The sequence below is a fragment of the Kitasatospora sp. NPDC101176 genome, assembly GCF_044768035.1.
In the GTDB taxonomy this organism is placed as follows: Bacteria; Actinomycetota; Actinomycetes; order Streptomycetales; family Streptomycetaceae; genus Kitasatospora.
Genome location: NZ_JBIWPA010000049.1, coordinates 1 through 50,013, shown reverse-complemented (window position 1 = coordinate 50,013; position 50,013 = coordinate 1). Strand labels below are relative to the sequence as shown.

General features: G+C 69.4%; 35 protein-coding genes and 2 pseudogenes. 16 read left to right on the top strand and 21 right to left on the bottom strand.

Features of this window, described 5'->3' with window-relative positions; all coding sequences use genetic code 11:
- Positions 1-2,249 precede the first annotated feature (2,249 nt).
- Genes ACIRS1_RS37585 through ACIRS1_RS37570 form a run of 4 tightly spaced genes read left to right on the top strand, consistent with a single transcriptional unit; the run spans position 2,250 to position 6,328 of the window.
- Positions 2,250-2,981 carry a TnsA-like heteromeric transposase endonuclease subunit gene (locus ACIRS1_RS37585; RefSeq protein WP_402847105.1) on the top strand — a complete coding sequence of 244 codons (732 nt, stop codon included), beginning with the start codon at positions 2,250-2,252 and terminating at the stop codon, positions 2,979-2,981.
- The gene (locus tag ACIRS1_RS37580; protein ID WP_402847103.1) at positions 2,978-5,143 is read left to right on the top strand and encodes a Mu transposase C-terminal domain-containing protein; all 2,166 of its coding nucleotides are present in this window, start codon (positions 2,978-2,980) and stop codon (positions 5,141-5,143) included. Before ACIRS1_RS37585 ends, ACIRS1_RS37580 begins: the two co-directional genes overlap by 4 nt.
- Before the next feature lie 16 nt (positions 5,144-5,159).
- Positions 5,160-5,309: a hypothetical protein gene (locus ACIRS1_RS37575; RefSeq protein ID WP_402847102.1), complete on the top strand. Its 150-nt coding sequence runs from the start codon at positions 5,160-5,162 to the stop codon at positions 5,307-5,309.
- A complete protein-coding gene (locus tag ACIRS1_RS37570; RefSeq protein ID WP_402847100.1) occupies positions 5,303-6,328 on the top strand; it encodes an AAA family ATPase in 1,026 nt (341 codons plus the stop codon). The genes ACIRS1_RS37575 and ACIRS1_RS37570 overlap by 7 nt, the downstream gene beginning before the upstream one ends.
- 115 nt (positions 6,329-6,443) lie before the next feature.
- On the opposite strand, the gene ACIRS1_RS37565 is transcribed toward ACIRS1_RS37570, so the two are convergent.
- Complete coding sequence (locus tag ACIRS1_RS37565; protein ID WP_402847097.1) at positions 6,444-7,430, bottom strand: hypothetical protein; 987 nt, start codon at positions 7,428-7,430, stop codon at positions 6,444-6,446.
- 1,474 nt (positions 7,431-8,904) lie between these two features.
- Entirely contained in the window at positions 8,905-9,387 is a 483-nt protein-coding gene (locus ACIRS1_RS37560; RefSeq protein WP_402847095.1) for a hypothetical protein, read from the bottom strand.
- An 80-nt stretch (positions 9,388-9,467) separates the two neighbouring features.
- Between ACIRS1_RS37560 and ACIRS1_RS37555 the strand changes: the two genes are divergently transcribed.
- The 3 genes from ACIRS1_RS37555 (at position 9,468) to ACIRS1_RS37545 (ending at position 12,618) form a co-directional block, all read left to right on the top strand.
- Positions 9,468-10,349, top strand: coding sequence for a hypothetical protein (locus tag ACIRS1_RS37555; RefSeq protein ID WP_402847093.1), 882 nt, complete (start codon positions 9,468-9,470; stop codon positions 10,347-10,349).
- A gap of 100 nt (positions 10,350-10,449) precedes the next feature.
- Positions 10,450-11,439, top strand: coding sequence for a hypothetical protein (locus tag ACIRS1_RS37550; protein ID WP_402847090.1), 990 nt, complete (start codon positions 10,450-10,452; stop codon positions 11,437-11,439).
- A gap of 6 nt (positions 11,440-11,445) precedes the next feature.
- Positions 11,446-12,618 carry an IS256 family transposase gene (locus ACIRS1_RS37545; protein WP_402847110.1) on the top strand — a complete coding sequence of 391 codons (1,173 nt, stop codon included), beginning with the start codon at positions 11,446-11,448 and terminating at the stop codon, positions 12,616-12,618.
- On the opposite strand, the gene ACIRS1_RS37540 is transcribed toward ACIRS1_RS37545, so the two are convergent.
- The 6 genes from ACIRS1_RS37540 to ACIRS1_RS37515 form a co-directional block, all read right to left on the bottom strand.
- On the bottom strand, positions 12,561-13,007 hold the full coding sequence (locus ACIRS1_RS37540) for a hypothetical protein (protein ID WP_402847107.1): 447 nt from the start codon (positions 13,005-13,007) through the stop codon (positions 12,561-12,563). The two genes, ACIRS1_RS37545 and ACIRS1_RS37540, sit on opposite strands and share 58 nt — an antisense overlap.
- A 504-nt stretch (positions 13,008-13,511) precedes the next feature.
- Positions 13,512-14,039 carry an NUDIX domain-containing protein gene (locus tag ACIRS1_RS37535; RefSeq protein WP_402847088.1) on the bottom strand — a complete coding sequence of 176 codons (528 nt, stop codon included), beginning with the start codon at positions 14,037-14,039 and terminating at the stop codon, positions 13,512-13,514.
- A gap of 64 nt (positions 14,040-14,103) precedes the next feature.
- Positions 14,104-14,514: a hypothetical protein gene (locus tag ACIRS1_RS37530; protein ID WP_402847086.1), complete on the bottom strand. Its 411-nt coding sequence runs from the start codon at positions 14,512-14,514 to the stop codon at positions 14,104-14,106.
- A 209-nt stretch (positions 14,515-14,723) separates the two neighbouring features.
- On the bottom strand, positions 14,724-15,503 hold the full coding sequence (locus tag ACIRS1_RS37525) for a hypothetical protein (RefSeq protein ID WP_402847084.1): 780 nt from the start codon (positions 15,501-15,503) through the stop codon (positions 14,724-14,726).
- A 534-nt stretch (positions 15,504-16,037) separates the two neighbouring features.
- Positions 16,038-16,640, bottom strand: coding sequence for a hypothetical protein (locus tag ACIRS1_RS37520; protein WP_402847082.1), 603 nt, complete (start codon positions 16,638-16,640; stop codon positions 16,038-16,040).
- Position 16,641: 1 nt separating this feature from the next.
- Complete coding sequence (locus tag ACIRS1_RS37515; protein WP_402847081.1) at positions 16,642-28,053, bottom strand: LamG-like jellyroll fold domain-containing protein; 11,412 nt, start codon at positions 28,051-28,053, stop codon at positions 16,642-16,644.
- A 501-nt stretch (positions 28,054-28,554) separates the two neighbouring features.
- Here ACIRS1_RS37515 and ACIRS1_RS37510 point away from each other — a divergent pair.
- The 3 genes from ACIRS1_RS37510 to ACIRS1_RS37500 all read left to right on the top strand — a co-directional run bounded on the left by ACIRS1_RS37510 (position 28,555) and on the right by ACIRS1_RS37500 (position 30,813).
- Positions 28,555-29,097, top strand: coding sequence for a BMP family ABC transporter substrate-binding protein (locus ACIRS1_RS37510; RefSeq protein ID WP_402847079.1), 543 nt, complete (start codon positions 28,555-28,557; stop codon positions 29,095-29,097).
- A gap of 496 nt (positions 29,098-29,593) precedes the next feature.
- Positions 29,594-29,965 carry a hypothetical protein gene (locus ACIRS1_RS37505; RefSeq protein ID WP_402847077.1) on the top strand — a complete coding sequence of 124 codons (372 nt, stop codon included), beginning with the start codon at positions 29,594-29,596 and terminating at the stop codon, positions 29,963-29,965.
- A gap of 587 nt (positions 29,966-30,552) precedes the next feature.
- Complete coding sequence (locus tag ACIRS1_RS37500) at positions 30,553-30,813, top strand: hypothetical protein (RefSeq protein WP_402847076.1); 261 nt, start codon at positions 30,553-30,555, stop codon at positions 30,811-30,813.
- A gap of 270 nt (positions 30,814-31,083) precedes the next feature.
- Here the strand turns inward: ACIRS1_RS37500 and ACIRS1_RS37495 are convergent, their stop codons facing one another.
- The 3 genes from ACIRS1_RS37495 to ACIRS1_RS37485 are packed head-to-tail and all read right to left on the bottom strand — an operon-like array spanning position 31,084 to position 33,773.
- A complete protein-coding gene (locus ACIRS1_RS37495) occupies positions 31,084-32,349 on the bottom strand; it encodes a multidrug effflux MFS transporter (RefSeq protein ID WP_402847074.1) in 1,266 nt (421 codons plus the stop codon).
- Positions 32,350-32,352: 3 nt separating this feature from the next.
- Positions 32,353-32,997: an NAD(P)-dependent oxidoreductase gene (locus tag ACIRS1_RS37490; protein WP_402847072.1), complete on the bottom strand. Its 645-nt coding sequence runs from the start codon at positions 32,995-32,997 to the stop codon at positions 32,353-32,355.
- A 23-nt stretch (positions 32,998-33,020) separates the two neighbouring features.
- Positions 33,021-33,773: an MBL fold metallo-hydrolase gene (locus ACIRS1_RS37485; protein ID WP_402847071.1), complete on the bottom strand. Its 753-nt coding sequence runs from the start codon at positions 33,771-33,773 to the stop codon at positions 33,021-33,023.
- A gap of 81 nt (positions 33,774-33,854) precedes the next feature.
- On the opposite strand from ACIRS1_RS37485, the gene ACIRS1_RS37480 reads away from it, so the two are divergent.
- Positions 33,855-34,484: a winged helix-turn-helix transcriptional regulator gene (locus ACIRS1_RS37480; RefSeq protein WP_402847069.1), complete on the top strand. Its 630-nt coding sequence runs from the start codon at positions 33,855-33,857 to the stop codon at positions 34,482-34,484.
- 261 nt (positions 34,485-34,745) lie between these two features.
- Here ACIRS1_RS37480 and ACIRS1_RS37475 read toward each other — a convergent pair whose 3' ends face one another.
- Positions 34,746-35,804: an FG-GAP repeat domain-containing protein gene (locus ACIRS1_RS37475; RefSeq protein WP_402847068.1), complete on the bottom strand. Its 1,059-nt coding sequence runs from the start codon at positions 35,802-35,804 to the stop codon at positions 34,746-34,748.
- A 123-nt stretch (positions 35,805-35,927) separates the two neighbouring features.
- A complete protein-coding gene (locus ACIRS1_RS37470; RefSeq protein WP_402847065.1) occupies positions 35,928-36,395 on the bottom strand; it encodes an RICIN domain-containing protein in 468 nt (155 codons plus the stop codon).
- A 146-nt stretch (positions 36,396-36,541) separates the two neighbouring features.
- Here ACIRS1_RS37470 and ACIRS1_RS37465 point away from each other — a divergent pair, with 146 nt between their 5' ends.
- Positions 36,542-40,321 carry a helix-turn-helix domain-containing protein gene (locus ACIRS1_RS37465; RefSeq protein WP_402847064.1) on the top strand — a complete coding sequence of 1,260 codons (3,780 nt, stop codon included), beginning with the start codon at positions 36,542-36,544 and terminating at the stop codon, positions 40,319-40,321.
- An 87-nt stretch (positions 40,322-40,408) separates the two neighbouring features.
- On the opposite strand, the pseudogene ACIRS1_RS37460 reads toward ACIRS1_RS37465, so the two are convergent.
- A pseudogene (locus tag ACIRS1_RS37460) lies at positions 40,409-41,101 on the bottom strand (acyltransferase domain-containing protein); the annotation flags it as partial.
- Between the two features lie 321 nt (positions 41,102-41,422).
- Between ACIRS1_RS37460 and ACIRS1_RS37455 the strand changes: the two are divergent.
- Complete coding sequence (locus tag ACIRS1_RS37455; RefSeq protein WP_387908243.1) at positions 41,423-41,728, top strand: putative quinol monooxygenase; 306 nt, start codon at positions 41,423-41,425, stop codon at positions 41,726-41,728.
- A gap of 375 nt (positions 41,729-42,103) precedes the next feature.
- Here ACIRS1_RS37455 and ACIRS1_RS37450 read toward each other — a convergent pair whose 3' ends face one another.
- Positions 42,104-43,129 carry an alpha/beta hydrolase gene (locus ACIRS1_RS37450; protein ID WP_402847062.1) on the bottom strand — a complete coding sequence of 342 codons (1,026 nt, stop codon included), beginning with the start codon at positions 43,127-43,129 and terminating at the stop codon, positions 42,104-42,106.
- Between the two features lie 102 nt (positions 43,130-43,231).
- Positions 43,232-43,549 carry a putative quinol monooxygenase gene (locus ACIRS1_RS37445; RefSeq protein WP_387908240.1) on the bottom strand — a complete coding sequence of 106 codons (318 nt, stop codon included), beginning with the start codon at positions 43,547-43,549 and terminating at the stop codon, positions 43,232-43,234.
- A gap of 144 nt (positions 43,550-43,693) precedes the next feature.
- Here ACIRS1_RS37445 and ACIRS1_RS37440 point away from each other — a divergent pair, with 144 nt between their 5' ends.
- Both ACIRS1_RS37440 and ACIRS1_RS37435 read left to right on the top strand, forming a co-directional pair.
- Positions 43,694-44,602 carry an AraC family transcriptional regulator N-terminal domain-containing protein gene (locus ACIRS1_RS37440; RefSeq protein WP_402847060.1) on the top strand — a complete coding sequence of 303 codons (909 nt, stop codon included), beginning with the start codon at positions 43,694-43,696 and terminating at the stop codon, positions 44,600-44,602.
- A gap of 140 nt (positions 44,603-44,742) precedes the next feature.
- Positions 44,743-45,492 (top strand): SDR family oxidoreductase, encoded by a 750-nt coding sequence (locus tag ACIRS1_RS37435; protein WP_402847058.1) that lies wholly within the window; start codon positions 44,743-44,745, stop codon positions 45,490-45,492.
- Positions 45,493-45,893: 401 nt separating this feature from the next.
- On the opposite strand, the gene ACIRS1_RS37430 is transcribed toward ACIRS1_RS37435, so the two are convergent.
- The gene (locus tag ACIRS1_RS37430) at positions 45,894-46,088 is read right to left on the bottom strand and encodes a hypothetical protein (RefSeq protein WP_402847056.1); all 195 of its coding nucleotides are present in this window, start codon (positions 46,086-46,088) and stop codon (positions 45,894-45,896) included.
- A gap of 191 nt (positions 46,089-46,279) precedes the next feature.
- Positions 46,280-47,065 carry an SDR family oxidoreductase gene (locus ACIRS1_RS37425; RefSeq protein WP_402847054.1) on the bottom strand — a complete coding sequence of 262 codons (786 nt, stop codon included), beginning with the start codon at positions 47,063-47,065 and terminating at the stop codon, positions 46,280-46,282.
- 99 nt (positions 47,066-47,164) lie between these two features.
- Here ACIRS1_RS37425 and ACIRS1_RS37420 point away from each other — a divergent pair, with 99 nt between their 5' ends.
- Positions 47,165-47,683, top strand: a complete 519-nt coding sequence (locus tag ACIRS1_RS37420; RefSeq protein WP_387908229.1) for a winged helix-turn-helix transcriptional regulator — start codon at positions 47,165-47,167, stop codon at positions 47,681-47,683.
- 363 nt (positions 47,684-48,046) lie between these two features.
- Here the strand turns inward: ACIRS1_RS37420 and ACIRS1_RS37415 are convergent, their stop codons facing one another.
- The 3 genes and pseudogenes from ACIRS1_RS37415 to ACIRS1_RS37405 all read right to left on the bottom strand — a co-directional run.
- Positions 48,047-48,394, bottom strand: coding sequence for a MerR family transcriptional regulator (locus tag ACIRS1_RS37415; protein ID WP_402847050.1), 348 nt, complete (start codon positions 48,392-48,394; stop codon positions 48,047-48,049).
- Positions 48,395-49,449: 1,055 nt separating this feature from the next.
- The gene (locus ACIRS1_RS37410) at positions 49,450-49,743 is read right to left on the bottom strand and encodes an STAS domain-containing protein (RefSeq protein WP_402847048.1); all 294 of its coding nucleotides are present in this window, start codon (positions 49,741-49,743) and stop codon (positions 49,450-49,452) included.
- Between the two features lie 146 nt (positions 49,744-49,889).
- Positions 49,890-50,013 (bottom strand): annotated as a pseudogene (locus ACIRS1_RS37405) (Hsp20/alpha crystallin family protein); the annotation flags it as partial.

Genomic DNA, 50,013 nt, shown 5'->3' with positions numbered 1-50,013 from the left:
GGGGGCGGAAGGCCCTAAAGGGCCTTACCCCCGGCCTGGCGGCCGGGGCGCCGCTGACGCGGCGTCAGCGGGGGGTGCCGCCTACGGCGTCACCGTGCGTGGTGTGGCCTCGGCTGCGCCTCGGCGGGCGGTGGGTGGCTGGGGGAATTCGCCGATGGCGAATTCGTGGGCGCGGCACGCGCCATCGTGGCGGGCGTCGGGCGTCGCTGCGCTCCGCCAATCCGGGGAATTTTCCCGGGCCTACGGCCCGTCAATCGGTCAGCTTTCCCGGTCAATTGGCCGGTGTTTTTCACGGCCCTACGGGCCGGTTGGCTGGCGGGGTTTCCCGGGGTGCGCCCGGGGGTGAGCGTTGACAATGTGACGCGGAATTCGGGTAGCGGCCCCCCTCCCCCGGTCCCGGCCGGTGGCCGGGGTCCCGCCTTGCGGTTGCTGGGCTGTCGGCCCATCCGCCGCCCCCGGAGCGGGGCCTGCGGCCCTCGGGAGACGCCGGTGGGCCTCCGGTTCGGCCGGGCCTCCCCGGCCCCTGTGGCGGGCCCTCACGAGCGGCCCGGACTGCGGGCCCTGACGGGCCCTCAAGCGAGAATCCCAGCCGGGCATCCGAAGCGTATCCGGCGGTGCTTCCCGGAACGTCGTACAGCTCTATCCTACCGGTCCGCGAACACGCGCGGACGCGAACACGCAACCTCGCGGCAACCGTCCATCCCGGCTCATCAGACCGCGCTCCAGACCGGAATACGAATTCCCTCACGCTCCTTTTCGGGTGGCAATCCGATACAATTTCGAGGCGTAGCGACAAGGAATCGAATTCAGGCACGCCAAAAAGGGGACTACGGCCCTCCATGCCGACACAGCGACCGCCATTCCAGACCGCCCAGAAAATCCCGCCCAACGTCAACCAAGACAATTCCCGAAGCAGCACTACCGAACCGAACACCGGGACCAGGACAGCGGGGCTGGACGGCGGCCAGGGCGGGCGTGGCGCCGGGCGACGCGGGCGGGCGGCGGGAACCGCCGAGACCGGCGGAGCGGACAGCCCGGTGCAACACGACACTGCAACACGCCCGGCCGCCCCCGCTCCCGGCCACATAACGCCTGGTCAGACCCGCAACACGGCACGGTGTTGCACCCCGCACCCCCCCACCAGGCCACCCCGGCCACCCGCCACCGGCCGCCGAGCACCACCACCAGGACCAAGCCGCCGAGAAAGCCGGCCTTCCCGGCCGCCACCACCGAGCACCAGCCGCGGCCCCGCCCCAGCACCCTGTCGCACCCACCTGTCGCGCCCAGACCACACACAGGGGAACAGGAGTATCCGCCCACGTCACACCACACGACAGCACCCCAACGCGACAGCACGCGCGACAGCCCCCACACAGCACCGGGAAGGCCTCCGAGGCGGCCTGACGGCCACCCACCCGTCCAGCGAAGGGCACAGCGGCGGGCACCGCCCGGACGGCGGCGCAGCGCGGCCAGACGGCCACCCCGGACAAGGCGGGGCCGGCCCGGACAGCGGACCCGGGACGACAGCGCAGCAGGCGGGCACGGCCAACGGCGGAGACGGCGGACCCGGCCCCGACAAAACCGAACACCAATCCCCGCCACCACCCCCACCCCACAAATCCAACCCGAATTCACACCACCACCCGACAGCCAATCCACCAAAACAATCAGGCGGAATCACCAGCGGAATTCACCCCCCAAATACAGGCCCACAACACCCCCGAGGCCCCCGAGGTCCCCCATCCCATCCCCGACCCCACCCCGCCACGACACACAGTCACCAAACCCCGGACAACACCCACCCCGCCACATCCCCCGACAGGCACAACCAAAGGTCCAGACAATATGCCATCTGAAGCCAAAATACGCCCACCACAACCAACAGGTCACACCCGACCCCTCACCGGGTAGAGCTTCGCGTGCAGCACGCGGTCCTCCCACCACGGGTCATCCGGGGCGGAGACCAGCGCGGCCATATGCTCGCGCTTGGTCGGGACCGGCAGCACCGGCGGGCCCAAGTCCTTTGCGGCGCGGACCTGTACGCACTCGGGGCACTCCAGCCGGTCCGGCCGGGCCTTCTCCCTTCGAGCCCTCCTACCCCCCGATCGAGCGCCGGCGCGTCCAGCACAGGCACGGCAAGCGAGAGGTGTAGCACTCGTTGGAGTGAACGATGTCCGTTCTTCTATCTGCCGGATTCTCAACAGACTTGACTGCCTGACGGCGGGTCTCTGCGGTGAGGGGTGGGTTTGATGGATGCGGCGAGGGTGGAGGCGTGCTTCGTCACGGTGGCCGGCGAGGTGGTCCAGCAGCGCTTGGGGCGGGCGGCCGGGCAGGTGCGCTTCGAGGAGTTGGGGCCGGTTGCGGCGTTCCCGGTGGTGCCGGGGCGCAGCTGGGGTCCGGGGTGGTGGTGGTCCTCGACGACGGGGCGGCTGGTGGCGCACGGGTCGATGGCGATGCGGATGCAGTTGATGCTGTTGGACCGCGAGCGTTCGGTGACCGGCCTGGCGGGGCGGCCGGTGCGGCTGCTGTGGCGCGAGGAGGACGGAGTGGTGCGTTCCTGGGTGCCGCAGTTGTTCGCCCGCTACGCGGACGGCGGGGCGCTGCTGGCCGACTGTCCTGCCGTTGCGGGCGGGGGCGGGCCGGCGGCGCAGCGGGCGGCGCGGGTGCTGGCGCAGGTGTGTGAGGGGGTGGGGTGGGTGTATCGGCGGTTGGAGCCTCCGTCGCCGGTGGTGGCGGCGAATGTGCGGTGGCTGGCCGGGTACCGGCATCCGCGGTTCGGTGCTGACGGGGTGCTGCGTGAGGCGGTGCTGGCGGCGTTCGCGTGTCCGCGGCCGCTGGCGGAGGGGGTCGCGGCGGTGGGGGTGCCGTTGCGGGCGGGACCGATGGTCTTCCATCTGCTGTGGTCCGGTGCTCTGACCGCGGGGTTGGAGAGGCGGCCGCTGGACGCCGGGACCGTGGTGGGACGGGGGGTGGCGGCGTGAGCGGCGGGTCGGGTCGGCGGGTGCTGGCGGTGGGCGCGCACATCGTCTTCGACGGGCGTTCCTGGCAGGTGGTCGGGGTGGAGGGGCAGCTGGTGCGGCTGGCCGGCGAGCGCGGAGAGGTCGCGACCGTGCTGGCCGGGCATCTGGTGGCGGCACCGGACTTCGCGGTGACCGGCGCGCGGCCGCAGGTGGGGGTGCCGCAGTGGGGGCTGTTCCAGACGGTGCCGGTGCGCGAGCAGGAGAAGGCACTGGCCTGGCAGCGGCACATCCAGGAAGTGGAGTACGGGCTCGCCGGCGGGGAGGGCGCAGCGGGGGTGCCGCGGCCACAGTACGACCCGCTCTCGCGCACGCTGGCCGAGCGGGAGCAGGCCAAGGCCACAGAGCTCACCGCCCTGGGGTGGGAACACGTCGCTGTCAGCACCGTGCAGCGGATGCGGTTGAACTACCGGCGCCAGGGCCTGTGGGGGCTGGTCGACCACCGCACCACCAAGCCCGCTAGCCGCACCGGGCGCGCCGACGAGAAGGTCGTCGCCGCGGTGCTGGAGGCGCTGCGGCGCCAGCGCGGCCGCTCCACAGGCACCGTGAAGGGGCTGATGCAGCTGACGAGGCAGGTGCTGGACGAGCGGTACGGGCCCGGGGTGGTGAAGCTGCCGGCGCAGGCGACGTTCTACCGGTTGGTGAAGGCGCTGGCCGACCCCGCCGCACTGCCCGGCCGGCCGGCGCGCACCGCCACCGCCTCAGCGGGGCGGCCGTTCACGCCGGCGATGGCGCTGCGGCCGGGCGAGCAGGTCATGCTCGACTCCACCCGCCTGGACGTCATGGCCGTCTTCGCCGACGGCACCACCGGCCGCCCGGAGCTGACCATCGCGCTGGACGTCGCCACCCGCTCCATCCTGGCCGCCGTCCTGCGCCCAGCGAGCACCAAGGCCGTCGACGCGGCGCTGCTGCTCGCCGAGATGGCCGTCCCGCACCCGCTGCGCTCGGGCTGGCCCGGCGCCCTGGCGATGTCCCGCGCGCCCGCGCCGTACGAGGACCTCCTGGACGCGGACCCCCGCCTGGAGCATGCTGCGGGCCGGCCGGTCGTGGTGCCGGAGACCGTGGTCGTCGACCGCGGCCGGATCTTCCTCTCCGCGGCGTTCCTGGCCGCCTGCGAGAGCCTGGGCATCAGCGTGCAGCCCACCCCGCCCCGGCGCCCTACCGCCAAGGGTCACGTCGAGCGCGCCTTCGGGTCCATCAACACCCTGTTCTGCCAGCACGTCGCCGGCCACACCGGCTCCAACGTCCTGCGCCGCGGCTCCGACAGCCAGCGCGAGGCCGTGTGGAGCGTCGCCCAGCTGCAAGACCTCCTCGACCAGTGGATCACCGTCGAGTGGCAGAACCGCCCCACCGAGGGACTGCGCCACCCCTCGATGCCCGCCACCGCCCTGACCCCGAACGAGATGTGGGGCGCCGTGCTCGGCGCCAGCGGGCACGTACCACTCCCCCTGAGCGGCGACGACTACATCGAACTGCTGCCCGTGGTCTGGAAGCCCATCACCGAGCGCGGCATCCGCCTGAATCACCGCACCTACGACCACCCCGCACTCGGCGACTACCGCGGCCAGCCCTCCGGCATCACAGCGCAGCAGGGCCGGTGGGAGGTCCACCACAACCCCCACGACGCCCGCTGGATCTGGGTCCGCCTCGGTGACGGCGCCTTCACGCCCATCCCATGGATCCACGCCGACCACGTCCACCAGCCCTTCGGCGACCAGCTGTGGCAGCACCTCAAGGACACCGTCACCCGCCGCGGCGACCGCGACCGGCACGAAGCCGACCTCGCCCAGGCCCTCGACGACCTCCTGCGCCGCGCGCGAACCGGCACCGCCCACCCCCGCGAACACGCCCTGATCACCCGCCACGCACCCGCCGCCCTCCCCCACGACGACACCAGCGGGCCCCGATGGGCCCGTCGGTGCCGTGGAGGATCCTGGCGGACAGGCCCGAGGACGCGGAAAGACCAGGCAGCACAAGCAGGCCGCCGCCCCAGAGAGCTCCAGCCCCGGGCAGCAGCCAGACAGTCATGGGCAGGCTGTTCCGAGGCCGCGGCGGGCCGGCGCCGCACGGGCCGGGACGGCGGCCGGGGGGAACGAGATGCCCGCGGCTCTGTTCGGCGCAGCTGAGCCGTGGCCCACGCCGGTGCCACCCTCGGGAAGTCCGGCCCCGGGCGGCGAGGACGGCCTCAACGCCGACCACGCCTGGGACGACGAGGACGACCTGGACGACGCGGATACGGGGGATACCGGCTTCGGACTGTACGACGCAGCCGAGGAGGCGCAGCAGTGGTGACTGCGACCACCGGCCAGTCCGCGATCCAGACCGGGAGCGCAACGCCTACCACCTGGGAGGAATGGCGGCGCTTCGTCGACCGCCGGCGCCCCACACCTCCCACACCCGGCGCGCCCAGGCGCAGCGCCACCCAGCGACTGGCCTACCACTCCCGGTTCGTCGTCGTACGCACCCCGGCCCTGGACCAGATCACTACCAGCGTGCGAACCCTCACCCTGCTCGGGCGCCACCAGGACGGCACCGCCCGGCCCGGGCTGATCGTCACCGGACCGCCCACCACCGGCAAGAGCACCGCCCTGCAGGAAGTCGGGCGCACCTACGAGTTGCACGTGCGGTCCCTGTCCCACAGTCCCGTCCCCGGGCGGGCGCCGGTCGCGTACATCCTGGTACCGCCCGGCGCGAGCGCCAAGAGCCTGGCCGCCGAGTTCGCCCGCTTCGTCGGCCTGCCGGTCGGCCCGCGCATGACCCAGGCCCTGCTCACCGCGACTGTGTGCAGCATGTACACCAGCCTGGGGGTGAGCCTGGTTCTCGTGGACGAGATCCACCGCCTCAACCCCCGCACCACAGGCGGCGCCGAGGCCGCGGACTTCCTCAAAGACCTCTCCGAACGGCTGCCCGCCACCTTCGTGTACGCCGGTGTCGACGTCACCGCCACGCCCCTGTTCAGTGGCGTGCGCGGCGCCCAGCTCGCCGGCCGCGCCTCGCTGATCGACTGCGATCCCCTGCCCGCCCGCCACGGCCACCAGACACCGTTCCGGTCCACCGTCGCCGCGTTCGAGAACGCCCTCGACCTCACACACCACCGCCCCGGCTCCCTGCGCCGGCTCGCCCCCTACCTCCACGAACGGACCGCGGGCCGGATCGGCAGCCTTTCCCGTCTCATCCGCCAGGCCGCGATCACCGCCATCGTCGACGGCACCGAGAAGATCACCAAGACCTCCCTCGATGCGATCACCCTCGACCACCTCGCCGAAGAACACCACCGCCCCACCCACCGAACCCGCGCTCGCATCCGGTGAACCCGACCGACCAGTCATGTGCTCAGGCCACCGAGCGTACGCAAGGATGGCCCGAACCAGCACAGTCTGCCCCAGTCACAGGTTGACGGATCACGGAACGAGAAACTCTGTTCTTCTAAAACTCGTTCAACTTGAAGGCTTTCATAATCTGCACTGCCAAGCGATCGGGAAGCGGGCGCTCATCATATAGCAACCCGTTGATCTGATGCAGAGAAACCTGAGTCTCCCTCACAATGGCAAGAATTATATTATTCTTTTCCTTTGGAGGCTTCCGTAGAATCCAGGCCCGCAGGGCATCCGATTTCTTCAGTGTTTGAGCTTCTCGAATTCGACGATTTGCCCCGTTCTTCAATCCTTCTCGATCCCACCCCGAATGCCCTAGCGAAAGGATCTCAAGCCTTCCAATTTCGCGCTCCACCTTGGGCGCCTCACCTGGATGGGCCATGGCCAATAGCTGAAGCCATTTAGTCACGTCGGCAAAATTATCCACACCGCATGCCTGGAGATAGGAAACCAGCAGCAGAACATTGACCGGCCTCACTCCGGATATGGCCGCAGCAATCGCCGAGTGCGAATACCTGGAGCCCTGAGCGACCTCACGAAGAGAGAGGGACCTGTACTGCCGGAGCGATTCCATGGAGAGTCGAAGGTCAAGAGACGAAGCGGCCCGGTGTGGCGGCGTCACACTCCCGGTTCGCTGCCAGCGCTTCCAGGTCTTGCCCCACGAGGCTCTGCGCCTGGTCTCCGCAGTGAGATCGTCCGACGGAATAGCAGCATGATTGTTCTTATACCTGACATCCCTGCTCGCCTCCTCCCATCGCCGACGCCACTCCTCAATTTCGCCGCCACATGCCTCGACATAGGCCTTAGTCGTGCGCCATGTCGGAAATCTAATTCCCCCAGCTGCTCCAGATAGCGACGCGACCGATGCATCACACATCTGCGACATCTCAGACAGCGTGAAATTCCCCGCATTCTGACGCAGGGCGCGCAGGGCCGCGGCAAACTCAACAACTTTTGGATCCGCCCCGTCAGACGGCAAAGGAACTGTCGGCCTACCCACTTCTCTCCCCAGGGAAGCAAAGACTGCGGGGCTCCTCATGAATGGAGCCCCGCGTCATCCGACGGCTAGGCCAAGCGGCGGCGCAAGTCGGCCGCAAGGAGGCCGGCTGCTGCAGCCGCCTGAATGGCCGCAGCGATCGTCCAGCCCTTGAGTAGGAGCGCCAGGATGAAGACGATCAGCAGGAGAGCAGAGATCGGCGCGGCTTCGCGCCGAGGAACAGTTCGCCTCTTGCGAGACATATGCACCTCTTGAATCTTTGGAGCAGCACTGTGCTGCAGGTTGATCCGGACCGTGCCTAAGCAGCTGGGCGGTTGGCGCCATCCAGCGGCAGCATCATCGTCCCCGACTCGCCGACAGCCTGTCCATTCGCACTGTACAGAAGGTGAAAAACCAGAAGGCGGTTATTCACAATCTGGACACAGCACCCGGAGGTCCGAGCTGAAAAATCCTGATCTCAAGAAAAGGCGCAGGTCAACGCATCGTTTTTCAGTCCTTGTCTCCTGCTGTACACATGACAGGCAGCTCCGCTGCCAGGGCGGGCACCATCTCTGCAATGATGAGGAAGCCGCTTTCTTGCGAGTGGCAGCTTGATCGTTTGGCACCTCAGTCTCTGATCCGGACCGTTGCCTCGCACAAGCACGGGAACACCTGTTGGCGCAGGCTGAACCACGAGGGGCCGATCAACGATCGGTCCCTCTCCGTCTATCCGGCGGTGCACCGCCATACGACCCCTGACGCCAGGGCGATGCCGAGGGCACCTCGTACCGTCGCTGCGAGTGGCGTCCAGCCACTCGCTAACGTGGCTGACCATGCCAACATGCTCGCGCTTCGCGAAATCAACGGGGCTGCCTTGCCGCAGAGACGCAGCGGAATGGCCCGGACCCTACGACGGCCTCCCTCCCGCAGTCGTGGCCTGCCATGCCCACATGACCCAGAGAGAATGGACAGCCTGCCTAGAGGCTCGCAAACGCCAAGCCGCGGAGCGGCAGGCACGCTGGGCAGCGCAGAGAACTGAACGCGAGGCTTCGGACGAAGCATCCGCTCCTCGACCGTTCCAACCAGTACGGCAGCCCTGCATAAACCAATGCGTCTCGCAGGAACAAGCGTGGGGTCGCGACTCAGACAGCGCGTCGTGCCTGTGCGCCCACTGCGATGGCTACGTCTGCCTGTCATGTGGCACCACTGAAGTCCACGGCCTCCTCGAGTTCTGCGCCCCCTGCTCTGCCCGAGAGGAGCTCTGCTACAATGAGTACTTGGACAGCCACCGGTGGGATAACCCCCCGGAGGACTGGATTCCACCAAGAGATGAGCTGTCCCACCTGGTCAACAAACTCGTCGCCATGACCGGGAGGACGCATCGCGAAGTCAACGGGCGGATCAACCGGGCAGCGGGCGTGACCACGCGGTCAGGGGCAGACGACCAGGTGCTATATCGCGCAGTTGACGCTGCGCGCGTCTGGCTTCACCAAATCGCCAGATCAGCTGCTCCACCACCAGCACGCTGAATGTGCCATCAGCCCACGCGCCGCAGACCGCCGTCGGCGCCGAAGACGTCATCGAAGTAATGCGCTTGGCGGGTGCTCACCAGGCAGTAGGAGCCGCCGGGGTGCTGATGCCCGTAGCCGCTGTAGGACGCGACCTCCGCCGGTGTCAGGACCCTGAGGTCACCGAAGACGTAGTACAGCGGGACGGAAACGGCGATGGCCGTGAACTGCAGGCCCGCCAACAAGCTCTTGCGGGAGATGGAGAAACGGTGGGAGTCCGAACTGCCCAGCGAGGTCTTGGCGTCGAGGCACACCACCTGTGCGCCACGCGCGGCGATCATGTCGGGCAGCTGCCGCAGCGGCGAGTCCGTCAGGCGCAGCGCGGCCTGGACCGCCGGCGGATAGGTGCCCTGGCCGAACGGATGGACCGTCCAGCCACGGCGCTCGAGTTCGTGCATGACGTGCTGTTCGTGCTGGTCACCGATCGCCTTGCGGTGGGTCCAGTCGGCCACGCGGCCCTCCCCTTCAACACGCGCCCGTAGCACCAAAACCAGTGCTTCCGTACTACGAGGCTACCCGCTAAGCTGACGCCATGTCGGCATACGTTGACCCACGTTTTCGTCCCACGCTCTGGCCCGGAACCGTCATCCCCGCGCCACCTCTGGAACCGTTCACCGGAGTATGGGTCGAAGAAGACTGGATCCTGTGGAAGCCCGGGCCCAGGCGAGGTCAGCAGCCGGTCGAGCTTCCCGAGGACTTCTACCTGCGCGAACTCATGGACCTCTCGGCCGACAACCTCGAAGGGATCGCCGAGGTCTTCAGCACCTACGGGGCACTGTTCCACCTAGCCAATGACGACCTCGACCTGCGCAGCCACTCAGAAGAAGAGCTCGAGAAGATCCGAGCCATCCCCGAGGCCGGCTTCGACGACCAGCCCTACCCCTTCGGCGTCCACCGCGAACAGGTCCGACTGCACTTGGAAACCGCCCAGGCCGCCATCACAACCTGGCTGGCCTGCCAGTACGAGGGAGGCCTCGAGGAACTCGTTGAACCAGAAGTCACCGACGAGACCTTGGCCAGCATCCGGGCCCAGAACACACACAAGGACGAGGTGTGGCCGCCGTCTCTCGACTACCTGCGCCACCTGCTCATCGAACTACGCGTGAAGGAGCTGAAGACCGTCCTGGGCGCAGCCCTGGGCCGCTTCAGCATTGGCATCGGAGGCCTGGCCGACCGTTACCCCACCGTCCACTCCGTCGCGTTCCTCCAGCTGTACAACCACCTCGCCGAAGGCGCCACAGTACGCACCTGCGCCAACGACAACTGCGGCCGAGACTTCGTCCGCCAACGCGGCCGCGCCGAATACGGCCAACACCGCACCACCGGCGTCAAATACTGCTCCCGCGAATGCGCCCGCGCCCAAGCCCAACGCGACCTCCGACGCCGACGCCGCACCGCCAGCCCCACCTCTTGACTGGAGGGCGACTGACCAAACCACCGCCGGCATCGCCGAACAGGTCCGCCGCGCCCGGGGGCCGACCCTCAACCACAACTGACAGGCAGATGATCGCCCCGTGATTCACAGACTGACTGAGGAACCCCTCCCCCGTGCGCAGTGGCTTCGAGAGGAAAGCTGGAGCGCCATCGCCGACGCCTACGACCGGCTCAGGCGGGCAGCCGACGGCAATGACCGCCCACTGCTCGTCGGCTCCGCCAAGGAACTGGTCGAGTCCGTTGCCCGGGTAACGCTCGCCGCAGCGGGAAAGCCCAGCGGAGACAACGCGGACTACCTCCAGGTCCTGGCCTCCGCACACAAGACAGTCGAGCATGCCATCGGCCCGGAGCTCGCCGCCAACGACCCGCTACGGCAGATCCCCGAGGCTGCAAAGCGGATGGCGGGCCAGCTGCGCGAACTACGCAACCGCTTCGGCACAGGACACGGACGCGCGGTCGTCCACACCGTCACCGATGAAGTGGCCGAGGCATCCGTCCACGGGGCACTGATCTGGACGCGATGGGCACTGGCCAGGCTGCATATCGTGCTCTTGGGGGCAGTACAGCCCCTCATCTCCGGCCTCCTCGAGGGCGAGAGCTTCTACAGCGGCGACCTCACACAGCGGCTGACCGCCGCAAACATCACCAAACTCGACGAACCGGAGCAACGCGCACTCGGGCTCGCGGTCGGACAGCGAGCAGCCAGAGCAACCTTCAACGTCCGTATCGAGGGAATCGAAGCAGTCTCCAAGAACCCCAACCTATGGCCGGACCCCTACCGCGAAGCCGCCCTCCAAGGACTCTTCATCAACCCCGACGGCCAGGTATTCACCGACCCGGATCACAGCGCAACCGGCGCAGCCGTCCTCCTTAAAGATCACACCGCGCCGGACCTCGCGGTCAACGAACTCCGCACACTCCTCGCGGACTCCTCCTGGTCAGTGGAGTTCCAGTACCGCCCCCAAGCAACGATCACCTCCATGGAAGCCACCACACCCCAAATCCCCGCGACCGCACAGCAGAACTGGCAAGCAACGATCAACGACTTGAAACAGCGCGCCGGCCTCTGACAAGCCCTGACCTCAAGAAGACAAACAGAGCTCTCATCACAACTGCAAGAAACCCCAACGCTTCTCAGGCCATCCATAACTTCTCAATCAAACACTCAACCACGCAGGCCAACGCCCCCGACACCCAGCCGTGCCAGCGCCGACGAAACCGGCTCCCGCCCCCACCAGACCAACTCCCGCCCCAGAGTTCTCAACCAACCACCAAACCCACAAGCCACCGACAAGGCCAACCAGCGAACCACTGACCCACCAGCGGTCATTATGGAGGCCTACGTCCACGGCGTCTCCACCCGCTCCGTCGACGACCTGGTCAAGGCCCTCGGCGCGGACACCGGCATCTCCAAAAGCGAGGTCTCCAGGATCTGCCAGGACCTCGACGGCCAGCTGACCGCCTTCCGCGGCCGGCCCCTGGATCACGTCCGCTTCCCCTACGTCTACCTGGACGCGACCTACTGCAAGGCGAGGGTCGAGCACCAGATCGTCTCCCGCGCCGTGGTCGTGGCCACCGGTATCACCAAGGACGGCGGCCGCGAGGTGCTCGGGGTCATGGTCGGCGACAGCGAGACCGAGCTTTTCTGGACCGAGTTCCTGCGCTCCCTACGCGAACGCGGACTCGCGGGGGTCCGGCTCGTGATCGGTGACCACCACCTCGGCCTAGTCAAGGCCATCCGCAAGGTCATGCTCGGGTCCGCCTACCAGCGCTGCAGGGTCCACTTCCTGCGCAATGTGTTCAGCGTGATCAACAAGGAAGCCGGCGGGATGGTCGCCGCGACGATCCGCACCATCTTCGCCCAGCCCACCGCCGACGCGGTCCGCACCCAGCTCGACACCGTCGCGGACATGCTCGGCACCCAGTTCCCGAAGGTCAAGGCGATGCTGCTGGAAGCGAAGGGCGACCTGACCGCCTTCGCTGCCTTCCCGGAACGACATTGGAAGAAGATCCAGTCCACCAACCCGCTGGAACGGATCAACCGCGAGATCAAGCGGCGGACCGACGTCGTCCAGGTCTTCCCGAACGACGACGCGCTCCTGAGGCTGGTCACCGCCGTGCTCTTCGAGCTCCACGACGAGTGGATCGCCTTCCCCCGCCGCTACCTGCCCGAAGGCAGCATGGACCAGCTCTACCCGGCCAAGCTCCCCCAACGCGCCCCCGCCCTACCCAAGACGCCCACCGACTGATCGCCTACACCACCAAGCGGGACACGACCCGACTGAGGAATGTCGATACCGATGGCGGTGACTTCCGAGCCTGCCCCGTCAGGGGTTCGGTCCCCGAGCATCCGCACGTCGTGCGGGGTGGAGCTGTCGATGAGGGCGAGGTCGCCGACACCGAACGTCTCCGCCTGGTCCCGTCCGCGCCTGAGCCCTTGGCTCCCGGAGGTAAGCAGGGTCAGGTAGTACAGCTCCTGATCCGAACACCGGATCATCTGCTCGGTACGCCGGAACCGCGCCGACGGGAACGACGACCCCATCAGCACAACGGGCCCCAGCTCCGCACACCGCAAATCCGCCTCGAAGCTGTCCGCGTGAGCAGTGGTCGTCTCACACTCCTGCGACTTCGCCAGCATGTCCCGCCAGCGCTCAAAACGGTCCTTCGCAGACAAACCCTTGTCCCACGGTTCTCCCCGGCCCCCCACCGACAACTCCACTCTCCCCGGAAACCACCCCCGCCGGACCCGGCAGGGCTTCCCCCGACAACATCATCGACCACCCGCCCGCCAAGTACACATCCGAAGGAGGCTTTCCCGGAACCAAGTCCCACCTCGCATGAGATGCGGGAGGTCGCCGCACACGAGGATTCGCACAGAAGCTTCCTTCGCACCGCCATTCGTTCACGGTGGAGCCCCTACGGTCGAGGAAGTGGGTCAGCCGGTGACGTCTCAGCGTGGCCGGTGGGCGCGTCCAACAGGGCGCTCTGGTGGTCGGTCAGCTTGCCGTCGGTGCGGGCCTTGTCCTGCTTGCGCAGCCACGCACCGGGGCGGAACGCCGGGTCGTCGCCGAGGCCGGTGCGGTTCGCCGGGCCGGCGGTGGATCCGCGGCCAACGAACCGACCGCGGCCCTCGTTCGGGAGGTCAGCGCCACTGGTAGGACGCGCCGGTCATCGCCGGGAGCAGCAACGGCCCGCCGGTCGCAGTGGGGTCGGGCCGGACGGCCTGGCCGAGGACGGCGCCGACGTCCGGGTACAGGTCGAGGGCGGCCGCGTCGGCCACCGGCAGCCACACCACCGGGGCCTGGCCGGGGTCGTCCTGCTCGACCGCCGCGACGGCCTGCACCAGGTGGGCGGGCAGGTGGGCGGGCAGGACCAGGTGCCGACGCCGGAACGGCTCCACCTCACCCGGCCGCTCGGTCTCCTGGTCCTGGACGAAGCGCAGCACCGGCGGCGCCGGCAGCACCGCCAGGTCGAGGCCGAGCTCCTCGAGCAGCTCCCGGCGCAGCGCCTCGGCCGGTTCCTCGCCGTCCTCGTTCTCGACCACGCCGCCGGGCAGCGAGTGCTGGAGGCCGGCAGCCCGCTGGCGGTGGATCAGGCAGACGCGGCCGTCGTGGACCAGCACCGCGCACACCCGCACCCGGACCGGCCTGGCCACCGTGCCGGCGGTCACCGCTGGGCCCAGGCCGGGCAAGCGGGCTCGTGCCAGGTGGTGCGGACGACCACCCCGCCCGGGGTCAGGTGCTCGCTTGACCAGATCCGGCAGCACGCGCCGCCGCCCGGCCGGGACGGGGCCGGCGGCCACCCGGCGCGGACCGGGAAGGCGGGCGCGGACACGGTGGACGTGGCCGGGCGGCCTCCCGCGCCTTCCGGTCGGCGTCGGCCTGGCGGCAGCCGGCGTACAGCCCGTCGTCGTTCCAGCCCTGTTCCTTCTCCTCCCACCGCTCGTTGGAGAACGGCGCCGAGCTGCGGCGGCAGGCCGGACGGAGCCGCTCCCGCTCCGCCGCCTCCCGCGCCCGGCGGGCCCGATCCGCCTCCGCCCGCTCGACGGCCAGCAGCTCGTCGCCATCCGGGTTGTCGAGCGCGTCGGTGAGGACGTGCCAGCCGCGGCGGCCGAAGCTGCTCGGGCGGACGGTCAGGTCGATCAACGCGCGCCGCGCCCGCCTCGGTCTTCGCCTGCTTCATGCTGCGCTGGTAGATCCCGAACAGCAGCTGGGCGGCGACCAAGTCGGGCAGGCCGCGACGGCGGCACGCTGGAGGAGCGTGGCGGGGGGTGTTCACGGCCTTCAGCGCGGCCTCCGACGTCCAGTAGGGTGCCGCGCCCTTCACGGAGGATCGAGCCGGGCAGGGCGCTCCGTTAGGCAGGAACCTTGTTGATGACGGCCTCGGTCAGCGGCGAGAGCTGCTTCGCCAATTTGTCGAGGTCTGTGGTCCGACCATCGAACCACTGGGCCATACCGACGAGCATGCCATGCCCATGGGCCGCGAAGCCCTGCACGAGGCCACTATCGGCCGGCAACTGGCGCAGGCCCGAGTCCTTGGGCGGAGTCTGGACGGCGACCTCGTATGCGTCGGGGTGGGAGCCAAGAAGGGTCACCATGTGTGCGATGTCGCCCCGGTCCTTCATGTTGAACAGCGCCAGGTTGTACTGGTTGCCCTCGGCATCCCTGTACAGTGCCAGGTCGATGCCGAGACAGCCGTGGCCCTGTGTGATCAACCCAGCGAGGGTCGGCGCCACGGTGTCCGGGCCAGTACAGTTCGGGTTCACCACGTCCGCCACCAGTGTGTACCCCTGCACCTGCGCCGGGAAGACGGACAGCGGGATCGCCGAGATCGCAGTGTCGGATGCCGCTGCCTGGACATCGTTGGGCGGCGTCGCCGCGTGCGGCGTGGGAGCGGACGTTGTCGTCGCAGCCGACGCAGGCGCGGCGGTCGGTGTCGGGTCTGACGGCCGAAGCATGTACGCCACCGCGCCTGCGGCTACCAGCAGAGCAGTGGCCACTGGAAGCAGCCGACGCCGCGAGCGTCGTCGCACCGGCTGCCGCGCCCGTTCGGAGGCGCTCGGCTCCCGCACCGCCTTGTTCTTCTCAAACTCCCTGACGAACTCTTCCCACAGGTCGTCACCGGATTCACGCATAGTCACAGGCTCAAGACCTTAGTGTTTACCACCACCGCTGGAAAGACTCGCCTGCTGCCGAAACAGATAATCCCGACATGCTGTCAGTCAGCATAGGGAGGCCGACTCGGGGGCGAATCGGCGGTACCTCCTGTCAGATGTTTCCGACTCGAGTGCGAATCGCGACGGAGAGGTGGTCAGTGAAGCGGGGTGAGAGTCTGGCCAGACTCTCGTCCCGTGCTCCGGCGTCGGCCCTGCAGACCCAAGACCACAGCATCTCCTTGTCGATGCCGAGGTCATGGGCCACGTGACCGACAGGCCAGCCGCTCGACCAACCTTGCGTACGACGCGCCAACAGAGCTGCGGCGCTTCACCTCGGCGGCGGCCCGGGTGCGCCCGGCACCGATCCGTGCCGGCCGAAAGCGAGCACCAGCACCCCGTCGGCCCCGGCACGAACAGCAGCCTCGTCTTCCCCTACATGACCCAACCCACCGTTCCAACAGGCCAGCGTTGCTCAGCCTCTTGCCCCGAGGGTCATGTCACCACACGAATCGGCTAATCCCAGGGATCGGCCCCCGTCTCATACGCGGCTTCCTCGTCCTTGTCGTGCAGGAAGCGCGGGTTCACCACGTCCTGGAGCGAGTCGTCACTGATCGGCCACGGCTGCCACTCGTTGCGCAGAAGCTTGAGCAGGAACTCGGCCATACCGCACGGGTACACCGACCACTCGAGATTACCGCGGGAGTACACCGCAACCGGCCATCGGTCCGGGTCCGGATCCGTCGTGATCCAGCACAAGGTGTCGGCCGCGGCTGTTCCTCCCCAGATGAGCAGGTCCTCCAGCTGGTGCCGGCCCTTCTCCGCGGGAGCCCACTGGTTCACCGACTCGTCCGCGAGCGCTTCCTCGGAAAGCCTCGAGACCGTGCTTCCCTTCTGCTCGTCCGCCGAGACAGCAGGGATGCAGATGCCGACCATCTGCGCGATCGTGCCGCTACCGAAGGCTGCGACGAAGGCCCGGTAGTCGGCCGGGAAGGAGGTTGCGTAGACCTTCTCCGCCGCGCTCCAGTCGACAGTGTCCCCACAGGTGGGCCCGATACACGACAGTGCTTCTCCGATGCCCGCCATGGCGGCGATTGCGACGGACTGGTCGTCACTCACGTTACGGCTCCCATCGGGTCGGGGCGTCCTCGCCCATGTTGTGCCATTGTCCATCCTTCCGGCTGTACATCTCGTTGGGTACATCCTCATCGAACAGGTTCATCGTGCCGATACCCGGCTTGTACAGGATTGCCTCCATGTGGAAGTCAGTCGGAACGATCCTGGTTCCGTCGTACTTCGGAGTCACCTTGTAGTGGACTACCGCATCGTGGTCCGTGTCCAGGAGCTTCTTCACTCGGCTCTCGTAGAAGGCCATGTTCGATACTCGGTGTGGTGGCCCGTCCATGGCCGTGGAGTTCGCTGTGCGGGAGCACGTGGCGAGGTTCTCGTAGTTCGTCCCGTCCCCACCGAGCGAATTGGCCAGCAGGTGGCAGTTGTTGCGCCACTTCCAAGCCGGACCGTTTCCGAGCGCGGATGCGTAGCCCGCTGCCCACAAATACCCGGGTGGGGTCACCGCCTTTTCGCCGTACGTCTCCTTGGACGACTTGGTCCCGCTTCCTGGGTTGGTATCGATGAAGTCCTTGGTGAGGCAGGCCTCCGCGCCTTGGGCGCGACCGGACCGGTCGACCGGCAGGTACGTGCGCCACCCGCCGCTGAAGGCTCGGCAGTCACCCGATTCATCGTCCGGCGCGGGCGCGGGCCTACGCGGCGTCGGTGCAGGAGCTGGCTCGGGGAACAGCTCTTCCGCAAGGTCGAACAGGGCGTCGCTGGCGGCGACGACGCCGGAGCCGACGGTGGTGGCGGCGCCGACGATAGCCGGGATGCCGTCGACGACCACCGTTCCGACTACCGCGGTACCGACGGCCACGATGGTGTCGGTGAAGAAGTCGATCGGGTCGGGATTGGCGTGCGGGCGGTCGTTGTCGTTGATCGGGCGGGTGTCTGTCGGCGGCTTGGGCCTGGGCAGGGTGGGGCCGGGAGCCGTGGGCGGGCTGGGACGACGTCGGGGCGGGCCCGACTTGGGGCGCCCTCCACCGCTCGAACCACCTCCACGAACGATCGGCCTGAGCTCACTGGTCGACGTGATTCCCCGGTGGAGTTCGCTGGTCGATGTCAGCGCGGGAGCCGACCTGAAACCGGATCCGCCGCAGTCAGTCGTCCACCAGTACTTGTCGCAGTTGACCTGCGACCTGACGGAAGTGGGCTCATCGGAGAAGCCACCGCTGAAATCCTCATCTATATGGCTGCCCTTGATCAGTTCACACTCGAGTACCCGGCCGATCCAAGGGAGGGTTACACCGCCGTGGCAGACGGTCTCGTGCCCTGACGGGTCAGTCGAGTCGACCGGGTCGCCGTTTCCGTAGGTGAACCGGTTCCCCTGGATGGACGGGGTGGCACCCAGTTGCCAGGAGTCACGCGAGGCGAAGGTAGCGCTGCCCGGGCGGTACCAGCGTGCGGCCATGTTGACGTCGCCCGACGCAGGGTCTGTCCAGCCGCTCTGGTAACCGAGCGAGTTGCTCGCGCCCGCTGCCGCCGTGGGCTTACCGAACGGGTCATAGGCGGTGGAACTGGCAACTCCCTTGGTGGCCGGGTCAATGGTGGCTACCACGTCTGTGTGCTGGTCGCTGATCACCAGGCGCGGGTTGGACGCCACGCCCGCAGAGGCCGTGCTGAGGAGTCTGCCGCCGGACGTGCGGGTGTAGGTCGCGGTGCCGTCCGTGACCACGTTGTTGGAGCCGCCGTCGTAGGTGAACGTGGTGTTTCCGACCTGGGCGACGCGGTCGGTCGAGTCGTAGGTGTACATGGAGGGCCCGTCCTTGACCATCCGGTCGAAGCCGTCGAACTGGGCGGCCTTGGGCTGTGAGCCTTGGGCGGTGCTGCCGGTGAGGGTGCCGCGGGCTGCGTAGGTGTACGTCGTGGTGCCGTCGTTCAGCAGCTCGTTGCGCTCGTCGAAGCTGGAGGTGACGCCGCCGGCGGAGGTCCGGTTGCCGGCCGCGTCCCAGGTGTACGCGGTGACAGTGGTGCCGTTGTTCCAGTTGGTGAGGCGCCCGGCCAGGTCGTAGCCGTACTGGTTGCCGGCGGCACCGGCGGTGCCGGTGGTGGTCTTCGAGGTGATCCGGCTGTTGAGGTCGTAGCCGTAGCCGATAGAGGCGACCGTGGCCCCGGCCGGGTTCTTGACGGTGTCGTCGCGCAGCCGGCCGAGGCTGTCGTAGCCGTAGCTGCGGGTGCCACCGCCGGTGCCGTAGCGCTCGGTGGTGAGGCGGCCGGCTGTGTCGTAGTCGTAGCTAACCGTGGCGCCGGTCAGCGGGTCGGTGGCGCTGGTGACCTGACCGGCCGTGTTGTAGCCGAAGGCGGTGGTGCCCGCCGCGTCGGTGCGGGCGGTCATCCGGCTGTCGCCGTTGTAGGTGTAGCTGCTGGCGCCGCCGGGGCCGGCAGCGGTGAGCAGTTGGCCGCGGTCGTTGTAGGTGTAGGTGTCCGGGGTGGTGCCGGGGGTGCCGACGGATATCAGGTGGCCGGCGGCGTCGTAGCCGAGGGTGCGGTCCGGGGTCGCCACCTCGGCGCCGGTGGCGCTCTCCTGGGTCAGGTTGCCCGCGCCGTCGTAGCTGCGGCGGCGGACCACGCCACCCGGTTCGGTCAGCGTGACGGCTCGTCCGGCCGCGTCGTAGCTGGTGGTGAACAGGCCTTCGGCGGCGCTCGGGTGGGCGGTGGTCGGCGGTTCGACCGTCGACTCGGGGAGCCCGAGGGAGTTGTAGGTGTAGTAGACCCGGACGTTCTTCCCGTTGGTCCAGCGGGTCTTGCGCCCGCTGGCGTCGTAGCCGGCCGATGTGGTGATCGTCTGCCCGGCTGCGACCGGTTCGACCTGCTGGACCGGCAGGCCAGCCGGGTTGTAGCTGAACTGCCGCGAGTGCGCGGCGGTGTCGGCGCTGCTCGCCACCTTGTCGGTGGCGCTGATGACGTTCCCCTCCGGGTCGTACGTGGCGTACTGGGTGGCCACGGAGGCCCCCGCGGTGTCCAGATCGGTCGTGCTCACTGTCCGCCCGAGCCGGTCGTAGCCGGTGACGGTCGCGGTCCCGTCGGCCCTGGTCACCCTGCTGGTCCGGCCGAGCCCGTCGTAGGCCGAGCGGACGGCGATCCCGGCCGGGTCGGTGGCGCTGAGCACCTGGCCGACGGCGTTGTAGTTCGCCTTGCTGACGGCGCCGCCCGGCAGGGTGGAGCTGAGCTGGCTGCCCGCGTCGTCCCAGGTGAAGGTGGAGGTATAGGCGGCCGCGGTGGGGTAGCGCTCCACCTGGGTGCTGGTGATGCGCCTTCCGAGGTCGTCGTAGGTGGACTGGCTGACCGCGCCTGTCGGGCCGGTGCTGGAGAGCAGTTCGCCGTCGAGGTCGTAGGACTTCGTGACGGTCGGTGCGGTGGCACCTCCGCTCGCAGGGAGGGTGATCTGCACCATGTTGCCGAATTGGTCGTATCGCATGGTGCGGGTCAGTTTGAGACCGGTCGGGTCAAGGACGGTCCTGACGGGCCGGCCGACTACGTCGTACTCGACCGTGGAGGCCGGCGTGACCTTGGTGCCGGACTGCGGGTCGGTGTAGGCCGCACCGGCCACGGCGACCTGGTGTCCGTCCAGGTCGTAGGTGTTGGTGACGGTGTTGCCCAGCGGGTCGACCTGGGAGGTCACCTGGCCGTAGGTGTCGTAGCCGGTCCGGCTGATCGGCCGGATCTGCTGCGGCTTGCTTCCGTGGCTGGTCGGGTCGTACGACTCCGCGCTGAACAGCGGGCCGGTGGTGACGGTGGGCCGGCCGGCCTCGTCGTACCCGACGCTGCTGGTGTACGCGGAGGAGTCGGCGCCGGCCGCGTTGCCGTTCGGACTGGTGGTGCTGGTGCGTAGGCCGCGGCTGTTGTAGCCGTACGCCACCACCGAGTCCGCGGGCTGGTTGCGGGCGGTCTGCTTGAGCACGTTACCGGTGACGTCGTAGGCGTAGTCGGTCTGGGCCGAGCTCGCGTCCGCGCCGCCGGTGCTGGCCACGCTGGTCGGGCGGTTGGCCACGTCGTAGGTGTACGTGGTGGTGCGGTTGAGGCCGCCGGGGTCGACGCTCGTCCGGGTGACCCGGCCAGCCGCGTCGTAGGCGGTGGCGGTGGTGGTCTTGCCGCCGCCCGTGACCTGCTGGGTGAGGTGGCCCGCGTCGTCGTAGGTGTTCTGTTGGAGCACCACGTTGCGCAAGGTGCCGTCGGTGTTGTGGTAGCCGTCGAGGTCGACCTCGGCGACGGTGTTGTCGTCGTTGTAGTAGGTGTGGGTGGTGCGCCCCATAGCGTCGGTGGCGGTGGCGGGGCGGCCGGCCGGGTCGTAGCTGCGTGAGTCGACGACCTGCCGGCGCGGCGTGGTCGGGGTGGCGCTGCTGCCGGTGTAGTTGGTCACGGCGGTCTGCTGCAGCTGTCCCATCGGCGAGTGGCTGTAGCTGTAGGTGGTGCCCGCCGCGTCGGTCTGGGTGGCGACGTTGCCGTAGCGGTCGTAGGTGAACGAGGTCAGGTGGCCGCCGGGGTCCTTCACCTGCTTCACCCGGCTGGTGTCGGGTTCGTAGGTCCAGGTGGTGGTGCGCGACGGGTCGCCACCGGTGGTGTCGGCGACGGTCTGGCTCACCTGGTTGCCGTCGACGTCGTAGGCGGTGGTGGCCTGCCGGGTGTGCTTGGCGCCGGTGACGGCGTCGGTGGTGTATGGGTCGGTGCGGCTGACCTGGTTGCCTTGGCCGTCCCAGGTGAAGTCGGTCTCCAGCATCCGGGGCGCGGAAACGCTGCCGCCCGGGCAGTCGTCGCAGCCGTATGCCTGGCTGATGGTGCGGCCGAGGTTGTCGTAGCCGTAGGTCACCTTCGGCCGTAGTGGGGAGGTGACGGAGGCGACGTCGCCGTTGGGCCGGTAGGTGTAGGTGGTCTGTTGGTCGGTGGGGATCTTGCTCGGGTCCGGGTACGCGGCCGCGTCGAGCAGGCCGGTCTGGGCTCGCACCAGTCCGGCCGGTACGGTTCCGCCGTCCTGGGCCTGGGTGGTGGCGTCGGTGCGCAGGGTGTAGCTGACGCGGCCGTTGGGGAAGTCGGACGTGGCCGGGGCGGTGGTGGAGATCAGCTGGCCGTTGGCGTCGTAGGCGTAGCGGGTGGTGTAGGTGGTGTCGCCCGGGCCCGAGGACCGGGCGTCGCTGGAGGTCAGGATCTTGTCGTTGGCCGGGTTGAAGGGGTCGCCGGTGTCGAGGTAGTACGTGGCGTAGCTGGTCTGGCAGCTTCCGGCGCCGCGGCAGGTGGTGCGGGAGACGGTGTTGCCGCGGGTGTCGTGCCCGGTGGTGATGGTGTGCCCGTTCGGGTCGGTGACGGCGTAGAGGTACCCGGCGGTGTCGTAGCTGTAGCGGGTGGTGTTGCCGTAGCCGTCGCTGCGGGAGAGCAGGCGGGAGGAGCGGGTGTCGTACTGGTAGGTCAGGTTGTAGCCGGTCGGGTCGGTGACGACGGCGGTGGTAACGGGTGTGGCGGTGCCGCCGTCGCCCATGGACTTGTAGTGGGTGGTGACGGTGTCCGCGTCGAGTCGGGTGCTGTAGTACGAGACTTCGGCGATGTTGCCGTTGAAGTGGTCGGCGCCGCCCCCGGGCCAGCCCCATCCGGTGGTGGTGCCGGCTCCGATGTAGACGTACGGGGTTCCGTTGAAGGTGATCTTGCGTCCGCTGGTGTCGGAGGCGCTGGCGCGGCCGTCGATGTAGATGGTCTGGCCGCTGTCGTCGGCGGCGAGGGCCACCTGGTGCCACTTGCCGTCGTTGACCGTCCGGTCGGAGGTCATGACGGCGCCCGAGCCCATCCAGAACTCGCCGTGGATGCGGCCGTCGGAACCGACGTACAGCGCCGGGTTCCAGCTGTTCCCCAGCGGGCCGCCCACCGGGAAGTCCTGGTAGCTGTAGAGCGGTCCGCCGCTGGTGGTCTTGAACCACAGCTCGATGCTGGCTGGACCGCGGACGGGGGCGGCGTCGGGCGGGAGCTGGATTTGCGAGGTGGTGCCGTTGAAGACGGCCGACCTCTGGTTGGGGTCGTTGGAGGGGCCGTTGCCGTTCAGTAGGACGTCGGTCAGGTTGCCGGTGTTGACGTCGGGGCGAGCGTCGCCGAGTTGGCTGGCGGCGTACCAGGAGCCGGACGGGTCGTTGAGGCGCCAGTAGCCTATGGCGCTGTCCTGGATCACCTTGGTGCGGTAGGCGCTCGCGGCGTCCACACCCCCGATCATGGCGGTGGAGGTGGCACGGTTGTAGTGGCCGGAGACCGTGTCCTGGGTGAGCCGGTACCGGTAGGTCGAGAAGTCAGCGATGGCGCCGTTGAAGTAACCGACCTGGTCCGACGGCGGGTTGGGCCAGCCGCCGGTCCACCCGGCGCCGAGGTAGGCGTAAGCCGAACCGTTGTAGGTGATGGGCAGCGCCGTGGTGCTGGTCGCGGTGGGAGCACCGTCCAGGTAGAGGGTCTGGCCGGAGCCGTCGCCGGTCAGAGCGACGTGGTGCCACGCCCCGTCCGTGACGGTGGTGGCCGAGACCAGGGCGTTGTCGGCCGAGCCGGTCCACAGGGCACCGTAGAGCTTCCTGTCGGAGCCGATGTAGAGCGCCGGGTTCCAGTGGTCGGTCGAGCCATTAGTCGGCTTCCCATCGATCGGGAAGGACTGGTGGCTGTACAGCACGCCGGGGGCTGTGGTCTTGAACCAGAGCTCGACGGTGGCCGCACCCCAGTGCTTAGGCGCGGTGTTGGGAGGCAGTTGGACGTACGCGTTGGTGCCGTTGAAGCCGGTGGCCGTGGAAGTGCCGGAGGCCCAGGGGCCGCTCTGGCAGCAGGTGGTGTTGTGGTAGCTGCCCCGGTTCTGCGCCAGTGCCGCGGAGGAGATCAGCTCTGTCGCCTGGTTGCCGGTGGTGTCGTCCATGTGCCAGTAGCCGGTCGGGTGGGCATCGACGACGGCCGCGTCGTACTGGACGGCGCCACTGGTGGTGGCCAGCTGGTAGAGGCTCGAGACGGCCGTGCTGTCCATGCCGTGCGGGAACGCGGTCACGTTCGAGATCTGGCCCTTGAAGTGGCCGGAGTCGTCGCCGGGGGCGGCGGGCCAGCCGAGGGAGACGGCGCCGGCGCCGATGAAGACGTGCTCGACACCGTTGGGGGTGATGGTGCCGTCCAGCGGTCCGGCGCTCTGCGCGCCGTCCACGTAGAGCCGTTGGGAGGTCGGGCTGTCGGCCGAGAGCAGGGCGAAGTGCCACTTGTCGTCGTTCACGGTGGCGGCACTGGCCATGGTGTGGGAGGCATCGCCGGTCCACAGCTGTGCGTGGAGCTTCCCGTCAGTGCCGACGTACAAGGCCGGGTTCCAGTGCAGGCCCCACTGGGTGTGGGGTGCGTTGATGGGGAAGGACTGGTAACTCAGCAGAACGCCGGCGCTGCTGGTCTTGAACCACATCCCGAGCGCTCCCGGGCCGGACTGGGGCGCGTAGGAGGCCGGCAACTCGGCCCAGGAGGTGCTGCCGTTGAAGGAGGCGGATCCGGCGGAACCTGCCATGGGCCCCGCAGACCCGAGGACGACATCTGAGTAGGTGCCGTTGTGGGGGGTCGGCCGCGGTGTGTAGATCTGATTGGCGGCCTGCACGCCGGCGCCGTCGGACAGCCGCCAGTAGTCGGTCGGCCGGGAGCCCATGACCTGGCCCCGGTACTCCTGGGAGGAGCCGGACACGGTCGGATTGTTGAGCTTCCAAGTGCCACCGTTTTCGTCGGTGACCTGGGATGCGCGGTCCTTGGTGGTGTCGTAGGAGATGGCGAGCCGGGTCTTGCCGGAGGGGAGCTTCAGCCCGGAAAGTTCGGGCGAGGGCTGGCTGCCAGCCTGCCACAGGGCCTGGACTGTCGGGGCGCCGAGGGTCCGGTTGTAGAACGCGACGTCGCTGATGCTGCCGGAGAAGTAGCTCGCCCGGCCTGTGAAGTCACTGAACGGGCTGTCCTGCCACCAGGCACTGGTGAATCCGCCGCCGATGGCGCTGGCGCGCTGCCCCGGCGCGAGGACCGGTCCGGCCAGAGTTCCCTGGGCCTGACCGTCGAGGTACAGCGTCTGGGAGACCCCGGATGCCGACAGCATCGCGAAGTGCCACTGGCCGTCGTTGACCGCCTTGGACGACTGCATGGGGATGGAGGAGCCGGCCCAGAACTTGCCGTGAAGCTTTCCGGAGGTCCCGACGTAGAGCGCGGGGGTGTAGTCGCCCGCTGTCGTACCGCTGCCAGGGAAGGTCTCGGTCTGGTAGCTGAACAGCACGCCCGAGCCCGTGGTCTTGAACCAGAGCCCGACCGCCGCGTAGGAAGAGGTGGATAGCTCGGTCTGCGGCAGTGTCACATAGCCCGTGCTTCCGTCGAAGGTCGCCGCTGTCGCGGAGCCCGCCGGCCCGGGAGTGCCCAGGGTCACACCGCCGGCGGAGTAGGTCGCGTTGTCGTTGCCCTGGTTCTCGACCACCTCGCTGGCCGCGGTGCTGCCGGAGGACTCGCCCAGGCGCCAGTACGAGACGGGGGCGGAGTCGAGAACGGCCGAGCGCATGTGCGAACCCGGGGTGTAGGAGTAGCTGCTGCAGGACTGGGCGGTGTTCCCGCCGGTCGCCGGTGCGCAGACCTGGTCCAGCTGGTCGGGGCTATTGGCGTTGTAGGTATAGGTCCAGGTCTGAGAGGTGTTCCAGTCGGTCCCGGTCACGGGGTCGGTGTAGACCCTCGCGACGTGCCGGTTGCTGGCGGTCCACTCGAAGTGCAGGGCTCGGCCCGAGGAGGTGTCCTTCACCGTCGTCAGAACGCTGTTGGTGTAGCTCAGTTCCTGGGTGCGGCCGACCGCGTCGCGTACCAGGGACAGGGCGTAGCCGTCGCCGGAGGCGGCGTGGAACTCGTAGCGGGTGCCGTCCTTGACCATCAGGTCGAAGCCGGTGGCGGCCTTGCTGAGGGACTGGAACTCACCGGGCGGTGGCGTGTACAGGGCGCCCTTGTTCGGGTCGGCGCCGAACCGGGCGGCCCGGCCGCTGGCGGTGGTGAGGACGACGGAGTCGGTGCCATCGTTGTCGGGCTGGACCCTCATGTCGAAGTTGGAGGTCCAGCCGCTGCCGAACAGCGTCGAGGTGCGCGGGTCCAGGGAGTTGTAGGAGCGGTTGACCGTCAGTGCCGGTCCGATGCTCTTGACGTCGGCGTCGGTGGCCGCGGTGGTGTAGTTGCCGACCTTGGCGTCGAAGGGGCGGCCGGCGCCGTCGCCGACGGCACCGCCGAGGTGGGAGGTGATCACCGGCTGCTGGACCTGGGTGGAGAACGAGACCATGCTGGACAGCGGGCTCGCGCCGCTGTGGTCGCCGTCCATGACGTTCCACAGGTAGCTGGTGTTCCAGGCGAGCTTGCCGGGCGGCACGGCCCAGGAGGTGCTGGGCTGCCAGCCTGACTCGGCGACGAGCTGCGGGTCGCCCGACGCAGGGTTGGTGTAGACCTTGAAGTAGTAGTCGACGCCCGTGCCGGGGTAGTTGTCCGGGTCGTGGCCGGTGGCGTAGAGCTGCGGGGTAAGGCTTCCGACCACGGTGTTGTTGGGCGGCGCCAGTGCGTCCAGTTGGGGTGCGGTGTTTGCCCCGGTGACGGTGGTGCAGGTGCCGAAGGGTATCGAGTAGGAGTCGTGCAGGGATGTGGTCCCGCCGACGTACCCGTCCCAGCAGAGGTAGTAGGAGCGTCCGAGCGGCAGCGGCGGGATCACGCCGTTGACGGTCACGGAGTCATAGGTCTTGACCAGTCCGGAGACGCCGGTGAGCGGCGCGTTGAACCACTGCTCGTTCCAGTTCGAGTCGAAGAACCGGGCCTTGACCTGCATGCTCTGCCAGTTCCACCAGTTTGCCGCCATGTTGGTCAGGGTGACCTGCTGGTAGCCGGGGGTGTTGTAGGTCGGCGGCATGTAGCTGTCGGCCGGTGCGTAGGTCGCGGCCCAGTCGCTGTAGACGATCGACAGGTAGGGCGGGTAGGCGCTGTTGGCGCTGGAGAACTTCTTCCAGTCGTAGGAGTTCGTGGTGCTGGCCGTCAGCGCGAGGCCGTAGTTGGCGCCGCCGCGGGCCCAGCTCTCGACCAGCTGTACGCCCGGGTCGTTGTGGCTGCGGCCCAGATCGATGCTCTCCCACATCGCTCCGCCGCACGTGTCGCCGGCGGAGAAGTTGGCGGTTCCCAGTTGCTGGCCGATCGACACACCAGGGTAGGTGTTGATCGTCGCGGGGTTCCACGAGCTGGTGATCTGGTTCACGTAGACCGGGTGCGGCGAGCACTCGTAGGAGTGGGTGTTGTTCAGGTTGAGGGTTACCGCGTGCAGGTAGTCGTTCGACAACACGTTGGCCACACCGGGGAAGTACAGGTAGCTATTAATCTTCGAGGCGCCGCCGTCGGAGGTGCCGATCCGCAGCAACGGGTCGGTGGAGAAGTTCGCCTTCTGGTCGGAGCGGACGAAGGTCGACTGTCCGACGCCGATGGACAGGGTCGACGGGTCCACAGTGACCGGGTAGACGCGCTTGGCGTCGTGCAGCCAGGCCGCGTCCAGGTCCATCTGCAGAGCGGGCACGCCGTTCTGGTCCATCACACGGTAGGTGACACCGTCGCTGCCCACGCCGTCGCCGGAGGCCGGGTCGATCTTCGAGTCCATCATCGAGCCGCGCGGAATCGTGAGCCGCACGGCGCCGGAGGCGTCCTTGAACTGGACCTCGCCAGCCGAGCCGATCGCCGGGGTCAGCCCGGTGGTGTTCAGCGGGAAGACCCAGTTGGTCGGGGCGCTCGCATCGTGCAGGACCAGGGATTCCTTGATGCCCTGGGCGAGGCCGTTGTAGACGACGTCGCTCGCAGGGCGCGCGAGCGGATACGTCAGGGTGTCGCCCTGGACGACGCCGCGCACTGGGGCCGCACCCTGCAGGCCGTAGGAAACCGTGTGCTCCGCATCCAGGGTCCAGCTCACGACCGAGGGGTCGTCGGCCTTGACCGCGAAGCTGGCCTGCTGGCTGTTGGCCTGCTCGGCCCAACGGCCGGCGCGGTCCAGCGAGAAGTTGGTGTTGATGTCGTCCCAGCTGCCGTCGGCCTTCTTGTAGTGCACAGGCCGGGGGTACACGCGCAGGGTCTTGGTGCCGTCCGGGTTCTGGTAGACCGACGTGCTGTCGGTCTGGGCACCGGCGACCTCCGTCCCCTCGACGGGCAGACCCGGGGATCCTGAACTGGTGTTGGCGTCGTTGCGTGCTTGAAGGTCCTTCGCCGAGGGGGACGTAGACGTAGCGCCGCGGGTCTTCGTCCCCTTGACGTCCTGCGCCGCGGCCGCCTTCGGCTGCACCGCATTGCCGGGCTGGGGGCTGCCGGGCTTGGCATCCCCAGGGTGGTGTTCCAGGGACGGCGGCGGGGTGACGGCCCCACCCTTCACCGGGGCCTTGGGCCGCCCGTCGCCAGAAGGGTGCGTGGTGGTGTCGCCTGCCACCGTCTTGGTCTCGGGCAGTTCACCCGGACCCGGCCGGTGCGCGGACTCCCCGGGAGCACCGCCGTCCTTCCTGCTCTGTGAGGACGGCACCGTGTGGCTGCCCCCGCTCGGGTCGCCACTGACCTGCTGCGGAGTCTTCGGCGTGACCGTCGGAACCGGGGCTTTGGTCGCCGTGAACGCGCTCGCTTCTTGCGTGCCCAAGGCCAGCAGAAGCGCCAAAGAGGTAACGAGTGCAAGCGAGCGACGCACGACAAGTCCTTCAAAGTGCAGGTGGAACGACCGACTCGCCCCCTACGGCGATCGGTCCGTGCCCTTCCTATCGGACGTCAGTGCGACAGGTACAGGCAGGAATTGAGGAAGCCATGGCCGCTTTGTGCAAAATAGGGACATGATAGACTGAAATGTTCTTAAGATATTTTTCATATTCTTTACCGAACAATGGAAACCACCAGGCGAGACTTGACCGCGCCCACCGCACATCACCGCCAGGAGAAGCCCGACATGACGTTCCATCTCACCCCCCGTCACCGGTGGGTGTTCGGGCTGGCCGCGGCACTGGCGGTCGTAGTGGGTACCGGTGCCGGGATGTGGCACGCGAGCAAAAATGACGGCAAGGTGGACCCTCCAACCGTCATAAGCCCTTCCAACATCGCTGGCCGCCGAACGGCCTGCCTCACCGGCGATGCCACCGAAGCCGCGAGGCACAGCGAGACCAGCGCGATCTGGTCAGCTCTTCAAGACGCTTCCCAGCAGAACCAGCTGAACGTGCGACAACTCCTCGTCCCGGCAACCACCGCCGATCAGGCCCTTCCCTACCTCTCGGGACTTGCAGCACAACACTGCGACCTCGTCATCGCCATCGGACCAACCTTCAGCCAGGCGCTGGAAACTGCATCCAAAGCCAACCCGCAGACCCGATTCGTCGCCGTGACGACCGACGGGCAACCCGCGCCAGGCGGAGTTGTCACCGTCACGGGCAGCGACAACGAAAAGGCCGCCGAGATCCGTCGTCGCGCACTCGACCTACCCGCCCCCAGCAACTGACCCAACCCCACCCCAGCCACCCGTCACCACCCGCCTCCCGGACGCTCACCGGCCGGGAAGCGGGAAGCCGGGCCGGAAGCCGGGCGAACAGGCCCTCGACGCCCCCCAGACCAGACAGCCAGCCGACTGGCGGCGACGGCGGGCGGCGAGCGGCCCCGAACGGGCAAGCAACGGCCGCCGGACCGGCCCCGGACGGGCAGACACAGGCGACGACGGCGCCCGGGGCGGGCGGCCGGCCAGCGGGAGCAGCCCGGAACCGGCCGGCAGGCACCAGCCGAGACCGGGCGGCGGCCCGGGCGGCACGGCCCGGCACTGACACCCACAAGCGCAGCAAGGCCCACAACCCGCCCACCCGCCACGGCGGCGGCAAGCGGGCGGGCGGGCCAGGCGCTGGGACCGGACGACGCCGTACCACGCCACCCCTGGCCCCGAGAACGCACGGGGCCAGGGCGTCGCATTCCCACTCGTCGGCGGCGCGCTCGTCCTCCCGGGCCCGGTGCAGGGCCTGCTGGAGGTCCTCCCGGGTCATCCCGGCCGCCCGGCGGCGGACCCGGCCGCGGACGCCGTCGAGCAGCCCGTCCTCCTGGTCGTCGTCCTCGTCCTGGGTGAAGAGGGTGCGAGCAGGGTGCTGGGCGAGGGCGGCATGCAGCGTCGCGCCGGCCTCCCGCGCCTCGGCGTGGACGACGGGCTCCGGCACGGCAAGACCCGGCAGGGCGCAGTGGGCGACGCCTTCCGGGGAGACGCGAGGCGCGGAGCCCTGCGACGCCTGCGGCACTCCGACGGCGCCGGGACGGAGGCCAGGCAGGCACACCAGGCCCGGCAGGCCCCGGTGTTGCGCCGAACGGGTGAATCCGACGCTCCGTTGTGACATTCGGCAATCCGCTCCGGAACACGGGAACGAATCCTTCCCACGCCGGGTGTTTCGGCACTCGGATGGAAGGAACACAGCATGCGTCTTCGCAACACCCTCGTCGCCTCGGCCGGTGCCCTGCTGCTGGCCCTGACCATCTCCAACCCCGCCCAGGCCGCCACCGGGGCCTTCGAGTACACGGGCGGCCAGGGCCTGCCCCGGCTGCTCCTGGACCCCGCGGACCGCGAGTGCATCAACCTGGCGGGCGCCACCGAGGACAACCCGGCCTCCGCGCCGAAGAACCTCACCACCGCCACGGCCACCGTCTTTTTCGACTTCGACTGCAACGGCGACGTCTACTACGTCATGCCCCCGGCAAGATCCTCGGCAACCGCCTCAAGCTCCGCTCGGTCATCTTCTCCTGACCACCCCGCACGGCAGGCCCAGCACAGCGGACCGCCCGGTACCCGGCTCGGGGCCGGACACCGGCCGGACGAACGGGCCAGCGGTGAGCAGCGTGAGGATCCCGGCCCGGAGTGGGCCGCGACGACGGAGTCTGCTCGCGACGGCGGCTCGGGGGCGGGTCAGCCGGTGACGGTCTCGGCGTGCCGGGTGAGCGCGTCCAGGAGCGCGGTCTGCTGCTGGGTCAGCTTGCCCTCGGCGCCACCCACACCGGCGCCCTGCCCGACCTCGCGCCGGGCGAGCGGCTGCCGCTGGTCGCGGTGTGCGCGCTCGCGGCCGCCATGCCGTCCTGCGTGCTCGGCGACCCGCCGCGCGAGGTCACCCTGCTCGCCGACGGACTGGACGCCGCCACCACCGCCGACCGCACCGCCACCGCAGGCGCGAACAGCACGTACTCGGGGTGACCCGCTCGCACCGGCCGGTGCGCGGGAGAACGGTCCGGGTTGACCAGCACTCAGCAGCCGTGCGGCATAGGCTCCCCCATCCCCACCACCCGCACTCGGGTGACGCCCGACGAGCTGGCGGCCGCCCAGCTGCTGCACCTGCGCACCGTGACCGTCCCCGTTCCGGTCCTCGCCGCGGCCGCCGAGCTGATCGCCCCACAGCTGGAGAACCCGTCGTATGTCTGTCACGCTGATCGCGGAATCACCCTGTTCGCCGGACGCCGGCCCGATTCACTGGATGCCGGCTCGTCTGCGATCGATGTGCCGGCGCGGTCGCCGGTGCCCGGCAGGTCCTTGGCGAGCCGGCCTGCGAGTGCGCTCACCGGGCATCGACCGGGTGAGGACGCCGAGTGTGAGCAGAGCGAGCGCCGGCAGCACGGCGACGATGATTCCCATCGGCAAGGCGTCGGTGGCGCCACCCGCGCCGGCCAGAGGAGCAAGTGCCCCGCCGATCATGAACTGGCTGAAGCCGAGCAGAGCGGCGGCCGACCCGGCGTGTCCGCCGTGGTCGGCCAGGGCCTGGGCCGCGGCGTTCGGCATGACCAGGCCCACGCTGGAGACCAGGACGAACAGGCCGATCAGGAGCACGGGCAGGGGTGCCCGTGTCAGCACCGCGCCCAGGACCGTGGCACCACCGGCTGTCGCGCCCAGCAGACCGGCGAGCAGCAGCACGCGGGCGCCGGCCCGGGCCACCAGCCGGCCGCTGATCTGGGCGGCCGCGATGAGTCCGGCGGCGTTGACGGCGAACACGGCGCTGTACTGCTGCGGTGACAGGCCGTGGATGTCCTGCAGGACGAACGGCGAGCCGGAGATGTAGGCGAACATCGCCGCGAAGACCAGGCCGTTGGCCAGGACGTACCCGGTGAAGACCCGGTCGCTGAGCAGCTGCCCGACGACGGCCGGCAGCGGCTGGCGTGACGCGGAGGGGCGGGTCTGCGGCAGTCCGGCGGCGGAGGCCGCCAGCATCACGGCGCCGAGTACGGCCAGGGCCACGAAGATCCCCGGCCAGGCCGTGACGCGCAGTAGCTGGCCGCCGAGGACCGGCGCGAACACGGGCGCCAGGCCGGTGATCAAGGTCAGTGCGGAGAAGAGACGTGCGGTGCGGGTTCCGGAGGTGCGGTCGCGGACCATCGCGTTGGCGATGACGATGCCGAACCCCCCGCCGATGCCCTGGACCAGGCGCAGGCCGACGAAGGTCCGGACGTCGGGTGCCACCGCGCAGAGCGCGCTGGCGGTCGTGTAGAGGGCGAGGCCCGCCAGCAACGGACGCCGCCGGCCATAGGTGTCGCTCAGCGGCCCGGCGATCAGCTGCCCGATGGCCAGCCCGACCAGACAGGCGGTGATGGTGAGCTGGGTGGCCGCGGCGCCGGCGCGCAGGTCGCCGGCGAGTTCCGGCAGTCCGGGCAGGTAGCCGTCGATGGACAGTGGTCCCAGGGCCGCGAGCGCTGCGAGCAGGACGATGGATCGGGTGTGCCGGCCGGCGGCGTCGTTGCTCATGGCTCAGTACGCCACGGTGATGCGGCGGCGGATCGCGGTGCCGCTCTCGATCGTGTCGGCCAGGGCGATCGCGTAGTCGGCGTACGAGATGCGGCTGTTGCCGTCGTCGTCGGTGAGCAGGGTGTCCCCGGCGCTGCGGTAGGCCCCGGTCCGCTCGCCCGCTGCGATGACCGCGGCGGGCGACACGTACGTCCAGTCGAGGTCGTGCACGCCGCGGTAGAGGTCGAGCGCTTCGGACTGGGCCTCGGCGTTGGCCTTCCACAGTGCGGGGAAGTCCGGGGCGTCCATGACCCGGGCGCCGGTCGGCGTGCGCAGGCTACCGGCGCCGCCGATGGTGACCAGGCGGGTGACGCCGGCTCGGCGGAGTCCGTCGATCAGCGCACGGGCGGCTCCGACGATCGTGGCGCGGTCGTTCTCCTGGCCGATCCGGGGGCCGACGGCCGACAGTACGGCGTCGTGGGAGGCGGCGAGGCCGGCGACCGCGGCGGCGTCCGTGACGTCACCGGTGGTCACGGTCAGGGCCTCGTGCTCGAGTCCGTCGACGTGGCCGGCTCGGGTGACCGCGGTGACGGTGTGGCCGCGACGCAGGAGTTCCTCGGTGGTGGGCCGGCCGATGTTGCCGCTGGCACCGAACAGGACGATCTTCATGTGGTGCTCCTTGTTTCCGATGGTCACAGGACGGGCTGGCCGTCGGCGATGACGGCCGCGGTGATGCCGCGCTCGGCGGCGGCGTGCCGGAAGCGCTGCTCGATGTCGGGTTGTTCGGTGTAGAACGGCGGGTTGTGGAACAGGCCGTAGTGCATGGCGCAGACGGTGGCGGCGCCGAGTGCGACGGCGGCCTCGACGCCCTGCTCGGGGGTCATGGTCGCCGGGACGTTGGCCGCGTAGCCCTCGAAGTGGGCGATGACGCCGTTGACCGGGACGAACGCGACGTCGAACGGGCCGTGGTCGCGGGCGATCTGCCACCAGCTGCCGTGCCACTGGGTGTCGCCGCAGTGGATGACCCGCCGGCCGGCGCCTTCGACGACCCAGGCGACCTGGTCGCAGTCGTTGCCGCGCCAGTCCAGCGAGGTCACCGGGGTGACGGTCAGCGCTCCGATGCGGCGTGGCTGGCCCAGGTCCTGGGCAACGGGGGTGATGCCCGCCTCGTGCAGCGCCGCCGCGCTCGGGGTGTGGCAGCCGATCGTGCCGGTGGCCGCGATCCGGGCGATCAGGTCGTGGTCGTAGTGGTCGGGGTGCAGGTGGGTGATGAGGGCGTGGGTGCCGGGCGGGGTGTCGACCGGGTCGACCGGCCGGTGCGGCGGCCCCATCACCGGCGCCAGCGGAGCGACGTTCTCGAGCGGGTCGATCAGCAGGCGGGTGTCGCCGAGACGGATCTCGACGCCGGCCCAGGCCAGCCGACGCACGGAAAGGGTGGTGGTCATGGGCAGCGACGCTAGACCGCCGTTGTTGAGAAAGTCAACAAGAGAGTTCTGAATCTCAACGCTGCAAGGTAGGGTGGTGGCATGCGCACCTACGGGCAGTACTGCGGCATCGCGAAAGCACTGGACACCATCGGCGACCGGTGGACCCTGCTGATCGTCCGTGAACTGCTCGCCCTGGGTCCGTGCCGGCACACCGACCTGCGCAACGGGCTGCCCGGGATCGCCAGCAACCTGCTGGTCGACCGGCTCCGCGAACTGGAGGAAGCCGGCCTGATCCACCGCAAGGCCGCCCCGCCGCCGGTGGCCACCACCCTGTTCTCCCTCACCGAGCGTGGCCGCGCACTGGAACCGGTGCTGCAGGAGCTGAGCCGGTGGGGCGTGCCGCTGCTGCGTGAGCCGGGCGGCAGCGACACCTTCCGCACCCACTGGCTGGACATGCCCGCCCGGGCACTGACCGACCACCGCCCCGACCAGCCGGCCATCGCCCTGCAGCTGCACGCCGACGGCAACGAGGACCTGGTCATCGAAGTCAAGGACGGCTCGGTACACACCCACGCCGGCCGGGTCGACCACCCCACCGCGTCACTGACCGGACCGCCGCACCTGCTGGCCGCGACCCTGCTCGGCGACCTCGACCTGAGCACCGCAGTACAGCAAGGCCTGCAGCTCAGCGGAGAACGCGAGGCAGTACTGCGCATCCTGCCCCGCTGATCGGCCGGGTGCTCGCGGACCTGCGACCTCAAGCTCCACCGAGTCCGCGCCGGTCTCAAGACGGTCCTTTGCCCGAGCAAGATCAAACATGATGCCCCGGCGGGCGCGAAATCTCGGAGCGTGCCGGCCGCGTCCGCGTACGCCAGGGCGCCCGTTGCCGTCGTCTCGCCGGTGGCACGGCCTCCGGCTCACTGGGTGCAGGTCCCGCACCCTGGTGTGGGACCTGCACCGATTCCAACGACCCGTCGTCAAGGATCGGGATCAGAAGTTCGCGACGCCGGCGATCTGCCAGGGTGCTCCGACGTGCGTGGGGATCCCGTTCCTGTCGACCACGTCCTGCCGGGAGAAGACGCGGGAGGTGCCCATGTTCCAGATCTGGGTCTCACCGGTGTCGGTGTTGTGCCAGACGATGTCCGGGATTCCTTCCTGATCGAAGTCCGCGGTGCCGGCGATCTGCCAGGGTGCACCGACGTGGATGAGGTTGCCGTTCTCGTCGTACAGGCTCTGCCGTTGGGCGATGCGGTGGTTGTAGTCCACGGACCAGGTCTGGGCCTCACCGGTGTCGGTGTTGTGCCAGAGGATGTCCGGGCCCTTGTAGGGGTTGAATCCGGGACCTGACACGCCGGCGATCCGCCAGGGTGCTCCGACGCGGGTGGGACTGCCGTTCTCCTCCAGCAGATCCTGCCGCTGGATGATGCTCCTGTCCTTCATGAACCAGATCTGGGTCTCGTTGGTGCTGGTGTTGTGCCAGAGGATGTCCGGGTACCCGTCCTGGTTGAAGTCCGCGGCGCCGGCGATCTGCCAGGGTGTTCCGGCGTGTGCGGTCTTGCCGTTCTCGTCGAGCACGACGTGCCCGGTGATGAGATGGCCGTTGCCGTCCAGGTACATGATCACGGTTTCACCGCTGTCGGGCTGGTGCGTGATGACGTCCGCGACTCCGTCCCTGTTGAAGTCTGCCGCGCCGGCGGTCTGCCAGCCGGCTGGCAGACCAGCCGGGCTGCCGTCCGGGAGGAGTACGGTCCCCCGGCCGATGATGCGGTTCTGGTCCATGTACCAGATCTGGAACTGGTTGAGGCTGGTGTCGTACCAGAGGAGGTCCGGCTGGGTGTCGCCCCGATCCTGATCAGCGGGCGGCCCGGTGACTCCGGCGGGAGCGGCCCAGCCCGGGGTGGGGCTGCCGTTGTTCGCCGGGACCGCCGGGGTTGTCCCCTCGTTCCCGGCCCGGCTGGACACGCTGTGCGCCGGTGCGGAGCTCAGGGCCGTGAGAGCGGCGACAACGGCGATGGCCGTACCGACCGGGGTCGACTTTTTCCTGGGCATGGTGATTCCTCCTGTTCGTACTGACGGCCTGATGAAGTCGTGGAGGCGCGGGTCGGGCTGTGGGCCACAGTGGGCGATGTGCGGGTCCGGCCCGGCACCTCGCTTGCCGGGCCGGACCAGCGCTCAGAAGTCCCAGCTCTGGCTCGGCGCGCCGTTGCAGCTCCAGCTCACCAGGAGCTGTCCGTTCTCGGGCCGGCCGCCCAGGATGTCGAGGCACTTTCCGTTCATCCGGCTACGGATCTCGCCGCCGTTCCGGTACCACCTCTGGTTACTGCCGCCGTCGCAGTCCCAGGTGCTCACCGACCCCTGGTCACCCTGAACGAAGGCGTAGATCTCCAGGCACTTTCCGTTCATGCCCGAACGGATCTGCTCACCGTCCCAGCTCCACTGCTGGTTGGTGTTGCCGGTGCAGTCCCACGTCACGGTGGAGGCGCCGTTCTCCTGGTGGAACATGAAGATGTCGGCGCACTTCCCGTTCATGTTGGACCTGAGCAGCGGCGCGGCGGCGGACGCCGGCGAACCCGTCAAGGTACCGCCGACCGCGAGCCCGACGGCCACCAGCAGCGGCATCAGTCGTTGCACAGCTTTCACGCGAGCCTCCGTACAGTCATTGCGCGGTTGCGCTAGGTCATGTCTAGCCGCCAATGTTGTCCGGTGCCGGGACGGGAACGCCGGACATCAACTGCCGGACAATCGCCGCGAATCGCGGCTCCGGAAAGGCTCTGCAAAGGACAGCCATGCCACGCGCCGAACGCCCGCTGGACCCGGACGCCGGTCCCCTGACACGGTTCGCGGCCGACCTGCGGAGGCTGCGCGAGGAAGCGGGACGGCCGACCTACCGGGCACTGGCGCAAAGGGCGCACTACTCGTCCACGACACTGTCGGACGCCGCGGGCGGGCGCACCTTTCCGAGCCTGGGTGTGACGCTGGCGTACGTTGCGGCGTGTCAGGGCGACCGCCGTGCCTGGGAATCCCGATGGCACACGGTCGCCGCCGAGCTCGCCGTCGGCGCTGCCTGCGGCGAGCCCGGCGAAGCCGACCTGCGGGGCGCACCGTACGCCGGTCTGTCGGCGTTCCAGCCGGAGGACGCCGACCGCTTCTTCGGCCGCGAGCGACTGACCGGCGAGGTGCTGGCGAAGGTGCGTGACCACCGCTTCGTGGCGGTCTTCGGGCCGTCCGGATCGGGGAAGTCCTCGCTGCTACGGGCAGGGCTCGTCGCCCACGCGCGGGCGTCCGGGTGGCCGGTGATGCTCTTCACGCCAGGCACCCACCCCGTGGAGGAATGCGCGGTCCGGCTGGCCGTGGCGACGGGAGAGGCACCCGGCCCGCTGATGACCGAGCTGCGCGACGATCCCGCGATGCTGCACCTGCGGATCCGGCAGGCCACGATCGACCGTACGCCGGACACCGACATGCTCATCGTGGTCGACCAGTTCGAGGAGGTCTTCACGCTCTGCCGGGACCGGGACGAACGGGACGCGTTCATCACCATGCTGATCGCGGCCACCACCGCGACGACCGGCCGGACTCGGGTGGTCGTCGGCGTGCGCGCCGACTTCTACGGCCACTGCGTCCAGGACCCCCGGCTAGTCAGGGCGATGCGCGACGCGCAGATCGCGGTCGGCCCGATGAGCAGCCAAGAGCTGCGCGAGGCCATCACCCGGCCGGCCAAACTCGCCGACTGCACGGTGACCGGCCCGCTGCTGGCGGCCGTGGTCGCAGACGCGACCGGCCAGCCGGGTGCGTTGCCACTGGTCTCACACGCGATGGTCGAAACCTGGCGCCGCCGCAGCGGCAACCGCCTGACCCTGGAGGGGTACCTGGCAGCCGGCGGAATCCAGCACGCGCTCGCGCAGACGGCGGAGGCCGCCTACCGGGCGCTGACACCGGTGCAGCAGGACCTCGCCAGATCGCTGTTCCTGCGGCTGACCGCGCTGGGCGAGGGCACCGAGGACACCAGGCGCCGGATCAGCAGGGACGAGCTCGACCCGGCCCCCGACATGGCCGCCGTGCTCGAATCCCTCGCCCGGCAAAGGCTGGTGACACTGGACCAGGACTGCGTCGAGATCACCCACGAGGCGATCATCCGGTGCTGGCCGAGGCTGCGCGGCTGGCTGACCGAAGACCGGGACCGGCTGCTCCTGCACCGGCAGATCACTGACGCGACCGCCGGCTGGGAGGCGCACGACCGCGACCCGCACGCCCTGTACCGGGGTACCCGCCTTGCTGCGGCACTGGACCTGGCCGCTGCGAGCGGCAGTCGGCTGACGTCCAGGGAACGGCGCTTCCTCGACGCGAGCCGGGACGCGCAGACCGGTGAGACGGCGGCGATCAGGCGGCGGACGGTCCACCTTCGGCAGTTGGTCACGCTTCTCACCGTGCTGGTGGTCATCGCCGCCACCGCGGGCGCGCTGGCCGTGGGCTCGCGCAGCTCGGCCATCCGGCAGCGCAACGTGGCCATTGCACGCAAGGCCACCGAGGACGCGGCCGGAGTACGACAGCAGAACCCCTCGCTCGCCGCGCAGCTGAACCTGGCCGCGTACCGGCTGGCAGCCACTGACGACGTCCGTGATCAGCTGATGAGCACGTTCGCGGCGCCGTACACGAGCCGGCTCACCAACCACACCTCCGATGTCGTCTCGGTCTCCTTCGCCCCGCAGAGCACGGTCCTCGCCACCGCGAGCTGGGACCGCACGATCCGGCTGTGGGACGTCGGGGACGCCCACCGCCCCGTCCAGCTGGCGGTCCTGGACCAGCCCTGGCGGCTGCTGTCGGTCGCGTTCGGACAGGGTGGCCACGTCCTCGCGGCGGCGAGCGAACGATCGGTGCGGTTGTGGGACGTGACGAACCGGCGAGCGCCCGTCGAGCTGGGAACCCTGCCGGAACAGTCGGCCGCGCCGACGTGGGTGGCGTTCCGGCCCGGCGGCGACGTCATCGCCACCGGCCACACCGACGGCACGGCTCGGCTGTGGAACGTGCACGATCCCCGGCAGCCACGGCTGCTGGCCACCCTCCCCGGCCACAGCGGCCAGATCACCTCGGTGGCATTCACACCGGACGGCCACACACTGGCGACCACCGGCGACACCACCGCCAGGCTGTGGGACGTCACCGACCCGGCGAACCCGCGCGACCTCGACGTGCTGCGCGGCCACACCGACACGGTGGCCTCGGTCGCATTCAGTCCGGACGGCCGCACCGTGGCGACCAGCAGCTGGGACCACACCGCACGTCTCTGGGACATCGGCAGCAGCCCGCGGACGCAGCCGCCGGCCGTCCTGATCGGCCATCCCGCGATCGTCTGGTCGGTGGCGTTCGCCCCTGACGGCCGGACACTCGCCTCGGTCGGCGGGTCCACTCTCCTGTGGGACGTCACCGATCCGGCTCACCCGATGCGCGTCAGCGCGATTCCCGGCGGGGCCTACCAGGCCGCGTTCAGCCCGGACAGTCGCACACTCGCCGACTCCGACCGGCTGCTGGACCTACGGGACCTGTCGCTCGCGACCCACGACGACGTGGTCACGTCCCTGGCCTTCGCCCCTGGCGGCCACCTGCTCGCCAGCGCCGGCTGGGACGGCACCGCACGGCTGTGGCAGGTCACCGACGGCCGGGCCCTGTGGCCGCTGGCCGTCCTGCGCGGCCACACCAGGTTCGTCCGGTCCGTGGCGTTCAGCCCGGACGGGCGCACCCTCGTCACCGCCAGCGAGGACACCACCGTCCGCATCTGGGACGTGACCGATCCGCGGGCACCGCGGCTCACATCGGTCATCGCCCCCGACGCCGGCGAAGTCGCAGGGGCCGGCTTCGACCCGGGCGGCCACCTGCTGGCCGTGTGGGCGCAACATGCGGCCGGACTGTGGGACCTGACCGATCCCGGCCGTCCTCGGCAGCTGAGCCGGATCGTCGAGAACGGGCCGGACGTCACGATGGCGTCGTTCCGCCCGGACGCCCGCACGCTGGTGACGAGCACGGGCGAGTCCGGCTCGCTGCGGTTCTGGGACATCAGCGATCCGCGCAGCCCCAGGGAACTGCCGTCCCCGTTGCGATCCGAGCCACTGACCGATGGCGTGTTCAGCCCCGACAACCGGAGTCTGGCCGCCGTCCACGGGGCGGACAAGACCGTCTGGCTGATCGACATCAGCGACATCGGCCGCCCGGCGAAGGTGACGCGGCTACCCGCGGCCGGCTCCTCGCTCTACTCGCTGGCCTTCTCCGCGGACGGCCGCCGGCTGGCAGCCGGCGCCGCAGACGGCAGAGCCCTGCTGTGGGACGTGCGCGGGGCGGCCGCTCCTGCCGTCCTCACCGGCCCTTCGACCCCGGTACCGGCAGTGGCGTTCGGTCCGGACGGCAACACCCTGGCCACCGGCGGCAACGACTTCACGATCCGGCTGTGGGACACCGGCCTGGAGAAGGTCGCCGCCCGTATCTGCGACAGCGCCTACCCTCGGATCACCAGAGCCGAATGGGCACGGTACTTCCCGGCGGTCGACTTCACCCCGCCCTGCCCCGCCCCGTGACCTCGGTGCGGGCTCTGGCCTGCTTGCGCAGCCAGGTGCCGGGGCGTGCGTCACCGTCCCCTGCTCGGTGTGGGTGAGGATCTCCACGCGAGCGGTGTCGCCGTCCTCGAGCAGCGTGGTGGTGACCAGGGGTTCGGGATCTAGGACCAGGGGGTGGGGCACCTCCACACGGGTGGCGCGGACGGAGGTGGTGCCGAGGGCGCGGGATCCGGCGGCCAGGATCATCTCGGCGAAGGCGGTGCCGGGCAGGACCGGCGTGCCGGCCACCTGGTGGTCGGCCAGCCAGGGCAGGCGGGCAGGGCTGATCGGGGTCTGCCACAGCCAGCGGCCGGTCCGTTCCGGGTCGTGGACCTGGCCGCCGGGCAGCGGGTGCTCGGTGGCGCCGACCAGCTGAGGGGCGATCAGGCGGTAGGGGGTGCGGTCGCCGCCGTAGCGCTCCCGGTTCCAGGCGGTGGTGGGGACGTCGGCCAGTTCGCCCGGCGAGTGGCGGGGCCAGTCGATGCCGCGGTACCCGGCGCAGTGGAGGGTTGCGAGGTGGGTGAGGAAGGCGCTCCGGTCGTCGGTCCCCTCGCGCAGGGTGCCGACCACGACGGCGTCGTGGATGCCGATTCGGAGAGCGGAGTCCTGGATGGGCCGGACGGCCAGGGGGTGGGCGGTGCATTCGACGAACACCCGGTGTCCGTGCCCGAGCGCGGATTCGACGGCGGGGTGGAAGCGGACCCAGTAGGCGGCGTCGAGCGGTCCGGGGGCGAGGGGGTCGTCGGTGACGGTCGAGTACAGCGGGATGGTCGTGGTGGTGGGGCGTCGAACCCTCCGCCGTGATCGGGCAGTCGCTGGGAGAGGTGGCCGCCGCCGTCGTCGCCGGGGCGCTCGCGACTGAGCGAACGGCTCGTCCGAGCTCCACCGCTACCTCGTCGGCTGGCAACGTGCGCAGGCCACTGGAAGCAACCCGCACATAAAGGCTCTAATGCCCGTGAAAGGTGGCAGAGTGGGCTACAACTGGGACGTCGATGCGGCTGTAGAGGAGACCCGGTCGACGCCAACCGGTCACTGCAGTGCCCGGTCGCTCCCGGGCGGCCGAGCATCGGAAGGAGTCACCTCATGGCCGACGTCAACGTCGCGCTGCACGTACAGGTCAAGGCCCTGCCCGGCAAGGAGGAAGAGGTCGCCGCCTTTCTCCGCGAGGGCCTTGCCATCGTGCAGGAGGAGCCCAACACCGTGGCCTGGTTCGCCGTACGCCTGAGCCCGTCCACCTTCGCCATCTTCGACGCCTTCCCCGACGACGACGCACGCCAGGCCCACCTCGCCGGCCGCCTGGGCAGCGCCCTGACGGAGCGAGCCGGAGAACTGTTCGCCCAGCCCCCTTCCGTCGAGCGGCTCGACGTCCTCGCCCACAAACTCCCCTGAAGAACAGGCGGCACCCCTGACCCGCCGGCACGGCCCGCACACTCCGCAAGCGGGCGGCCCCGGCCGACAACCTGCGAGGCGCTCGTTGAACCCCCCAGCTCGCCTGAGCGACGGAGCAAGTGGGGCCACGAGCGGCCCGGCCGATCTCGGAGATCCCGTCAGGGCGCCGGATCCCGGGGCCGGAACAGCCGCGCCGGCCGCCCACGCGCGCGACCGACCCGAGCAAGGCCGAGGCGCTGGAGCGGGTGGAGGAGGCCTCCGCTCACCCACGCATTCGCCCAGACATGCCGGGTGCCGTTCCCATCACCGTCACGGGGATACGAACGGCATCTGGCTGCGCACTCGGCTGCACCCGTCCTGACCAGCGCCGGAAGTTCAGACACAGCCACTTGGCCGAGGCTGACGCGTACGACCGAAACTCGTCGGCTTCCCCTGTGCGGCGGGGTTCGTGGGCAGGAGTCGGGCGAGCCAGTCGGTGCGGGTTCGGCGGGCTGTGGCCGAGATGTGTGCCTGCGGGTACAGGGCGTCGAATCCGTGGAAGCCGCCTGCCCAGACGTGGAGTTCGGCCTGGCCGCCGGCCACCCAGATGCGGGTGGCGTAGTCGGTGTCCTCGTCGCGGAAGACTTCGGCGGAGCCGGTGTCGATGTAGGTGGTCGGCAGGCCCGCGAGGTCGTCGGCCAGGGCGGGTGAGACGTATGCGGGTACCTCGTCGTCGGTGAGGTCGCCGAGGAGGCAGCGCCATCCGAATCCGTTCATCTCGCGGGTCCAGACGCCGGGCCCGTTCGAGTACTGGAGGCTGGAGGCGGTGGTGTTGCGGTGGTCGAGCATGGGGCCGATCAGGACTTGGGCGGCGATCTGCGGGGTGCCGAGGTCGCGGGCCAGCAGGGTGACGCCGGCGGCGAGGCCGCCGCCCGCGCTGACGCCTGCGACGATGATCCGGGCGGGGTCGATGCCCAGTTCTTCCGAGTGTTCGGCGATCCAGAGCAGTCCCTGGTAGCAGTCGTCGACCGGGACGGTACCGGTGGACTCGGGCGCGAGCCTGTAGTCGACGGAGACCACGACGGCGCCGAACTCCTCGAGCCACTCCAGCGGGATGTCGATCTGTGAGAAGCGGTCTCCCATGACCATCCCGCCGCCGTGCATCCAGTAGACGCAGGGTGCGGCGGTGGCGCGATCGGCGTTCGCGGGGCTGAAGACGGACAAGGGGATCGGGGTGCCGTCCGGACTCGCGGCGGTGACCTCGCGCCGGTCGACAGCGCGACCTTCCAGGAGGGGTTCGACGGGCATCGAGGAGAAGGGGCGTACCTGCGCCAGCACGTCCGGGCTGAGCTGGGACATCAGCGGCATGTCGGCCATGAGTTCATGCAGTTCGGGGTCGAGGGAGGGGCGTGCCGTGGTCATGGTCGTTGCCTTTCATGGGTGGTGGCGGACGGTCGGGCGAGGACGGGGTCGCCTCGGAGGGCACCGCGGCGGCAGGGGCTGGGGTGTGGAGTGTTCGGCGGGTCAGAAGGCGGCCTTGCCGCGGACCGGCACGTAGTCGGTGTACTCGGACTCCTTGGCCAGCAGTCCGCCGATCCGCGCCACGATGGCCTGGGCGGCCTCGCCGGCGAAGATCCGGTGGTGGTCCTCCTCGCTGGTCCAGCCCTCGGTGACGTGGACGACGTCGGGGGCGGACGCGGAACGGGAGACGAGGTAGACCACGCAGTACTCGCTCGCGCCGGGGCTGCCCTCGTGCAGGCCGGTCAGCAGCAGGTCGACGAGCCGGTCGCCCATTCCGGGCCTGGCGGTCAGCGTGGCGTTGAAGCCGTACGTGGCAATCATGGAGGCCTTCTTCTGCATTGATGGAGTGCGGTGATTCCATTCAATCGCCGTGACCTGCGCAAACGTTAGAACGATGCTCGCTGGCACTTGCACGATCCTCGCGAGCACGGGAATTGCAGCCCAGAACAGTGCTGCAATGGACGCATGCACCTCGAAGAGCTCCGCACCCTGCTGGCCCGGCATGCCCGGCCCGACTGGACCACCGCCATCGACGGCGTCCTCATCTCCAAGGTCGACCGGCCGGATCCGCCGGCGCCCTCGATGTCCGGCACGGTGCTCGCAGTCATCGCCCAGGGCGCCAAACGCCTCGCGCTGGGCGACCGGGTCTACGCGTACGGCGCCGGGCAGTACCTAGTCGCATCCGTCGACCTGCCCGTCACCGGACAGTTCACCCAGGCCGCCCCCGAGCAGCCGGCCCTCGGCTTCGGCCTCACGCTGGAACCGTCCGCCGTCGCCGAACTGCTACTGCAGGCCGGTCCCGGCGACATCCCCCGCCCCGCCGGAGGCACTCCGTCAGGGATCGCCGTCAGCGACGCCCCGCCCGCATTGCTCGACGCGGTGGTCCGGCTGCTGCGCCTGCTCGACGAGCCCGGCGACCGCGCCGTACTGGCCCCGCTGGTCAAACGCGAGATCCTGTGGCGCCTGATCACCGGCGAGCAGGGCGCGACGGTGCGCCAGCTCGGCCTCGCCGACAGCGGCCTCAGCCATGTCGCCCGGGCCGTGCGCTGGATCCGCGAGCACTACGCCGAGCCATTCCGGGTCGAGGACGTGGCACGGCTGTCCGGGATGAGCGTCTCCGCGTTCTACCGCAACTTCCAGGCGGTGACGGCGATGAGCCCCATCCAGTTCCAGAAACAGATCCGTCTCCAGGAGGCCCGGCTGCTGCTCGCCACCCGCCCGGGCGACGTCACCGGAGTCGGCCACCGCGTCGGCTACGACAACCCGTCGCAGTTCAGCCGCGAGTACCGCCGCCAGTTCGGCGCACCCCCGAGCCGGGACGCGGCCCGCCTGCGAAGCACTGCAGGCGCCCTTCCCCGAGCGGCCGGACCATGAGAGAGGATCGTGCAAGACGAAGCGACGATAGTTCTACTATTCCAGCAGGTCAGAGCGATTCAATGGGATCACCCGTTCTTCGGCTGGGCAGGAAAATGCCTGTCCATCCGCGGATCCCACTCCATCGCAAGGATCACCCCATGAAGACAGTGCTGATCACCGGCGCCTCATCCGGATACGGACGGGAGACCGCCCTGTACTTCCACTCGCAGGGGTGGAACGTCATCGCCACCATGCGGACGCCGCGTGCGGGCGTCCTGCCCGAGTCGGACCGGCTCCGCGTCGTCGAGCTCGACGTGACCAAGCCCCGGAGCATCACCGCCGCGTTCGAGGCGGCCGGGCCCATCGACGTCCTGGTCAACAACGCGGGCATCCCGTCGATCAGCGTGTTCGAGGGCACCCCCATGGCCCGAGTGCGGGAAGTCTTCGAAACCAACACGTTCGGCGTGATGGCGACGACGCAGGCGGTGCTGCCCCAGTTCCGCGAGCGCGGCTCCGGCGTGGTGGTCAACGTGACCTCCAGCGTGGTGCTGGGCCACATGCCGCTCACGGCCGTCTACAAGGCAAGCAAGATGGCCATCGAGGGGTTCACCGCATCCCTCGCGCTCGAGCTCGCGCCCTTCGGTGTGCAGGCCAAGACGGTCCAGCCGGGCGCCTGCCTGACGACGAACTTCGCGGCCAACGCGACGAAGGGCGCCCTGCAGGAAGAGCTGGCCCCGACGCCCTACGCACCATGGGCGAAGAAGGCCATGGCCGACTTCACGGGCCAGGACCTGTTCACCAAGGAGCGCGACGTCGCCGAGACAGTGTGGCGAGCCGTGCACGACACGACCGGCCAGCTGCGATTCCCCGCCGGCCCCGACGCGGTCTCGCTCTCCCAGGCGAAGTGATCAGCCGGCAGACAGGGTCACGCCGCACTGCCACCGCGACCGGCAACAACCAGGTCTGGCACTTCCGGCCCGCCGGCTACCAGGGCTACCAGGGCTGACCGGCAGGCCGAGGCAGCCGCCACCACGGCAGCACCGGACTCGGCATTCGGAGCGCCGCCCCTGCGGGCCGGATCCGGTCCATTGAGGAAGACCGTCAGCGAGCAGTTGGAGGTCCTGGAGGTCGAGGTGATCGGCAGCGCCAGGCTCTTCGAGGACCTGGGAGCCGACAGTCCGGTGCCGTGCGGGCCTGTTCGAGTTGCTCGCCTTGATTCCTCAGGTGGGCACGTGCTGACCTGCGGGTGGATGCCGAACTCGACGGCTGGTTCTTGATCGGGTGGCTGAGTGGGCACGTGGGAGCAGTCTCAGGGTTCGATGGAGAGGTGTTCGATGAGGTCGTCGCGCAGCGTGAACCGATAGCGGAGATCGATCGTGCCGCCGGGGAAGTCGCCTTCGAGGTGGTGTGTGGCGATGTAGTGGGCCGTGTCGATCTCCTGAGCGTCCGCCAGTTTCGATGCTGTAGGTGAATTCGTTGGCGGATTGGTCCAGCCACCGCTCAATCGCGAGGCTGCCCTGGTACGTGTGGCCGTCGTCGATCACTGTGGCATCGCCGGTGAACGTCGTGACCGCGGTGCCGGCGTCGTGGGCGCGGTGTGCCGTGAGGTAGCGGGTGATCACCTCGGGCAGGCCGTCCGGGGTGATGGTCCGGGGCTGGTTGTCGTGCATGACGCTCCTGGTGGTGGTGGCGGGTTCAGACGGTGGGGGTAGTGCCGCCGTCGATGACGTGTTCGGCGCCGACGATGGCCGAGGCGCGGTCGGAAACGAGGAAGGCGACGAGCTCGGCGACCTCCTCGGGCCGGCTGGGACGGCCGAGCGGGATGCCGCCCAGGGAGTCCATCAGCCGGCCCAGCGCCGCTTCCTGGCTGATGCCGGCGTCGTGGGCGATACGGGCGACGAGGTTGTCGGCGGCCGAGGTCTGCACGAAGCCGGGCGAGACGGTGTTGACGCGGACGCCGTGCGGGGCGACCTCGTTGGCCAGGCCCTTGCTGTACGTGGTCAGGGCGGCCTTGGCGGCGGCGTAGGCCAGGGTGGCGTTCCACAGCGGCATGCGGCGCTGGATCGAGGTGACGTGCACGACCGCGCCCTTGCCCGCGGCGATCATGTGCGGCAGGAGTGCCCGGTCCAGACGGACGGCGGCCAGCAGGTTCGTGTTCAGCTCCCTTGCCCAGTCGTCCTCGCCGAGCGCGGCGAATCCTCCTGCCGGGGCCTCGGACCCACCGAGGGTGTTGACCAGGATGTCGACGCCTCCCACCCGGGCGTCGACTTCCGAGGCGACCTGGGCGGCCCCCCGGGCGGTGGACAGGTCGGCGGCGATGAACGTCTTCTCCTCGACGCCGTCGGGGCGGCTGCGGGCGGTGACCAGCACGGTCGCACCGGCCTCGGCGAGCCGTCGGGCGATCGCGGCTCCGGTGCCCTTGGTGCCGCCGGTGACCAGAGCGCGTCGGCCTTCGAGGGATTCGCTGGTGGATGTGGTCACGTTGTGCCCCGTTCCCGGGCGCGGGTACACGAGGCGCCGCTCCCGTCTCTACTGCTAAAATAGAAGCCACTAACTTCGACTTTAGCAGTAACCGAGGGGATGGTCGCCTTGGCAAGCCGGATCAGGCTGGAGGACCGGGAGTGCCCGCTGTCCACGACGGTGGAACACGTCGGCGAGTGGTGGACACTGCTGATCCTCCACGACGCCTTCGACGGCTACACCCGCTTCGACCAGTTCCAGGAGAGCCTGGGCATCTCCTCCAGCATGCTCACCACCCGGCTGAAGACCCTGGTCGCGGACGGTCTGCTGGAGCGCCGGCCGTACCAGACCAGCCCCGTCCGGCACGAGTACGTACTCACCGAACTCGGGCGATCGCTGCGCCCGGTGATCGTCGCCCTGGCCGCGTGGGGCAACTCCCGCCTCACGCCGACGGAGCGCAGCATGATCCTCGTCGACGCGCACAGCGGCGAGGAGGTCGAGCCCGTCGTCGTCGACGCCAAAACCGGCCGCCGACTCGACGACAGCACCACCTACGTCTTCACCGCGGGCCCCGCAGCCAGCGACGCGATGCGCACCCGCTACGCGGCACGGCCGGCCATTTCCGCGGAAGAGGCGTAAGCCCGCCCGGAAGAACCTCGTACAGCCTTGAGCAGGGCCGCGAGCGCGGGCTGCACCTGACCGCCTCGCGGCACCGGTTTGCCGCTGGCGTGATACCGGCCCGCCAGTACCTCGGTACCGATGAGGCGCCCTTGCCCGTCGAAGTCGAGGTTGATCATGCCGTCGGCCCCCACGGGATCACAGGGACACATGCGCGGGGACTTCGCGCGTACCTGTTCGCCGAGACAGAGGACATTGACTTCCCAACCCCATCGGATGTCCGATCCGTATCGGCCCGGTCCTGATGCCCGGGGCAGCGCGAGGGAGCCTGCGGAATCTGTCCATAGGCTCCGCCCGCGGCTGTAGGCGAGGTTGCCGGTCCGGTCAGGTGTCCGCGGTGGGCTCCTGATCCCGCTGGGAACGGCGGAGCTCTTCGTTGATGCGCAGGGCTTCTTCGAGTTGGTCTTCGAGGATGACGATGCGGCAGGCGGCCTCGATCGGGGTGCCCTGGTCGACCAGGTCGCGGGCGCGCATGGCGATGCGCAGTTGGTAGCGGGAGTAGCGGCGGTGGCCGCCGCCGGAGCGTAGCGGGGTGATGAGGCGGTGTTCGCCGAGGGCTCGCAGGAAGCCGGGGGTGGTGCCGGTCATCTCGGCGGCGCGGCCCATGGTGTAGGCGGGGTAGTCGTCGTCGTCGAGCTTGTCGGATGTGTCGGGGCTGGTCGTCGTAGTCACTGCACCTCTCTGGTTCTCGGGGAGAACGCGTCGAGGGGCCCCGGGGCCGTGTCGGCTCCGGGGCCCCGAAGGGGAACAACACCATCTACCGGCCTGGGCCGGTCCTGTTACTTCCGCACTGCCCCAGGGGAGGGGGCGTACGGGGATCGCGTATGCGTGACCGGAAACCACCGTCCTTGCGTTGGGGTCTGCGGTGTCCGCCCGGGCGAGTGTTCACGGGCCGGGCGATCCTGATGGCGCTTGCGCCCTCCGTTCATCCTCTGTACTGAACTGTCATTTCCGTACTGCCGGTACTGCCGGTACTGCTGGTACTGCACCTGCTGAACTGCGTCCTGCTGGTCGGTGGCCGTGACGGCCCACCGGTCCGGCAGCCAGCCCCGTCGGCCGTCCTGCAGCTGCGCTGGCCTGGAACCCCACTGCCTGGACCTCCTCGACACGCGCGCCCGCAGTCTGGGCGCCTTTGCCGAGGCCCTGCCTGTCTGACGACTGCCGGGTACTGCACTCACTGAACTGCGTACTACCGGTACCGCTGGCGGCGGCCCCTGATACCTGCGGGCCGCCCGGTCCGGCAGCCAGTCCCGTCACCGTCCTGCACCTGCTGGCTTCGGAACTCCACTGCCGGACCGCACCGCGAACTTCTGTCCAACAACCCGGCCAGTTCGTGTCTGGCCGGTATCGCCGACTGCTGTCTACGAGAGAAACGTTAGACCCGCCCGCGAGCAATGTCTACTCCGGCGCGCATAGATTTTGCGGCGCCCGCGAGTGAGGTAGTCTCCCGCCGCGCGGCGGGAGACAACGAGCGGCACCGCGCAGGGAGGCGGCAGTGGGACACCCGGCGGCAGTGAGAAACCCGGCGCCCGTGGCACCGGAGACGGTCCGGAACGGACAGGTGGCCTTGATCGAGGCGATCACCGAAGCCGTGCACGACGGTGACGACCTCCTGCGGGGTGTCGTACTCGCCGCGTTCCCGGACCTCCTCCAGGAACGCCTCCCATCGAAGAGTCACCGCGGTTCTCCCTCCGCTCCGGGCCCCCGGTACGCCGCCCGGGTGGCCGTCAGGGCTCGACGGCCAGGCGCCGGTGCAGACCCGTCAGCTTGAGTAGCCGCACCACGCGGCGACCGGCCCCGCGCAGGACCAGGCGGGCACCGCACCGGTCGGCCTGGTTACGGGCCCGGACCAGGGCGCCCAGGCCCACGCAGTCCATGAACGTCACCTCCGACAGGTCGAGCACCACCTCCCGCTGCGACTCGAGCGCAGCGGCCAGAGCACGGCGCAGCGAGGGGGCGGTGTCGAGGTCGATCTCGCCGTGCGCCCGTACCACGAAGGGTTCGTTGCTCTGGCCGTTCATGGCGTTGCCCCGTCTCCGCTTGCGGGCCTGCCTGACAGCCCGACCGCCGGCGGTTCCGCACGGCGAGATCGACCTCGACTGTTCCGGCCGCCCCTTCGATCGAGGGGGAGAGATCGGGGGCGGCCGGAACGGCATCGGGGGACGGGTCAGGCCTGGATCTGCTTGCGTTCGCCGTTGTGGCTGATGGCGACCTTGCGGGGCTTGGCCTTCTCGGCGACCGGGATCTTCAGGGTCAGCACGCCGGCGTCGTAGTCGGCGGTGATCCCGGCG

Coding starts and splice junctions, on each gene's coding strand:
- ACIRS1_RS37585 (WP_402847105.1), top strand. CDS start 2,250: ATGGATGCGGCGAGGGTGGAGGCGTGCTTCGTCACGGTGGCCGGCGAG.
- ACIRS1_RS37565 (WP_402847097.1), bottom strand. CDS start 7,430: ATGAGGAGCCCCGCAGTCTTTGCTTCCCTGGGGAGAGAAGTGGGTAGG.
- ACIRS1_RS37555 (WP_402847093.1), top strand. CDS start 9,468: ATGTCGGCATACGTTGACCCACGTTTTCGTCCCACGCTCTGGCCCGGA.
- ACIRS1_RS37540 (WP_402847107.1), bottom strand. CDS start 13,007: ATGCTGGCGAAGTCGCAGGAGTGTGAGACGACCACTGCTCACGCGGAC.
- ACIRS1_RS37525 (WP_402847084.1), bottom strand. CDS start 15,503: ATGCGTGAATCCGGTGACGACCTGTGGGAAGAGTTCGTCAGGGAGTTT.
- ACIRS1_RS37510 (WP_402847079.1), top strand. CDS start 28,555: ATGACGTTCCATCTCACCCCCCGTCACCGGTGGGTGTTCGGGCTGGCC.
- ACIRS1_RS37495 (WP_402847074.1), bottom strand. CDS start 32,349: ATGAGCAACGACGCCGCCGGCCGGCACACCCGATCCATCGTCCTGCTC.
- ACIRS1_RS37490 (WP_402847072.1), bottom strand. CDS start 32,997: ATGAAGATCGTCCTGTTCGGTGCCAGCGGCAACATCGGCCGGCCCACC.
- ACIRS1_RS37485 (WP_402847071.1), bottom strand. CDS start 33,773: ATGACCACCACCCTTTCCGTGCGTCGGCTGGCCTGGGCCGGCGTCGAG.
- ACIRS1_RS37480 (WP_402847069.1), top strand. CDS start 33,855: ATGCGCACCTACGGGCAGTACTGCGGCATCGCGAAAGCACTGGACACC.
- ACIRS1_RS37475 (WP_402847068.1), bottom strand. CDS start 35,804: ATGCCCAGGAAAAAGTCGACCCCGGTCGGTACGGCCATCGCCGTTGTC.
- ACIRS1_RS37465 (WP_402847064.1), top strand. CDS start 36,542: ATGCCACGCGCCGAACGCCCGCTGGACCCGGACGCCGGTCCCCTGACA.
- ACIRS1_RS37455 (WP_387908243.1), top strand. CDS start 41,423: ATGGCCGACGTCAACGTCGCGCTGCACGTACAGGTCAAGGCCCTGCCC.
- ACIRS1_RS37450 (WP_402847062.1), bottom strand. CDS start 43,129: ATGACCACGGCACGCCCCTCCCTCGACCCCGAACTGCATGAACTCATG.
- ACIRS1_RS37445 (WP_387908240.1), bottom strand. CDS start 43,549: ATGATTGCCACGTACGGCTTCAACGCCACGCTGACCGCCAGGCCCGGA.
- ACIRS1_RS37440 (WP_402847060.1), top strand. CDS start 43,694: ATGCACCTCGAAGAGCTCCGCACCCTGCTGGCCCGGCATGCCCGGCCC.
- ACIRS1_RS37435 (WP_402847058.1), top strand. CDS start 44,743: ATGAAGACAGTGCTGATCACCGGCGCCTCATCCGGATACGGACGGGAG.
- ACIRS1_RS37420 (WP_387908229.1), top strand. CDS start 47,165: ATGGTCGCCTTGGCAAGCCGGATCAGGCTGGAGGACCGGGAGTGCCCG.
- ACIRS1_RS37410 (WP_402847048.1), bottom strand. CDS start 49,743: ATGAACGGCCAGAGCAACGAACCCTTCGTGGTACGGGCGCACGGCGAG.